A 54,521-nucleotide genomic window follows, 5' to 3' on the forward strand; every position below is an offset into this window, starting at 1 on the left:
GTGGGGGAAGGAGCAGGTACGCTGCCTAAACTAATAATGCTGTAATTAAGTTGTCAGAACACTAGCTTAGCTGCCAGCCAGTCGGCCGGAGGGCTTGGGCTGCGGACCAGTTGCCATTCAGCGCTTTGGTTGCCCGCTTAGCCGGCAGATTTACCGTTCGTTGAAAATGCGTTTCGTCTGCTCAGGCCGGCTGGTAAGTTTGGACCATTCAATCACTAACAACTCCTGCTCGCCCATGAAAACTTCTGCTTTCGCCCGCCGCCTGTCCGTCTCACTATTGCTGCTGAGCGCCGCTGGTACGGCCGTCGCTGCGGCTCCTGCCGCCGCACCCGTCGTCACCGTCGGGGCCGATAATCCGGCTCAACATCCCACCTTCGCGGTGCGTGTGGTGGGCAAAGGGCGGCCCATGCTGCTCATTCCCGGCCTCACCTGCCCCGGCGCGGTGTGGGACGAGGCCGTGGCCCACTACCAGCAGCAGTACCAGTGCCACATTGTTTCGCTGGCCGGTTTCGGCGGCCTGGTCCCGCTTGCTACCGTGACCGACCCGCTGCTGCCCGCCGTGCGCGACCAGCTCCTGGCCTACATCAAAACCCAAAAGCTGAACAAGCCCGTGATAGTGGGCCACAGCCTGGGCGGGTTCCTGGCCCTGGCCCTGAGCACGGCCCAGCCCGAGGCCATTGGTCCGCTCGTTATCCTCGATTCGCTGCCCTTCCTAGCGGCTGTTCAGAACCCGACCACCACGGTAGAATCGGCCAAGCCGATGGCTGGCAACATGCGCCAGCAGATGAAGCAGGGCCGCATGCCTGCTGCCGCCCAGCGCCAGATGGTGACCAGTATGGTGACCGATACCGCCCGCCAAACGTTGCTGGCCCAATGGGGCCAGGCCTCGGACCCTGCCACCACGGCCCAGGCCATGTACGACCTCTACACCACCGACCTGCGCCCCGACCTAGGCCGCATTCAGCAGCCCGCGCTGGTGCTGGGGGCCTGGGCCGCTTACAAGCAGTATGGCTCGACCAAGGAAAGTACCCGCGCCATCTTCACGCAGCAATACGCTAAGCTGCCGCGGGTGCGCATCGAAATGTCGGAAATGGGCCGGCACTTTCTCATGTACGACGACACGGCCTGGTTTCTGGCCCAGACCGATGCCTTTCTGAAGCAGTCAGTCGTCGCCAAAAAGTAGCTTCACGTGGCCCGGACGGCATCGTCCGGGCCGCTGCGGGCGGTGTGCCGAACGCGTAACTTGCCCCGCTAAATCCGTTTGCTATGCGCCTGCTTTCCTCCCGTCGCCGCCTGTACTGGACACTGCAAGCCGTGGGCTGGACGCTATATGGCGTGCTGGGCGGGGTGCTGGCCGTCATTTTCGGGAAGTATTCAAGCCTGATTATTCCCATCGAGGTAATTGTGGCCGGCACTCTGCTGGGGTTCAGCCACCTGCTGCGGGGCTACGTGCGCCGCCACGGCTGGACGCGCCTGCCACTGACGGCGCTGCTGCCGCGGCTGTTTGTGGCGCACCTGGGCATTGCAGTGGCCAGCCAGGTGGTTATTGGCCTGTTGGTGACGGCGCTGTTGTTTGCCATTCATTCGCCGAACCACGGCAAGGGCTTTCCCTGGCTGCAGTACGTGGGCTACGCGGCCAATACGTTTTTCGTGCTCTGGCTATGGTCGGCGGCGTACTTCAGCCTGCATTTCTTTGATAGCCTCCAGCAGGCCGAAATCGACAAGTGGAAGCTGGCGGCGGCCGTGCGCGATGCCGAGATGCGCACCCTTAAGGCCCAGATAAACCCGCATTTTCTCTTCAATGGCCTCAACAACATCCGGGCCCTGGTGCTGGAAAATCCCACCCGCGCCCGCGAGATGATGACGCACCTTTCCGACCTGTTGCGTTATTCGCTGCAGCTCAACACCCGCGAGCAGGTGCCACTGGCCCGCGAGCTCGAAATCGTGGCCCACTACCTCACCCTCGAAAGCCTGCAGCTGGAAGAGCGCCTGCACTACATCCTCGACGTGGCCCCCGCCGCCCTGGAAGTGATGCTGCCCCCCATGACCCTGCAGTTGCTGGTCGAAAACGCCATCAAGCACGGCATTGCGCCGCGGCCGGGTGGGGGCGGGGTTCACCTTTCGGCGCAGCTGGAAACCCCTGAGCAAGTGCTCATCACGGTGCGCAACCCCGGCCGCTACCAACCCAACCCCACCGCGCCCGACCACACCGGTGTGGGCCTGCCCAACGCCCACGAGCGCCTGCAACTGCTGTTTGGCCCGGCGGCCAGCCTGCGCATCAGCAACGACGCCCGCCAGCCCGACACCGTGACGGCCGAGCTGCGCTTGCCCTTGCTGGCAGGCCCAGAAAAACAGAAGGAAAAGAACGTCATGCCGAGCGCAGCCGAGGCATCGCGCTCGCACCGTTAAAATGATTTGAGTTACCATCTCACGCTCATGCTTCGGCAAGCTCAGCATGAGTGTTCTTGCTTATTCCCCCGTTCTTGCTTCCTCCTTTCCCGCTCACCTTATTGAATCGATGAACCTGCTACTCGTTGACGACTCGCGCCTGGCGCGCACCGAGCTGCGCCACCTGCTCCAAGCTTTTCCGGAAGTGAATGTGGTGGGCGAAGCCCGTCACGCCGACGAGGCCCGCGCTCAGATTCAGTCCCTGCGCCCCGATTTGCTGCTGCTCGATGTGCAGATGCCCGGCCAGACCGGCTTTGAGCTGCTGGCCTCGCTGGAGGCGGCCCCGCACGTCATTTTCACCACGGCCTACGACGAATACGCGCTGCAGGCCTTCGCCGTGAATGCCCTGGACTATCTGCTGAAACCCGTGCAGGAAGCTCGCCTGGCCACCGCGCTGGCCAAGGCCCGCGCCCGGTTTGCGGCCCCGGTGTCGGTACCGGCCGAAGCCGTTGTCGCAACCGATGAAGCACCGGTAGCTCCGCTCACGGCGCAGGACCAGGTATTCGTAAAAGATGGTGAGCAGTGCTGGTTTGTGAAGCTGGCCGACATCAAGCTCTTTGAAATTAACGGCAGCTACACCCGCATTCATTTCGACCAGCACCGGCCCCTCATTCCGCGTACGTTGCAGCAGCTGGAAGCCCGCCTCGACCCCAGGGTGTTCTTCCGCGTCAACCGCCAGCAGATTATCAACCTGAAGTGGATTGCCAGCATCGAGCCCTGGTTCAGCAACACCCTCCGGCTGACGTTGCGCGACGGGCCCGCCGTGGAAGTATCGCGCCAGCAGTCGGTGCGCTTCCGCGAGCTGCTGAGCCTCTGATAAAGAACAAAGCGGCCCTCACGCGCAGGCCTCCACAAACACTAACCGGTTACCGAACGGGTCCGTGACTTGGGTCTGCATCACTTTGTCGCTCCAAGTGGTGCGTTCCAGGTGAGGTGGGGGGCAGGGCGGGTTGCGCTGCAGCAAATTGCGGTGCAGGGCAAACAGGCCATTGACTTCGGCAATGGCCATGGAGCCGCAGGAGTCGCGTTCGGCTTCGTGGGCGGCGAGGTGCAGCACGATACTGCCACGCGAGACCTGCATGTAAAGCGGGCCGTTGGCGGGCCGGTCTTCCCAGTCAATCCGAAAGCCCAGCCAGTCAATGTAGAAAGCGACCGCCTGCTGATAGTCGGCAATCCGAAAGATGGGCGTCACTATGAGCATGAGTCAAGGAGTTTTCTCTGTTTCGTGCTTTTAAATCACGGTAAGATAACGATTTGCCAGTGAAATCTACTCTTCCGCTTAGTACTTATGAAACGCGGGCAGATTTGAAGCTTGCCACTCCCGCACCCCTACATTTAAGCCATGATTTCACCCACCGAATACGACCAGCTCGACGGGCTGGCCATGGCCGCGCTCGTGCGCACCGGCCAGCTCACGCCCGCCGACTTGTGCGCCGCCGCCATTGCCCGCGCCGAAGCCGTGAACCCCAAGCTCAATGCCGTGGTGTACCCGCTGTATGAGCAGGCCCGGCGGCGGGCCGCGGCCGGGCTGCCCGCGGGCCCGTTCGGCGGCGTGCCGTTTCTACTGAAGGATTTTGGGGCGCAGTACACCGGGGCTCCGCACACTTCGGGTAGCCGGGCGCTGCGCAATTTCGTGCCCACCGAAGATGCCGAGCTGGTGTGCCGCTGGCAGGCCGCGGGCCTCAACATCCTGGGCAAAACCAACACGCCCGAGTTTGCCCTGATGGGCGTGACCGAGCCCACCCTGCACGGCCCCACCCGCAACCCCTGGCACCTGGGCCACACGCCCGGCGGCAGCAGCGGCGGGGCGGCGGCGGCCGTGGCGGCGGGCATAACTCCCGTGGCCGGGGCCGGCGATGGGGGCGGGTCCATTCGCATTCCGGCGGCCTGCTGCGGTCTGTTTGGGCTGAAACCCAGCCGGGGCCGCGTGCCCACCGGCCCCGAGCAGGGCGAAAAATGGCAGGGCGCGGCCGTGGAGCACGTCCTGAGCCGCTCGGTGCGCGACAGCGCCGCCTTGCTCGATGCCACGCAGGGTCCCGATGTGGGCGCGCCCTACTTTTTGCCCAATCCAGCGCGGTCTTATTTGGAAGAAGCCAGCCGCGCCCCGGGCCGCCTGCGCGTCGGCTTTAGCCTGGGGCACCCGTTGGGCAGCACCCTGCACCCGGAGTGCGCCACGGCCGTGCGCGATGCCGCCAGGCTGCTCGAAAGCCTGGGCCACGACGTGGCCGAAGTGCCGCTGCCCTTCGATGGCCGGGCCGTGGCCACGGCCTTTCTCATGCTGTATTTTGGCGAAACCGGGGCCAGCATCGCTGCCCTAGCCAAAGTATTGGGCCGGCCCGCCCGGCCCCGCGATGTGGAGCCCACCACCTGGCTGCTGAGCCTGCTGGGCCGTACCTACACCGCCGCCGACTTTGCCGCCGCCCGCCACACCTGGAACGACAGCGCCCGCCGCATGGGCCGCTTTCATCAAACCTACGACCTGCTCCTGACGCCCACGCTGGCCACGCCGCCCGTGCGCATCGGCGAGCTCCAACCCAAATCCCTGGAGCAAACCCTGCTGAAAGTGGTGAACACCTTCGGCCTCGGTGGCCTCATTCGCCGCTCCGGCATCGTGGAGAAGCTGGCCGAGCAGAGCCTCGAAAAAACGCCCTACACCCAAGTGGCCAACCTCACGGGCCAGCCCGCCATGTCGGTGCCCCTGCACTGGACCGCCGACGGCCTGCCCTGCGGCGTGCAGTTCATTGCTTCGCTCGGGGCCGAGGACGTGCTGTTCCGGTTGGCCGGGCAGCTGGAGCAGGCCCAGCCGTGGTTTGATAAGCGCCCGGCGCTGGTGGGGTAGGGACGAGGCCAAGGTAAAACGGCCGTCACTGCCGAGCGTAGCCGAACCGTCATGCCGAGCGTAGCCGAGGCATCTCGCGTGGGGTAGTAATTCAATCGTGAGGGTGATGCGAGCAAGATGCCTCGGCTACGCTGGGCATGACGATTACCCTGATTTTTCTGAATTACTAAAGAGCTTCGAACACAAAGAAGCTCCAGTCGCATCTGCAGCTTTTATAGTCATCTAAGCTCGGGGTCTTACTTCTCGAACGCCTCGTTCAGCACGCCGGCCAGCCGGATGCCGGCTTTGAGAATCTGCTGCTCCACGGTGGGACCGAAGGTGGGGTAGAAGTGCCAGTCGAACTTGGGGTTGGTGGCGGCCGCGGCGTAAGCGGGCGGGCAGAGCTGGTAGGATTCGAACAGCCAGGTGGTCATGTCGTCTTTCTGCCACTGCTTGAGTTGGGCAGGGGTGGCGTGGTCGTAGGCCGCCGCCATTTCCGTGTACGAAAAGCCGGAATACTCCACCAGCGCGCCGTCCCACACGCTGTGCAGGTTGGTTTCGTCCTTGCTGCGCCAGTTCACCTTGATGTCGTTGCCGCCCTTGTCTTCGGCGTGGCCCACGTGCAGGGGCTGGTGCACATCGCCCACCAAATGCACGAGGAATTTGAGGGCCACGCGCTTCTCGTCGGTGGTTTTTTTGGGGTTTTTCAGGTCTTTGCGCACCTGCCGCAGGGCCGTGTAGGCGTTGGAGGGCGCGGCCGGCGCGGCTAGGGCAGGGTTATTCAGCTGAAGCACAAAAGCCGCGAAATCGAGCCCCACGGGCACGTTGAGGTAGTGCCAGGGCGCGGTGTTGCTGTACTGCGGGTCGGAGCGCAGCTCATCGGGCCAGGTGCTGACTAGCGGCAGGGTTTCGGGGCCGAGGATGCGGGCAATTTCGCGCTTGGCTGCTGCCGAGAGGTGGTTTTCGGCAATGCGGGCCACGGCTCGGTGGCCGAGCACGCCCCAGGCCCGTCCGCTAAAAGGCAGGGATAACAGCAGCAAAAGGGTAATCCAATGGGTACGCATGGTGGGCAAGAGGAAAGAGAAAAACAGAACGTTTGTGGGTAATTCGGCCCAAAGCCCGGACCGCAGCACCACAAAGCTAGCGCCGGCTGTCAGTTGAAAATAAACTGGCTTCTTGGGCAGCTAGTGTTACCTTAGTATTATTTACTATTTCCCGTTTGTTCAGCATTCTAATTCTGCGATGAATTGGAGTGATTCGCGTATTTCAGTACATGCAGTTACAGGTTATTATCGATTCTCCCGAGCTTTTTATTGGCCATGATGCCCTCAATCAATGGCTGTATGTAGACTGGCGGGGTGAATACAACCAGGATTTATCGCGGGCTACCTGCCGCCGCATGCTGGAAACCATTCAAATGTGGCCCTGCACCAAAATTCTCAACGATAATTCCAGTATCACCCGCACCACGGTGCAGCTCACGCAGTGGGGTGTGCAGTGGCTGGAAGACATGCTGGCGGCCGGCCTGTACTTTATTGCCTGGGTGTTGCCCCGCGATTTGGTGGCCCGCCAAACCACCGAGGATATCGTACACGCCATTGACCGGCCCCGGGTTGGCACCTTCAATGACGTTGCGTCGGCTTATATCTGGCTGCAGCAGCAGCGCCCCGTTCTGTATGAACCCGTGCTAAAGTAAGCGGGTAGGCGGCCGTTTTCGTTGGCCAGTGGCGTAGCTGCTGCTTTTCCGATTGCCTTCTAACCGCCTGCTGCCCGTGTACACCAACCCCATCATCGACGAGAATTTCCCGGACCCCACCATCATCCGCGCGGCCGACGGGTGGTACTACGCCTATGGCACCCAAACCAAGCGCGCCGGCGTCATCATCAACCTGCAAGTAGCCCGCTCCCGCAACCTGGTGCAGTGGGAACACCTCGGCGAGGGCCTGCCCAAAAAACCCCGCTGGGCCCGGACCAGTCAGAAAATCTGGGCCCCGCACGTGAGCGAGCACGGCGGCCGCTATTTTCTCTACTACTCGGCTCGGCCCGATGGGGCCGATACCTTCAGCCTGGCCGTAGCCATGGCCGATGCTCCCGCCGGCCCGTTTCGCGACAGCGGCCAGCCGCTGCTGGCCGGCCCTGGCTTCACCTGCATCGACCCCATGGCCTTCGATGACCCCGCTACCGGCCAGCGGCTGCTGTACTGGGGTTCGGGCTTTGGGCCCATCTGGGTTCGCGAGTTGGCCGATGACCGCCTAAGCTTCCGGCCCGGCAGCGTGGCGCAAGCCGTGCTGCACCCCACTCCCGGCGATGACCCCGACGATTATCACCGCCTCATCGAGGCGGCTTGGGTCCACCCGCGGGATGGCTGGTACTACCTGTTTTTTTCGGGTGACAACTGCTGCGGCCCGCACGCCCATTACGCCGTGCTGGTGGCCCGCGCCCGCCATGCCACCGGCCCCTTCGAAACCCACGCTGCGGCCCTGGCCAACCCCCACGCCGCCCTGCTCGCGGCCAATATGCACTGGCACGCCCCCGGCCACAATTGCGTGGTGACCGATGCCGCCGGGCAGGACTGGCTGGCCTGCCACGCCATCGACCCCAACCAGCCTACCTTCGATGCCATCGACGATTCGGAAGGCTATTCGCGCCGTGTGCTGCTGCTCGAAGCCCTGACCTACGCCGATGGCTGGCCGGTGCTGGCCGCCGCCGCGCCCACCCGGCAGCCCCAGCCCGCACCAATTGGGATGAAGTAATTTTACTGGCGCGAAAACAGAACGGAGTCTGCCGCTCGTAAGTCGTTGCACCACGTTTCGTGTATATTAGATAGTATTCGATTCTTCGTTTAGACTATGCGCTCAGCCGTACTTTATTTTCTTGTTGCCGGTCGTCGGCTGGGGTTGGCGCTAGCCGTAGGCCTGGCCGGAGCCGGCGTGGCGCATTCCCAGGGAGCCGCCGAAACCCGTTGCCTGCTTTTGCCCATTGAGCCCGCTCGCCGCGCCCAGCAGTCGGCGCTGGTAGTGGAGGCCGAAGTGCTCGATGCGCAAAGCTTCTGGGATGCGTCTCGTCAGCGGTTGTTTACCCGGCACCGGCTGCGGGTATTTTCCCTACTGAAAGGGGCAGTAGCCGATACCACCGGCCTGCGCCTCATCACCGAAGGCGGCCGGGTGGGGCTCGACCAACAAATCCTGACCAATACCCTGCAGCTGCGAGCCGGCCAGCAGGGTGTCTTCTTCTTAACGCCCGCGCTCTGGCCCGGAGCCGGCCCCGCCGCGTTTACGCCCGTGGGCAGCGAGCAAGGCTTCATCGAATTCAACCCGGCCGAGCACACGGCGGCCGAGCCTTTTCGCACCTACCCGGCTCTTGATGCCGCGTTTTATCGGGAAATCACCCGCCTCACCGGCCAGCCACGCCAGGAGCTGCGGGCCAATCCGGCGCTGGCTGCTCCCGGCTCCGCGCAGCGCGGCACGCTGGCGCCATCCATCACCGGCTTTACGCCGCTCTCACTCCCGGCTGGTACCGGGGCCGTGCTCACCATCAACGGCGATGGTTTCGGCAGCAGCCGGGGCAGCGGTTTTGTCGAGTTTAAGAACGCCGACGATGGCGGGGCCACCCGCGTGAAGGCCCGCGAGGCCGACTACCTCACCTGGACCAATACCCGCATTCAGGTGCGGGTGCCGTCCTCTTCCGGGGGCCGGCCGGCCGGTTCGGGCCAGGTGCGTGTCACGGCTTCCGACCAGCTGACGGTGGAAAGTACCAGCTCCGTCACCATCGTCTATGCCCTCACCAACGTGGAAAGCACCACGGGCAACCTGCTCCAGCGCCCCAACCACGTTGCTCTGAATGCCACGGGTGGTATCACGTTCCGCTTTGCTCCCAACTTTACGCTCAGCCCCGCGCCGCCCGCTGCCTGGCAACGGGCCCTGGCCACCTGGCGCTGCCAAACGGGCATGAACTGGGAAGTAGGCAGCCCTAATTCCACCAACACCATCGCCGAAGACGGCCAGAACGTAGTTGCCTTCGACAACGGACCCGAACTGCCCGACCGCGTGCTGGGCCGCACCACCACCTACTACCGCGGCTGTCTCGCGCCCAGCGGCGAATTGGTGTTTTGGGTGAAGGAAATCGATATGCAGTTCGACGATGCGGCCATTTTCCAGTTCGGCCCCTTGCCGCCCATCACCCCGCAACTTGATTTTGAGTCGGTAGCCGTGCACGAGCTGGGCCACGCCCAGCAGCTGGCCCACCTCATCCGGCCCGGTGCCGTGATGCACTTTGCCATCGGGCGCGGCCAGAACACCCGCATCCTCAATCCGGCCAGCGACGTGGCCGGGGGCCGGCAGGTGCTGCGGGTGCGCAGCTTCCGCAACCTGGGCTGCGGTGGCCCGGCGCTGCTGCCCGCGCCGCTCACGGCCTTTAGCGCCCGCTACGAGCCTGCTTCCGGCACCACCGTCTCCTGGGCCACGCGCGATGAATGCTTCCTGAACGGTTTTCTGGTAGAGCGCAGCCAGAGCGGCGACACCACCAACTGGGAGCAGCTGGCCACGGTGGCTACCCGGCCGCCCACCGGCCAGTACCAGTTTGTGGACCCGCGCCCAGCCAGCGGCCTGCTCTACTACCGTTTGCGCCTGCGCCGCCCCGATGGCTCCCTCGACAACACCGCTCCCGCCCTTGTGAGCACCGAAGGGGCCAATGCCAGCGTCAGCATTTTCCCCAACCCCGTAACCGACGATTTCCTGGGTTTGCAATACCCTGCTGCCGCCGATGGCGTAGTGATTTTCCGGATTTATGACGCGCTAGGGCGTTTGGTACGAGCCAGCAGCCAAACCACCACCACGGGCCTCGACATACTGTCGCTGAACGTGGCCGGGTTGGTGCCGGGCTTCTACGTGCTGCACTGGCTGGATGCGCAGGGCCGTACCGGGCAGCGGAATTTCGTGCGCATTTAGCCGGGATTACCGGCTGCCCTTGGCCGATAAATGCTACAAATGCCGTCCGATTATCGCCTCCGCCACGGCCACGGCCGCCGGGGCCGCGTGGTAGTGAGCCAGCTGGGCCTCGTCGAGGTTGCCGTTAAACCACTCATCTTCGATGGTGGCGCCTAGTTTTTTGTAGAAGGCAATGGCGGGCTCATTCCAGTCCAGCACCTGCCACTTGAGGCGCACGGCCCCGGTGGTGCGGGCCTCGGCCACCACGGCGTCGAACAGCAGCCGGCCAAAGCCGCCGCGCCGCGCCGCCTCGGTCACCACCAGGTCTTCGAGGTAAAGCATCCGGCCTTTCCAGGTGGAGTAAGCGGTGTAGAACAGGGCCAGCCCAACAATTTTTTGCGCTTCGTTTTCCAGCACGAAAAAGCTGAAAATAGGCTCCGGCCCAAATCCGTCGCGCTGCATGGCGGTCAGGGTATTGGTCACGGCTTCCGGAGCTTTTTCATACTCGGCCAGCTCCTGAATGAGGGCCAGCACTTGGGGAAGGTCGGTTTCGACGCCGCGGCGCAGCACAATGTTATGTTCCATAAGAAAACGCTAAGCTCAACGATGCCACAAGCAATTGGGCCGCCACCGCCTCAGCAGCAACGGCCCAACTGATAAACCTGGAGTAGTGTGCAAAAAGCCCGAATTACATCTGGGGCTGCATCTTTTTGATGTCTTCGATGGCATTCACCGAGTTCAGCTCGCGGAACTGCTCCGGCTGCTTGGCACCTTTGGTGGTGTCAGGGGCGGCGGGCAAGGGCGGCAGGGTATTGGTGGCAATGTCTTCGTCGCCCTCCGTTACCGAGGGGCCGCACGAGGGCAGCGTGAGCGAAAGCAGGGCAGCGGCCAACAGACCGGGGAGGAGCGTTTTTTTCATGTATAGATAAACGAATTCGGCTGCAAGTTACGCACGGAGTGCGGCTTGCCATGTGGGTAAACGGTGCATCTGCTCCAACAAACGCTGCGGCCCTGTTGGGATGGCGGCTTACAGGGCTGGCCCGGCTGTCGGCTTACCTTTGCCGGGCGCTGGCCTCTAAGCTGGCTTTTTCTGCGTGATTTCCCTCTCTGTCGTCATCATCACCTTCAACGAAGCTGCCAATATTGCCCGTTGCCTCCAGGCGCTGGGCGACGTGGCCGATGACGTAATAGTGGTCGATTCTTTCTCCACCGATGCCACCGTGGACATCTGTCGGCAACACGGCGCGCGCGTCATTCAGCATGCCTTCGCCGGCTACGTCGAGCAGAAAAACTACGCCACTACCCAAGCGAAATTCGACCACGTCCTGCAGCTTGACGCCGACGAAGTACTGACCGATGAGCTGCGCCAGTCCATCCGCGCCGCTAAAGCCGACTGGCAGCATGCGGCCTATTCGCTGGCGCGCCTCACCAACTACTGCGGCCACTGGGTGCGCTACGGCAGTTGGTACCCCGACCGCAAGCTGCGCCTCTACGACCGCCGCCTGGGCCGCTGGACCGGCCTGCTCCTGCACGAGAAATTCGAGGTGAACCCCGGCCAAACCACCGGCCAGCTCGCCGGCCACGCCCTGCACTACAGCTACCACTCCATCGCGCAGCACGTCAGCCAGCTCAACAAGTTCACCAGCATCACCGCCCAGGAGCTGGCCCTGCGCGGCCGCACCAATGTCACTCTGTTTCACCTGCTGCTCAAGCCGCTCTGGAAATTCGTGCACGGCTACGTGTTCCGGCTGGGCGTACTCGACGGTTTTGCCGGCCTGTGCATCGCCGGTATTTCGGCCTGGGGCGTATTTCTGAAATTCGCGAAGCTGAAAACCCGCACCGAACGCGCCGAAGCATGAGCCAGACCTTTCTCGTGTCCCGCACCGATGCCATCGGCGACGTGGTGCTGACTCTGCCCGTGGCGGGACGGCTGAAGCAGCTGCGGCCCGGCTGCCGGGTCGTGCTCATCGGCCGCACCTACACCGCTCCCGTAGCCGCTGCCTGCCCCTGGGTCGATGACTTTTTGAATCTCGACGACCTGCTAAAACTGCCCGAGGCTGAGCAAGTAGCTAAGTTGCGAGCCTACGAAGCTGCCGCCATCGTCCACGTTTTCCCCAATAAGACCCTTGCGCGCCTTGCCCAAAAGGCCCGGATTCCCGTTCGCATCGGTACCCGCAACCGCTGGCAGCACTGGCTCACCTGCAACCGGCTGGTGGCGCTTAGCCGCCGCCACTCGCCCCTGCACGAAGCCCAGTTGAATCTGAAGTTGCTCCAGTCGCTGGGGGCCGCGCCAGAAACTCCCCTTTCGGAAGCCGCTGCCTTGGTGCGCCTGCAGCCCGCCCAGCCGCTGCCCGCCCAGTTCCAACTGCTGCTTCAGGAGCGCCGGCCCGGCCAGCTCAACATCATCCTGCATCCGCGCAGCCGGGGTAGCGCCCGCGAGTGGGGCCTAGCTCACTTTGGCCAACTGGCCCGGCTGCTGCACCAGGCCGGCCACCGCGTGTTCGTGACTGGTACGGCAGCGGAAGGAGAGGAGCTGACCAACTGGCGGCAGGAAAACGCGGCTTTCCTGGCCGCCGACCTCACCGGCCAGCTTAGCCTGCCGCAGTTCATTGCCTTCATCGCCGCTGCCGATGGCCTCGTGGCCGGCAGCACCGGCCCGCTGCACCTGGCCGCCGCACTTGGGCGGCACGTGCTGGGCCTGTATCCGCCCATTCGGCCCATGCACCCCGGGCGCTGGAAACCGTTGGGCCCGCACGCCGATTACCTGGTTTTTGATAAACCTGATTGTGCCGATTGCCGCGCCCAACCTGCCGCCTGCACTTGCATCCGGGCCATTGAGCCTTTGGCTGTGGCGGCCCGCGTGCTGGCTTGGGAACCTTTGCCCGGCAAAGAATAAATGCCCTCCGATAGCGAACAAGCAGGATTTTGCCCGGTTAGGTAAATGCAGTGGCTTGCTTGCGCAACCTACTCAGCATTGCAATCCGTACATCGGGCAATATAAAGTGTGTCGTACAGCTAGTTTTGACGATTTGCCGCCAAGCAGCTCTCTGGCACGTAGCAACGCAATGAAGCAACCCGGCCACCCAACACTTTCGAGTAGTTGATTTAGCCAGAACGCTTCTAATTCCCTAATATTTCGTAGGTTTCGACCTGCAATTTCCCCCGCCCACCTGTATGAGCGATTCCCCCGAACGGGTAAAACTGAGCAAAGAAGAAAAAGACCGGCGCTTCCAGGCCGAGCTTATGCCGGTGCTCGACCCGCTCTACAACTTTGCCTACCGCCTCACCCTCGATGAGGACGACGCCAATGACTTGGTGCAGGAAACTTACCTGAAAGCATACCGCTTTTTTGAGTATTTCGAGCCCGGTACCAACGCCAAGGCGTGGCTTTTTCGGATTCTCAAGAATTCGTTCATCAACGACTTCCGCAAGAAGAGCAAGCAGCCCGCAAAAGTCGATTACAGCGAGATTGAGGGCTATTATAACCCCGACGATGTGGAGGCCGAAGGCGAACTTGGAGCCTCGTCGTCCGACATGCGCCAGCAGTCGGCCCGCGACCTAATTGGCGATGAAGTAGCCAGTGCGCTAAATTCTTTGCCGGTCGATTTTCGCACCGTCATCATCCTCTGTGACCTTGAGGGTTTTACCTACGAGGAAATGGCTAAAGTGCTTGATATTCCGATAGGTACGGTGCGGTCACGCCTGCACCGGGCCCGTAATTTCCTCAAGGATAAGCTCGAGAGATACGCCCAGTCAATGGGATATGGCAATGAAACAATAGAAGACGACGCGGAACTAACCGGCCTCGATAATAATTAACCTCCCCAGCAGGGGCCTACATCGATGGCTCGGCTTACCATTGCCTCCACGAGTTTCAAGGATTTTCACTTATGAACCAATCTGCTACTACACAAACCAATACGTCGGCCCCCGTTGCCATTCCCATCGACAACGGCCCCGACTGCGAACGAGTGAATACTGTACTAGACCAACTCATCGAAGGCCAGCCCGTGGACGCCGCAGACGAAGATTTCCTCTACGATAATGCCTCTGACTGCTCGCCGTGCTTCGACGACATCGAAAAGCAGCGCGTTTTCGTCAAATTTTTGAACCAGCGCGTATCCCGCCGGCCCATCCCCGCTAGCTTGCACGAAGCCATTTTGGCCCGTGTGGGTGCCCAAATGGCCTGATACCGGTTCCGACTGGCTAGCTTTGCGTGATGCAAGGCAAAATCATCGTTTTCTCGGCACCTTCGGGCGCGGGCAAAACCACCATCGTGCATCGGCTCATGCAGCGGCTGCCGGAACTCAGCTTTTCCATCTCGGCCTGTACCCGCGACCGCCGCGGCCGCACCGAAGCCAATGGCAAAGACTACCATTTTATTTCCGTACAGGACTTCCAGGATAAAATTCGGCACGAGGAATTTGTGGAGTGGGAAGAGGTGTACGAAGGTGCCTTTTATGGCACGCTAAAGTCCGAAATTGAACGCATTTGGGAGAGCGGCAAGCACGCTATTCTCGATGTTGACGTGAAAGGCGGCCTCAGCATCAAGGAGTTTTACAAAGACCGGGCCCTCGGAATTTTTGTCCGTCCCCCATCCATCGAAGTCCTTGAGCAGCGCCTGCAGGCCCGTGCCACCGATTCGCAATCCAGCATTTCTTCGCGGGTATACAAGGCTAATTTTGAGTTGGCGTTCGAGGACCGGTTCGACGTAACCGTCGTCAACGACGACCTCGACGAAGCTACGGCCCACGCCGAATGGCTCGTGCGGCAGTTCATCAGCGCCGAGCCGGCCATCGTTTAATCGTTATCCCCATCTTGCGTTCGCGGAGCGAGGGACCTTATCCCGTTCGCGCCGCTGGGTTGCTTACCAGGTAGTCGTAACAAGGTCCTTCGCAAGCTCAGGATGACAAAACAACGCATTGGCCTGTTGTTCGGGTCTTTCAATCCGGTGCACGTCGGCCACCTCATCCTGGCCGAGCATTTTGCCACCCGTACCGACTTGTCCGAGGTCTGGTTCGTTGTGTCGCCTCACAGCCCCTTTAAAGCTGCCGCAGACCTGCTGCCCGATGCCCAGCGGCTACATATGGTGCAGCTGGCCATTGCCGGCAATCCTCGCCTGCGCGCCGAGGATATCGAATTCGGCCTGCCGCGCCCCAGTTACACCATCGCCACGCTCGATGCCCTGCGCCAGCGTTACCCTAGCCACGAATTCGTACTTCTGATGGGAGCCGACAACGTGCCCGGCCTGCCGCGTTGGCAGGAGTCGGCCCGGTTGCTGGCCGAGGTTGATATCTACGTATATCCCCGTCCCGGCGTCTCCCTTCCTAGCTTGGATGAATTCCCGCGCGTTCGCCTCATAGCGGCTCCTTTGCTGAATATTTCGGCCACCTACATTCGCGAAAGCCTGCGCACGGGGCAGAGCATCCGTTACTTGGTGCCAGCCGCTGTCGAAGCCGAACTGCTGAAATAGAACCACTCTGCGTACCTCTGCGGATTTCCTCCGCGTGCCTCTGCGGTAACTTCCCAAAAAGAAAGAGCCCGGCGATTTATCGTCGGGCTCTTTCTTTTTCAAGCAACCAGCTCAGATGGTCATAATCTCCGTTTCCTTCTTACTGAGGGTTCTTTCGACCTCGGCAATAAAAGAATCGGTGGTTTTCTGTACTTTTTCTTCGGCGCTCTTCACCGCGTCTTCCGACGCACCTTCTTTCAGCAGCTTGCGCAACGACTCGTTCACGTCCTTGCGAATGCCACGCACCCGCACCTTACCCGCTTCCGACTCGTTTTTGGCTTGTTTCGCCAGCTCGCGGCGGCGTTCTTCGGTCATGGCCGGGATATTGAGACGCACGCCGTCGGCATCCGACACCGGGTTCAGGCCCAGGTCACTGTTTTTAATGGCTTTGGCTACCTCGCTCACCATGTTTTTCTCCCAAGGCTTGATGAGCAGCGAGCGGGCATCGGGAGCTGTCACCGTCGCAATCTGGCCGATGGGAGTAGGGGTGCCGTAGTAATCCACGCGCAAACCGTCGAGCATAGCCGGCGAAGCCTTACCAGCCCGGATGCGGCTCATTTCCACGTTTACGTGCGCCAGCGCCTTGCCCATTGATTCAGCAAGCTCGTCGAGGTAAAACTGAATTTCTTCGTCCATCTTAAATTGGAATTGTTGAGTTCTTAGGGTTGAATGATGTCGCGTTTTGAAGATTGAAAAGAACTAAGAATTCAACCCTCCAAACTCGACACTCAAAGTTTCTTAGGCTTGCTCGGGCTGGTTGCCCACCATCGGCTGCAACAGGCTTTGTTTAAGGTCAGGCGTAGCCTTGCGGCCATCGCGGCCGGCTCCGGTGCCGCCCGCGCTCACCAGCGTGCCCATGGGCTCGCCGTTCAGCAGGCGCTCTAGGTTGCCGGGAGTGTTCATGTCGAATACGATGATGGGCAGGTTGTTTTCCTTGCACAGCGTGAAGGCCGTCATATCCATCACGTTCAGGTTCTTGCTCAGCACCTCATCGAAGGTAATTTCGGGGTAGCGCGTAGCCGTGGGGTCCTTTTCCGGGTCGGCGGTGTAGATACCGTCCACGCGGGTGCCTTTCAGCACCACGTCAGCCTCAATCTCAATGGCCCGCAACGATGCCGCCGAGTCGGTGGTGAAATACGGCGACCCAATACCGGCCCCAAAAATCACCACGCGGCCCTTTTCCAGGTGCCGCACGGCGCGCCGCCGGATATACGGTTCGCACACCCGCTGAATAGTAAGGCCCGAAAGCAGACGTGTGCTCACTTCCAGCTTCTCCAGGGCGCTTTGCAAAGCCATCGAGTTGATGACTGTGGCCAGCATGCCCATGTAGTCGCCCTGCACGCGGTCGAGGCCAAAGGCTTCGGCCTGCACCCCGCGGTAGATGTTGCCCCCGCCAATCACGACGGCAATCTGAATACCGGTAGCCACCACCGACTTAATTTCGGAGGCGTATTGCATCAGCCGCTCGGCATCAATGCCGTACTGTTGCTGGCCCATCAGCGCTTCGCCGCTGAGCTTGAGGAGGATACGGTGGTATTTCAAATTCTAATTATTGAGTAGGGCGGGATGTTTTTAACGAATGGAACTAGGCGAACTGTACCAGCACCTGGCCTTTCTGCACGTTGTCGCGCAGCGCTACTTTAATGCTGCTCACGATGCCATCGGCCGACGCTTTCAGAATGTTTTCCATTTTCATGGCTTCCAGCACCAGCAGCGGGTCGCCTTTAAATACCGCTTGCCCGGGTTCCACCCGAATGTCTACAATGAGGCCCGGCATAGGCGCTTTCAACTCGTTGACTTTGACGGTGGCGGCATTGCTCATGCCCAGGCGCTCAAGCAGCAGGTCGAACCGGTCCTTGGCACTCAGCTCCACTCGCTGGCCGTTTATTTTCAGCACGATGATTTTCGTGGCATAATCGGCTTCCACTACTTCTGCATTGTAGGAGCGACCTTCGTGCAACATATGAAAGCGGCCTTCGCCCAAATCGGCTATATCCCAGGCAAAAGGCTGGCCGTTGAGGTCGATAGAATCGGCGGCGCGGTAGTCAACTTCCCAGACTTGGCCGGGGCTGGTGCTTATTTGAATCATCTGAAGCGAATAGGGTGGGGCGGAAGCCGGGGTTAAAGGTAGCCCAAATCTCAAATTAATTCGGAAATTGAGGCGTTTTTCGCCCATTGTTGTTGGCATGAAGTATCTGGTTCCGGGCCTTACCAGCCTACTGTTATTTGTTCATTTAGTGGCCGTTGCTCAGGTAAGGCCCTCCGCCGCCGGTAAGTACCCGGCCAAGGTCCCTGTGCACAAAAAGGCCGCAGCACCGGCTATTCCGGTGCCCGCTTCAGCCGGCATTGTGGTGCCTTCGTGGCTGCCATCGGATGCCCCGGTGCAGCCCGCCGCCACCATTCTTACCGATGTGCTCGACACCAAGCTGGACGTGCGCTTTGATTACAAGAAGCAGTACCTGCTGGGCACGGCTATTCTCACGTTGCGCTCGCACTTCTACCCGCAGTCAGAAGTGGTGCTCGATGCTAAGGGGTTCGATATTCAAAAAGTCGAGCTGGTGGGCGACAAGAAAAATAAGGGCCTCAACTACAATTATAACCGCCGTAAGCTCGTCATCGCCCTCGGCCAGCCGTATCCGCGCGCTACTTCCTATCAGGTGCGCATCGTGTACGTGGCCAAGCCCAACGAGCTGCCCCAGGGCGGCTCCACGGCCATTACTTCCGATAAAGGCCTCTACTTCATCAACCCGCTGGGTCTCGAAAAGAACAAGCCCCGCCAAATCTGGACCCAGGGCGAGACGGAGTCCAGCTCCTGCTGGTTTCCCACCATCGACAAGCCCAACCAGCGGATGACCCAGGAAATCAGCATGACCGTGGAAAAGCAGTTCAAAACGCTTTCCAACGGCTTACTCACGTCCTCGCACGCCAACTCCGATGGCACCCGCACCGATACCTGGAAGCAAAGCCAGCCGCACGCGCCGTACCTGGCCACGATGGTTGTGGGCGACTATGCCGTGGTGAGTGACTCCTGGCACGGCAAGCCCGTCGATTACTACGTGGAGCCGCAGTATGCCGGTACCGCCCGGGCCGTATTCGGCCACACGCCCGAAATGCTGGACTTCTTCTCTAAAAAGCTGGGCGTGGAATACCCATGGGAGAAGTACTCGCAAATTGTGGTGCGCGACTACGTGAGCGGAGCCATGGAAAACACCAGCGCGTCCACGTTTGGCAGCTTCGTGCAGGCCACCCGCCGCGAGTTGCGTGATGCCAATTTCCAAACCAGCGAGTTCGTCATCGCCCACGAGTTATTTCACCAGTGGTTCGGCGATTACGTCACGTGTGAGTCGTGGGCCAACTTGCCCCTGAACGAGTCCTTCGCCGATTATTCCGAATTCCTCTGGGCCGAGCACAAGTATGGGGCTGATGAAGCCGGCCTGGTGCAGGAGATTAAAATCAATAATTACCTCGAAGAAGCCAACAGCAAGCGCGAGCCCCTCATCCGCTACCGCTACGTAAATCGTGAGGACATGCTCGACCGCCACTCTTATGACAAGGGCGGGCGCGTGCTTCACATGCTGCGCAAATACGTGGGCGACGACGCCTTCTTCGCCTCCCTCAACCGCTACCTCACCCAGAATAAGCTCTCGGCCGTTGAAATTTCCAAGCTGCGCACGGCTTTTGAAGAAACCACCGGCGAAGACCTGATGTGGTTTTTCAACCAGTGGTTTATGCAGCGCGGCCATCCCGAGCTACGCATTACCCACACCTACACCAACGGCCAGGTATCGTTGCGCGTGCAGCAAACGCAGGATACTCTGTTTCAGCCCGTCTATCGCCTGCCCGTCACGGTGGCCGTCTGGACCGGCAGCAACCAGCCCACCGAGCACCGCATCACCGTCACCAAAGCCGACCAGACGTTTCAACTGCCCGCCAACCAGAAACCGGTGCTGGTCAAATTTGATAACGAAAGCCAACTGCTGGCGCAGCTCGACGAATCCCGCACCACCGACGAGCTGATATTCCAGTACTACCACGCCCGGGACTACCAGCAAAAATCTGAAGTCTTGGACCTGCTCCAAAACAAGACGGCCGAGCTGGCCGTGAGCAGCCTGCTGCGCAATGCCCTCAACGACAAGTTCTGGAACGTGCGCCGCCTTGCCCTCGACCACCTCCGCCGCTACCGCGGCCCCGAGCCCGAAGGCATGCGCAAAGATATCCAGCGCCTCGCCACTACCGACCCCAATTCCCGCGTCCGGGCCCAGGCCATCAAAACTTTGGCCACCTTGCACGAGGGCAACTTCGGCCCCATCTACGGGGCCGCCGTGGGCGACAGCTCCGTTCTGGTCGCGGCCGCCGCCATCGAAGTATTAGCCAAAAATCCCGAAACCACGACCCTTAAGCAGGTCGCGGCCATCGACAATACGACTAGCAGTTCGCTCCTCGTCTCCATTGCCAGCTATTACTCCCTCAACGGTGGCCTCGACCAGTACCCCTGGTTCCTACGCCGCCTGCCCGACGTAGCCGAAGCGGACCTCTACGCCTACTTCCAGTCCTTCGGCACACTCATGACCCACATCCCGCCCGTAGAGCGCGATAAGGGCCTCAAAATGCTGGAAGAATACGCCCGCACCGCCCCGCGCTACGAGGTGCGACTGGGGGCCTACCGCGGCTTGGCCCTGTTGCTGCCCACCATGCCCACGCTGAAAGCCGTGCTGCAAAACATTCGTGATAAAGAAACGGATGACCGTCTCAAAGCTTTTTATAACCTTATGTAAGAGCATGATGCCAGTTTGGGGCAAAAAAAGAATTGCCTTTTTTTGCCCCAACGCTTGCCTTATGTCAGAAAAGCCTTAATTTTGCGACTCCTTACGAAACAATACTACTTCGGTAGTCATCGCATCAAAAGGGTCCGTTTTCCGGCAATCGGCCGGTCAGCATCAAATTGGGGAGGTTCCAGAGCGGCCAAATGGGACAGACTGTAACTCTGTTAGTGTAAACTTTCGAAGGTTCGAATCCTTCTCTCCCCACTTTTTTAGGCCAACTGCGGGAGTAGCTCAGCTGGTAGAGCGGCAGCCTTCCAAGCTGCAGGTCGCGGGTTCGAACCTCGTCTCCCGCTCATTTTTAGCATAAGCCGTTTTAGCTCAGTGGTAGAGCACTTCCTTGGTAAGGAAGAGGTCATGGGTTCAAATCCCATAAATGGCTCAGATTATAACACAAGTCCGCTGGTCTGAATATCTCAGCTCGGTGGCGCGGTTCTCTCAGGTAAGCGACGCACAGTTTTCTAGTAGTAGGGGCTGAGTCTCGCTTTCTTGTTGTAGGGTCGCATTTATCCTTCAAATTTACTTCACCACCTCTTTTTTACTCTTTACAATGGCTAAAGAAAATTTCGACCGGTCCAAGCCGCACGTAAACATCGGTACCATCGGTCACGTCGACCACGGCAAGACCACCCTGACCGCTGCTATCACCATGGTGTTGGCAAACCAGGGTTTGGCCGAAAAGCGTGACTTCTCTTCGATTGACAATGCTCCCGAAGAAAAAGAGCGTGGTATCACCATCAACACCTCGCACGTAGAGTACTCGACGGTTAACCGTCACTACGCTCACGTTGACTGCCCCGGTCACGCCGACTATGTGAAGAACATGGTAACGGGTGCCGCCCAGATGGACGGTGCTATCCTCGTGGTAGCTGCCACCGACGGCCCAATGCCCCAGACCCGTGAGCACATCCTGCTCGCCCGTCAGGTAGGTGTTCCTCAGCTGGTGGTGTTCATGAACAAAGTAGACATGGTGGACGACCCCGAGCTCTTGGAGCTGGTGGAAATGGAAATCCGTGAGTTGCTCTCGTTCTATGACTTCGACGGCGACAACATTCCGGTTATCCAGGGTTCGGCCCTCGGCGGCCTGAACGGCGATGCCAAATGGGTGCCGAAAATCGACGAGCTGATGGCTGCAGTCGATTCGTTCATTCCGATTCCTGCTCGTCTGACCGAATTGCCTTTCCTGATGCCTGTTGAGGACGTGTTCTCGATTACGGGCCGTGGCACGGTTGCCACCGGTCGTATCGAGCGCGGTATCATCAACTCGGGTGAGCAAGTTGACATCCTCGGCATGGGCGCTGTTCAAGGCCTGAAGTCGACGGTTACGGGTGTGGAAATGTTCCGCAAAATCCTTGACCGTGGCGAAGCTGGCGACAACGTGGGTCTGTTGCTCCGTGGTATTGAGAAAGAAGCCATCCGTCGCGGCATGGTTATCTGCAAGCCCGGTTCGGTAACCCCTCACCAGAAGTTTAAGGCCGAAGTCTACGTTCTCTCGAAAGAGGAAGGTGGCCGTCACACGCCGTTCTTCAACAACTACCGTCCGCAGTTCTACCTGCGTACCACCGACGTTACCGGCATCATCACCCTCCCCGAGGGCGTTGAAATGGTAATGCCCGGCGACAACATCACCATCACCGTTGAACTCATCGCCAAGGTGGCAATGGAGAAAGGCCTGCGCTTCGCTATCCGTGAGGGTGGCCGCACGGTAGGTGCTGGTCAGGTAACCGAAGTTCTCGACTAAGCTCTGGCTTAATCAGCGTAAAAAAGCCGCTCTCGACTCTTCGGGGGCGGCTTTTTTACGCTGAAACAGAATGGGGTATTTGTTTTCTCCACTGTTTCTCTTACCTTTGCACTCCCTTTGACGAAATGCGTTGGCGGGAAGTGTCTTTATACGAGTGTGGTGCAGCGGTAGCATACGGGTCTCCAAAACCTTTGACGGGAGTTCGAATCTCTCCACTCGTGCAATTTGGGCCGGTTGGCCCGCTCCATGTCGTTATCAGCAGCAACGCTGTTTTTCTCTCAAGCTATGGACAAACTGAGCAATTATTTCCGCGCCACCATCGAGGAAATGCGTTACAACGTAACGTGGCCTTCCACGACGGAGCTGCAAAAAAGCGCCGGTCTGGTGCTGATTGGTTCGCTCATATTTGCCGTAGTTGTGGGCGTCATGGACATCAGCTTTGAGTCGGTACTTAAAGCGTTTTATAACTCGTTTCGCTAATCAATAGTCAAGATGGGCGAATTGAAATGGTACGTGGTGCGCTCCGTGAGCGGCCAGGAAAAAAAAGCCAAAAATTACCTCGAAACCGAGCTCGGCCGGCATAGCCTAACCGAGTTGGTTCCCCAAGTACTGATTCCAGTGGAAAAGGTATTTGAGATGCGCAACGGCAAGAAGCGCGTCCGCGAGCGGAACCTCTACCCTGGCTACATTATCATCCACGCTGACCTCAGCCACGGCGAAGTAGACCACATCATCACCAGCACGCCCGGCGTAATTGGCTTCCTCGGTGACAAAGACAAGAAGGATTCGGCTAATAATAAGCCCGTCCCGCTACACATCACCGAAGTGAATCGCATCCTCGGCATCGTAGACGAAGCCGAGCAGCAAATCACCGCTACCCTCGACAAGCCTTATGTAGTTGGCGAGTTGGTGAAAGTAGTGGACGGCCCTTTCAACGGTTTCTCCGGTAACGTGGACGAAGTATTCGAAGAGCGCAAAAAACTTAATGTAGTTGTGAAAATCTTCGGCCGTTCGCAGCCAGTAGAGCTCAGCTACACGCAGGTAGAAAAAGAGATTTAATAACCCACCGATTATACCACGCCGACTGATTGCTCCGGGTCGGTGGGGCTTCCAACTAGGAGTTTACTAAACTGCGGCAAACACGAGTTACGACGTAGGCGCCCCAGCCAATTCAATCAAATGGCCAAAGAAATCAGAGGTTATCTGCGCTTGCAGATAAAGGGAGGCTCAGCGAACCCATCGCCGCCGGTAGGACCTGCACTTGGTAGCAAAGGCTTGAACATCATGGAGTTTTGCAAGCAGTTTAACGCTCGCACCCAAGATAAAGCCGGCCAGGTTTGTCCTGTACTAATCACCATGTACACCGACAAGTCGTTTGACTTCGTGGTGAAGACGGCGCCGGCTCCGGTGTTGCTCATGGCAGCAGCTAAGTTGACGAGCGGTTCGAAAGAGCCGAATCGGAACAAGGTAGGCTCCGTGACATGGGACCAGGTGCGCACCATTGCCGAAACGAAAATGGTTGACTTGAACGCCTTTAAGGTGGAGTCGGCGATGAAGTCGGTGGCTGGTACGGCCCGTAGCATGGGTATTACCGTCAGTGGCACTTCTCCTTTTGCTGAATAATTAAACGGAGAAACGACAGATGGCAAAAATCACAAAAAAGCGCAAGGAAGCCCTTGCCAAGCACGACCTCACGGAAGTGCGCAGCCTGCTTGAGGCTGCCAAAGTGGTGAAGGATATTACCTACACCAAATTCGACTCTTCGGTTGACATTGACGTTCGCCTCGGCGTGGACCCCCGCAAAGCGGACCAGATGGTCCGTGGCGTGGCCACCCTGCCCCACGGCACCGGCAAAACCGTTCGCGTACTGGCTCTCGTGACTCCCGATAAGGAGGCCGAAGCTTTGGCCGCTGGCGCCGACTTCGTGGGTCTGGACGACTACATCTCGAAAATCGAAAAAGGCTGGACCGACATCGACGTCATCATCACCATGCCGGCTGTTATGGCCAAAGTGGGCCGCCTGGGCCGTGTGCTCGGCCCCCGTGGTCTGATGCCAAACCCGAAGTCGGGCACCGTAACCACCGACGTAGCCAAGGCTGTGCGGGAAGTGAAAGCTGGTAAAATCGACTTCAAAGTCGACAAAACCGGTATCATTCACTGCTCGGTAGGTAAAGTTTCGTTTGACGAAAGCATGCTGGCTGAAAACGCCCTGGAAATTATCCAGACGTTGAACCGCCTGAAGCCTTCCTCGTCGAAAGGTACCTACATCAAGAGCATCACGCTCAGCAGCACGATGTCGCCCGCCGTTCCGGTAGACAGTCAGGTAAACTCCGCTAACTAATTAACCAACCAAACATGACCAGGGAAGAAAAACAAACCCTCGTGGATGAGTTGAGCGGAAAGATTCAATCGCACAACTCGTTCTACATCGTCGATGCTTCGGTGATGTCGGTAGCGAAAATCAACGAGTTTCGTCGTCTGTGCTTCAACCGCGGGATGGAATATAAGGTGTATAAAAACACCTTTATCCGGAAAGCGCTGGACACCTTGGGCCACGACACTTCGGAGATGGATGCAGCGCTGAAAGGCTCGTCAGGCGTGTTGTTCTCCTTGGAGAGCGGCTCGGCTCCCGCCAAACTGTTGCGTGACTTCTACAAGTCGCAGGCATACGGCCGGAACGTGACGCCCAAGCCCGTGCTGAAAGGCGCTTATGTAGATGCCAGCATCTACATCGGTTCCGACCAGCTCGAAGGTCTCACGACCCTCAAAGGCAAGCAGGAACTGCTCGGCGAACTCATCGGCCTGTTGCAATCACCCGCCAAGAATGTTATTTCGGCGCTGCAAAGCGGCGGCAACAAACTGGCCGGTATCCTCAAAACGCTTTCCGAAAAAGAGGCCGCCTAAGCGCCAACTCTTTTTCGACTTCAATAATAAATTTTCAACAACACATTTTTTTAACAATCTACAGAAATGGCAGATTTGAAAGCATTCGCTGAGCAGCTTGTAAACCTGACGGTGAAAGAAGTAAACGAATTGGCAACCATCCTGAAGGACGAGTACGGCATTGAGCCCGCTGCTGCTGCTCCCGTGATGATGGCTGGTGGCGGCGGCGCTGCGGTCGAAGAGGCTCCTGAGGAGAAGACGTCGTTCGACGTTATTCTGAAGGCTGCCGGCGGCGCTAAGCTGGCTGTTGTGAAGCTGGTGAAGGACCTGACCGGTTTGGGTCTGAAAGAAGCCAAGGAATTGGTTGATGGTGCTCCCAAGGCTGTGAAAGAAGGCGTAACTAAGGACGAGGCTGAGTCGCTGAAAAAGCAGCTCGAAGAGGCCGGTGCTGAAGTAGAGGTTAAGTAATTTCTGCTCCTGAAGCATTTCTGGACTCGCTTCGAATAAGGACTAGACCTGGCAACTTAGTCAGGTCTTTTCCTGTTTGTAGTCTGGTAGTTGCCTCGGGCTTCTGTTTTGAGAACCACCTGCGCCCCCTAGGCGCTTTTTTGGACTGTGCCCATATCTAAGCACTTGGCTTAACAAAGCATTTTCCTTTTGCCAGCATTTAGCTGGTGACTATAGTACGCTTCCGTGTCCATCTTTTAATCCCCCACGCATTGGCTACACCGAAAGCAAAAACGGCCGCGCTGAAAAAGGCCGCCGTCGCGCGAATCTCATTCGCAAAGATTAAAAAGGTTATTGAGTACCCGGACTTCCTGGACGTGCAAGTACGCTCGTTTCAGGAATTCTTTCAGTTGGAGACGGCTGCTGAGCGCCGTTCTAACGAAGGACTGTTCAAAGTGTTCGCCGAGAACTTTCCGATTTCGGACTCGCGCGAAAACTTCGTCCTGAACTTTATTGACTATCACGTCGACCCGCCGAAATATTCGGTCGACGAATGCATCGACCGTGGCCTTACTTATTCAGTGCCGCTGAAAGCCAAGCTCCGGCTGATTTGCAACGACAAGGACAACGAGGATTTCGAAACGATTGAGCAGGAGGTGTTCCTTGGTAACATCCCCTACATGACCGTGAAGGGCTCGTTTGTTATCAACGGTGCTGAGCGCGTTATCGTATCGCAGCTGCACCGCTCGCCGGGCGTGTTCTTTGCCCAAAGCAAGCACACGAACGGCACCAAGCTGTATTCGGCCCGTATTATTCCGTTCAAAGGTTCGTGGATTGAATTTGCCACAGACGTGAATAACGTGATGTACGCCTACATTGACCGGAAGAAGAAATTCCCGGTCACGACGCTGCTCCGCGCTATTGGCTACGGTACCGACAAAGACATTCTCGACCTGTTCGGTCTATCGGAGGAAGTTAAGGCCGACAAGAAAAATCTCAAGAAAGCCGTTGGTCGCAAGCTAGCTGCTCGGGTGCTGCGCACCTGGACGGAAGACTTCGTGGACGAAGACACCGGCGAGGTGGTATCCATTGACCGCAACGAAGTGTTGCTGGAGCGTGATGCCACGATTGAGGAAGCCGATATTGATGTGATTCTGGAGGCTGGCGCCAAGTCGGTCGTCATGCACCGTGAAAACGTGAACATTGCGGACTTCGCAATCATCTATAACACGCTGCAGAAGGATAACTCCAACTCGGAAAAAGAAGCCGTGGAGCAGATTTACCGTCAACTCCGGAACACGGAGGCTCCTGACGAAGAAACTGCCCGTGACATCATCCAGAAGCTGTTTTTCTCGGACAAGCGCTACGACCTCGGGGAAGTAGGCCGCTACCGGATTAACAAGAAGCTCCAGATTGGCATGGAACAAGAGTCGCGGGTATTGACCAATCAGGACATTGTGCTGATTGTGAAGTACCTGATTGGCTTGAGTAATTCGAAGGCTATTGTCGACGATATTGACCATTTGAGCAACCGTCGGGTGCGCACCGTGGGCGAGCAGCTTTACGCCCAGTTCGGCGTGGGCCTGGCCCGTATGGCGCGTACCATCAAGGAGCGCATGAACGTGCGCGACAACGAGGATTTTAAGCCGGTGGACTTGATTAATGCTCGGACTTTGTCCAGCGTAATCAACTCGTTCTTCGGTACGAACCAGTTGTCGCAGTTCATGGACCAGACCAACCCGCTGGCCGAGGTGACGCACAAGCGTCGCGTATCGGCGCTCGGGCCAGGAGGTCTATCGCGTGAGCGTGCTGGCTTCGAAGTACGTGACGTTCACTACACGCACTACGGCCGTCTTTGCACCATCGAAACGCCGGAAGGACCAAACATCGGTCTGATTTCGTCACTGTGCGTACACGCTCGCGTGAACGCCATGGGCTTTATTGAGACGCCTTACCGTGACGTGAAGAACGGCAAGGTGGACATGAGCACCAACGTGAAATTCCTCACCGCTGAGGAGGAGGATACCCACCACATCGCGCAGGCCAACTCCCTGCTCGACGACAAGGGAAACCTAACCCAGGAACTGGTGAAAGGTCGTTTTGAAGGAGACTTCCCGGTAGTAAACCCGTCGGAGTATTCCTACATGGACGTGGCCCCGAACCAGATTGTGTCGGTGGCAGCTTCGCTGATTCCGTTCCTGGAGCACGACGATGCTAACCGGGCCTTGATGGGCTCGAACATGCAGCGCCAGGCTGTGCCGTTGCTCCGCCCGGAGGCTCCGATTGTGGGCACGGGTTTGGAAGCACGCATTGCCAGCGACTCGCGGACGCTGATTATGTCGGAAGGTGAAGGCGTAATTGATTACGTGGACGCCAACAAGATTGTGGTACGGTACGACCTCACGGATGACGACGTCATGGTGAGCTTCGACGCCGAGCGTATTACGTATGACCTCATCAAGTTCCGTCGCACCAACCAGGACACTTGCCTCAACCTAACGCCGCTCGTGAAGCGCGGTGAGCGGGTGACTAAAGGCCAGGCTCTCTGCGAAGGCTACGGCACCAATCAAGGCGAACTCGCCTTGGGCCGCAACATGCAGGTAGCCTTTATGCCTTGGCAGGGTTACAACTTCGAGGATGCCATCGTTATCTCGGAGCGCGTGGTACGCGACGATATCTTCACCTCGATTCACATTGAGGAGTTCGAGTTGGAAGTGCGTGAAACCAAGCGTGGCGAAGAAGAACTGACTTCGGAAATCCCGAACGTGAGCGAAGAAGCAGTTCGTAACCTCGACGACAACGGCATCATCCGCCTCGGTGCGGAGGTGAAGGAAGGCGACATCCTGATTGGTAAAATCACGCCGAAAGGCGAGACGGACCCCACGCCGGAAGAGAAGCTGCTCCGTGCCATCTTCGGCGATAAGGCCGGCGATGTTAAGGATGCTTCGCTTAAAGCGCCGCCCTCTTTGCAGGGTGTGGTTATCGGCACCAAGCTGTTCTCGCGTCCTAAAAAAGACAAAAACCTGCGGGCCAAGTCGAAAAAGGAAGTGGAAGACCTGAAGGCCACCTACGCGCAGGAACTGCGTGGTGTGAAAGCCATCATGGTTGATAAGCTGGTGCAGTTGCTGGAAGGCAAGACGAGCCAGGGCATCAAGCACCGCTTCGGCGAGGAAATGATTGTCAAGGGTGTCAAGTTCAACCGCAAGAACATCAACGAGGGGATGTTCCCCGAGAAGAACCCCTACAAGGACGAAAGCAACTACGCCGTTCCGGAAGAAGTGAACCTGTTTAAGGACCTGATTCTGGAAGGTTGGACGGCTGATGCCCGCGTGAACGGTTTGGTGCTGGAGCTGGTGCGTAACTACGCCAAGCGCCGCAACACCATCACCGCCCGCTTCAAGCGTCAGCGCTTCACCTTGGAAGTTGGTGACGAACTGCCCGCTGGCATCGTGCAATTGGCCAAAGTTTACATCGCCAAGAAGCGTAAGCTGAAGGTGGGTGATAAAATGGCTGGTCGTCACGGTAACAAAGGGGTTGTGGCCCGCATCGTGCGCGATGAGGACATGCCTTTCCTGGCCGACGGCACGCCGATGGACATCGTACTGAACCCCCTGGGTGTGCCTAGCCGCATGAACATCGGGCAGATTTACGAAACCGTACTCGGCTGGGCTGGTCTGAAATTGGGTCGCACTTACGCTACCCCGATTTTCGACGGTGCTACCGAAGCCGAAGTTTCGGCAGAGTTGACCGCGGCGGGCTTGCCCGTATTCGGCCGGACTTACCTGCACGACGGCTTGACCGGTCAGCAGTTTGACCAGCCGGTGACCGTGGGCGTGATTTACATGCTCAAACTGGGTCACTTGGTGGATGACAAGATGCACGCCCGTTCCATCGGACCGTACTCGCTCATCACGCAGCAGCCGCTGGGTGGTAAGGCGCAGTTCGGTGGCCAGCGCTTCGGCGAAATGGAGGTGTGGGCATTGGAGGCCTTCGGTGCTTCCAACGTGCTCCAGGAAATCCTGACGATAAAGTCGGACGACGTGGTGGGCCGTGCGAAGGCATACGAAGCCATTGTAAAAGGCGACATTTTGCCCAAGCCAAACATCCCCGAGTCGTTCAACGTGCTGCTCCACGAATTGCGTGGTCTGGCACTGGAAATCACCTTGGAGTAATTAGTAGCCGCTTGATGCTTGTGGAGCCAATGCTTCGCAAGCATCAAGCGGCTTGACTGCCGGTAAGTAATAGGAGTGGCTAAATGAGCCGCTCTGGTAATAAAAAGTGAGAAAACGCTTCGGTGCCCGTCGCATGAGAAGCTGTTCCGAGATACGGTCAGAACAGTACTTAATTCTCTACGCGGCCTAATCGAAGGCCTTCTCGCTTTTAGCCTACCGGTCAGATAAGAAGAATTCGACCTTTTGAAAGTGCCTTTGCTCAACATACCTATCTGTTTCGCAAAGGCACTTTTCTAAGAGTCAAACTGTTTGAAACTCTTGCATTCTTCTGGCGAAGAATGAGGCGTCAAACAGCTCAAAGCCAACAGCTAACAGCTTAAACCCAATCAAATGGCTTTTGCAAAAAACAAGAAAATAGTTCAGGACTTCTCCAAAGTCACTATTTCGCTGGCCTCGCCCGAAGCAATTCTGGAGCGCAGCACCGGCGAAGTCGTGAAGCCTGAAACCATTAACTACCGCACGTACAAGCCCGAGATGGGTGGCTTGTTCTGCGAGCGGATTTTTGGTCCGGTAAAGGACTGGGAATGCCACTGCGGTAAGTACAAGCGCATCCGCTACAAGGGCATCATCTGCGACCGTTGCGGCGTGGAAGTGACCGAGAAAAAGGTGCGTCGTGAGCGCATGGGCCACATTGAGTTGGTGGTGCCCGTTGCCCACATTTGGTACTTCAAATCGCTCCCCAACAAAATCGGCTACCTGCTGGGCTTGCCCACCAAGAAGCTCGACCAGATTATCTATTACGAGCGGTACGTCGTAGTTCAGCCCGGTACCTTGGCTGAGGAAGGCGTACAGATTCTTGACTTCCTCACCGAGGACGAGTACCTGGACATCATCGACAAACTCCCCCGGGAGAACCAGATGTTGCCCAATGAGGACCCCAACAAATTCATCGCCCGCATGGGTGCCGATGCCCTGCACATGTTGCTGGAGCGCATCAATCTGGACGAGCTGAGTTACTCATTGCGTGACTCCGCCGCCCACGAAACTTCGCAGCAGCGTAAGGCTGAAGCGTTGAAGCGCTTGCGTGTGGTAGAAGCTTTCCGTGACGCCGCTACCCGCGTGGAGAACCGCCCCGAGTGGATGGTCATCCGCATGGTGCCGGTGATTCCCCCGGAATTGCGCCCTCTTGTTCCGCTCGACGGTGGCCGTTTCGCTACTTCCGACTTGAACGATTTGTACCGTCGCGTTATCATCCGCAACAACCGTCTCAAGCGCCTGATTGAAATCAAAGCGCCCGAGGTGATTCTGCGGAACGAGAAGCGGATGCTGCAAGAGGCCGTCGATTCGCTGTTCGACAACTCGCGCAAGGTGAACGCCGTGCGTGCAGAAGGCAACCGTGCCCTGAAGTCGCTGTCCGACATGCTGAAAGGCAAGCAGGGCCGCTTCCGTCAGAACCTGCTTGGTAAGCGTGTCGACTACTCCGGTCGTTCGGTTATTGTGGTTGGTCCGGAGTTGAAACTGCACGAGTGCGGTCTGCCCAAGAACATGGCAGCCGAGCTGTTTAAGCCGTTCATTATCCGTAAGCTCATCGAGCGCGGTATTGTGAAAACGGTGAAATCGGCCAAGAAAATTGTGGACCGCAAGGACGCAGTGGTTTGGGACATCCTGGAAAATGTGCTGAAAGGCCACCCAGTATTGCTCAACCGGGCTCCTACGCTTCACCGTTTGGGTATCCAGGCGTTCCAGCCGCGCCTCATCGAGGGCAAGGCTATCCAACTGCACCCCCTCGTTTGTACGGCTTTCAACGCTGACTTTGACGGTGACCAGATGGCTGTGCACGTTCCCCTCGGACCGGCCGCTATTCTGGAAGCCTCCATGCTCATGCTGGCTTCGCACAACATCCTGAACCCCGCCAACGGCGCACCCATCGCGGTGCCGTCGCAGGACATGGTTTTGGGCTTGTACTACGTTACCAAGGGCAAGCGTAGCACCGACGACGAGAAGATTGAAGGCGAAGGCCGCGTGTTTTACTCGGACGAGGAAGTGGTTATCGCCCTCAACGAGAACAAGCTCTCGAAGCACGCCTACATCAAGGTGCGGACGCAGATTCGGGATGAGAACGACGAGATGGTGACCAAGGTGATTGACACCGTGGCCGGCCGCGTCCTCTTCAACCAGATGATTCCGGCAGAAGTCGGTTTCGTGGACGAGCTGCTGACCAAAAAGAAGTTGCAGCAAATCATCTCGACGGTATTCAAGCGCACGGGCATGGCCCGCACCGCGCAGTTCCTGGACGACATCAAGACCCTCGGTTTCCAGTCGGCCTACAAAGGCGGCCTGAGCATGGGTCTGGGCGACATCCAGATTCCGAAAGAGAAGGACGAGCTGATTCTGCAAGCCCAGAACGACGTGAAAGCGGTAACCCAGAACTACCAGATGGGTCTGATTACCGACAACGAGCGTTACAACCAGGTCATCGACATCTGGACGCGCATCAACAACCAAATCACGGAAACGCTGATGGGTCGTTTGGAGCGCGAAAACCAGGGCTTCAACTCCATCTACATGATGATGCACTCGGGAGCCCGTGGCTCGCGCGAGCAGATTCGTCAGTTGGGCGGGATGCGTGGCCTGATGGCCAAGCCCCAGAAGTCGCTGCAAGGCTCGATTGGCGAGATTATCGAAAACCCGATTCTGTCGAACTTCAAAGAAGGTCTGGACGTAATCGAGTACTTTATCTCGACCCACGGTGCCCGTAAGGGCTTGGCCGACACGGCCTTGAAAACGGCTGATGCCGGTTACCTGACCCGTCGTCTGCACGACGTGGCGCAGGATGTGATTGTGAACGAGCAGGACTGCGGCACGCTGCGGGGCATCGACACGTTTGCGCTCAAGGACAACGAGGACGTGGTGGAGCTGCTGGCTGAACGCATCCTGGGCCGCGTGGCCGTGCACGACATCATCGAGCCCCGCACGGGCGAAATGATTTTGGTGGCGGGCAACGAAATCAACGAAGAAGTAACCCGTCGGGTTGATTTGGCGGGCATCGAATCGGTGGAAATTCGCTCGGTGCTGACCTGCGAAAGCAAGCGCGGCATCTGCGCCAAGTGCTACGGCCGCAACCTGGCTTCGGGCCGCATGGTGCAGCGTGGTGAGGCTGTCGGTGTTATTGCCGCGCAGTCGATTGGGGAGCCCGGCACGCAGCTCACGTTGCGTACTTTCCACGTAGGTGGGGTGGCATCCAACATTGCGGTGGAGTCGAACATCAAAGCCAAGTTTGCGGGTGTGGTGGAGTTTGAGGACATCCGTACCGTGACCACCACCACCGCCGATGGCGTGAAGGGGGCCGTGGTAATGGGACGCTCGGGCGAAGTCCGCATCGTGGAGAAAGGCACCGGCCGCGTCTTCATGACCAACCACGTTCCCTATGGCTCGTTCATGCTCGTGAAGGAAGGGCAGGAAGTGGAGAAAGGCACTGAGTTGAACAACTGGGACCCGTACAACGCCGTGATTTTGGCCGAGTTCGACGGTACCGTGCAGTTCGATGCCATCACCGAAGGCGTGACGTATCGCGAGGAGTCGGACGAACAGACCGGTCACCGCGAGAAGGTTATTATCGAGTCGAAAGCGAAGGACCAGAATCCGTCCATCATCATTCGCCCCGGTAAAAAGGGCGATGTTGAAGGCCAGAAAGGCTACAGCATTCCCGTGGGTACCCACTTGAACGTGGAGAATAACGAGAAAATCAAGGCGGGCCATATCCTAGCCAAGATTCCGCGCTCGGTGGGCAAAACCCGTGACATCACGGGTGGTCTGCCCCGCGTAACGGAGCTGTTCGAAGCCCGGAACCCGTCGAACCCGGCCGTGGTGTCGGAAATCGATGGCGTGGTAACTTACGGTACCGTGAAACGCGGCAACCGTGAAATCTACGTTGAGTCGAAAGACGGTGTCAAGAAGAAGTACATGGTACCGCTGTCGAAGCACATTCTGGTGCAAGACAACGACTTTATCCGCGCCGGCATGCCGCTATCGGATGGGGCCATCACGCCGTCCGACATCCTGAGCATTCAGGGTCCCGGTGCCGTGCAGGAGTACCTCGTGAACGAGATTCAGGAAGTGTACCGCTTGCAGGGCGTGAAAATCAACGACAAGCACATCGAGGTGATTGTGCGGCAGATGATGCAAAAAGTCGTGATTCTCGATGCCGGTGACACGTCGTTCCTCGAAAATCAGGTGATTGATAAAATCCTCTTCATGGCCGAGAACGACACGATTATCGACATGAAAGTCGTGACCGAAGCCGGTGACTCAGCCAACATGAAGCCCGGTCAGATTGTGACGGCCCGTCGCCTCCGCGACGAGAACAGCAGCCTGAAACGCCGCGACCTGACCTTGGTGCAAGTGCGCGACGCGCAACCTTCGGTTTCGCGCCCCACGTTGCAAGGCATCACGCAAGCGTCGTTGGGTACGGCCTCGTTTATCTCGGCGGCCTCTTTCCAGGAGACGACCAAGGTGCTGAGCGAAGCCGCTATTCGTGGCAAATCCGACCAGCTCTTGGGCTTGAAGGAGAATGTCATCGTCGGTCACCTCATTCCGGCCGGTACTGGCTTGCGCGAGTACACGCGTCAGATTGTAGGCTCGAAAGAGGAAATGGAGGCTGCATTAGCCGCCAAGGCTGCCGAAGAAGCAGTGCCTGTCAAGCGGCCCAGCCGCGCCGGCAAGCGCGAAGTGTCGGCTGAGTAAGCCAACCCTTTAAAGCAAGAAGAGGCCGACCGGTGCAAACCGGTCGGCTTTTTTGTTTTCCTTTGTTAGAACATGGATAACGTCCCATCAGGAACCATTTTCTGTAGGATTGCAAAGCGACTAGGGAAGGTTATTGCAGTAACACTTTGCTTATTCGTGGTCTTTATGCTTCTTCTCATATACAGGGCTGATTCCATGTAACCAATCTTTCAGAAAGACTATGCAACCAACCGACCAAAACCCGGACCCCAACGCCATCAACATTGAGCTTTCCGAAGCCATGGCCGAGGGCGAATACGCCAACCTCGCCATGATTGCGCACAGCAACAGCGAGTTCGTGATTGATTTCATCCGCATGATGCCCGGCCTGCCCAAGGCCAAGGTGAAGGCGCGTATCGTCGTCACGCCTGAGCACGCCAAGCGCCTCCTGCAAGCTCTCACGGAGAACATCGAGCGGTTTGAGGCCGCCTTTGGGCCCATCAAGATGCAGAACGAAGCCCCGAGTTACCCGATGAACTTCGGCGGCGCGGTAGGGGAGGCGTAAGCTGAACTGGAAGCTTTAGCTGCTAAAGCGTCTTCACTAGATAGTGGAGGCGCTTTTTTGCTGCCCCTCCGGCAACCTCACTCCCTGACCCCCTCTCCAAAAGAGAGGGGAAACCGGTCTTGCGCAGGCGTCAGGCGCCCCTCTCTTCTGGAGAGGGGCCGGGGGTGAGGTTGCCGGAGGGGCGACTTCGCAACAGCTACAGAAAATTAACATCCTCACGCTGTTTGCTATTGCGGCGAAATAATCTTACCTTTGCAAGCCAAATTTCAGGGGCAAACGGCTCCAAACAAACCATCCACTAAATGCCAACCATCAATCAGTTAGTACGAAAAGGCCGTGAGGCTTTGACTACCAAGTCGAAGTCGCCCGCCCTTGATTCGTGCCCGCAGCGTCGGGGCGTGTGCACCCGTGTGTACACCACCACGCCTAAGAAGCCGAACTCGGCTATGCGCAAAGTGGCCCGTGTGCGCCTTACCAACGGTAAGGAAGTAAACGCATACATCCCCGGTGAAGGCCACAACCTCCAGGAACACAGCATTGTGCTGATTCGTGGCGGCCGGGTTAAAGACTTGCCAGGCGTGCGTTACCACATTATCCGTGGCGCCCTGGACACCGCCGGTGTAAGCGGCCGCACGCAGCGCCGTTCGAAGTACGGTGCCAAGCGTCCGAAGCCCGGTCAGCCCGTAGTGGCCGCCAAGGGTGCACCCGCTAAGAAGAAGAAATAATTTATTAGTTGTCAGTTGCCAGTAATCAATTGCCGGGGTGTGTAAATCCTGATAATTGACCGCTGGCAACTAACAACTGACAACTAAATAAACCAATGAGAAAGTCAAAACCAAAGAAGCGCATCTTGCTGCCGGACCCTAAATACAAGGAGACGCTGGTGACCCGCTTTGTGAACTACATGATGTACGATGGTAAGAAAAACCTGGCCTACACCATTTTCTACGATGCCTGCGACCTCGTAGAGGCCCGCACTAAGGAAAGCGGCCTCGAAATGTGGCGCAAAGCGTTGAACAACGTGATGCCGACCGTGGAAGTGAAAAGCCGCCGCGTAGGTGGTGCCACTTTTCAGGTTCCGATTGAAGTGCGCGCAGACCGCCGCATTTCGGTAGGTGCTAAATGGATGATTCAGTACGCGCGTCGTCGTGGTGAGAAGACCATGAAGGACAAGCTGGCTGGCGAAATCATCGCTGCTGCTAAAGGTGAAGGTGCTGCCGTTAAGAAGAAAGACGACACCCATCGCATGGCCGAGGCTAACAAAGCCTTCTCGCACTTCCGATTCTAATCAGCTTTTAGCAGCTTGGGGTCTTAGGTTCTTGGATTTTTTTGACGGACTGTTCTGTTAAACGACCCAAGACTCTAAGACCCCAAGTCGCTAAGACCCTAACCGAAATCATGGCCGTTAACAAAGACCTACAATACCTCCGCAACATCGGGATTATGGCGCACATCGACGCCGGTAAGACCACGACGTCGGAGCGTATTCTGTATTACACGGGTAAAACCCACAAAATCGGGGAAGTGCACGATGGTGCCGCCACGATGGACTGGATGGAGCAGGAGCAGGAGCGCGGCATCACGATTACCTCGGCTGCCACGACTACTTTCTGGAACTACCCTACCGACATCAAGGGCGAGCCAGTTGCGGATACCCACCAGTATAAAATCAACCTGATTGACACCCCCGGCCACGTAGACTTTACGGTGGAAGTGGAGCGTTCGCTGCGCGTGCTTGATGGTGCCGTGGCACTGTTTTGTGCCGTGTCGGGCGTAGAGCCGCAATCGGAAACGGTGTGGCGTCAGGCTGACAAGTACAGCGTGCCCCGCATCTGCTTCGTGAACAAGATGGACCGCGCCGGTGCCGACTTCTTCAAGGCCGTAAACGAAATCAAAGAGAAGCTCGGTGCCAACCCCGTGCCGCTCCAGATTCCGATTGGCGCTGAAGATACCTTCAAAGGCGTTGTCGATTTGCTGACCGGCAAAGCCATTGTGTGGGACGATGCCACCGAAGGCAAGTCGTACAGCGAAATTCCGGTGCCCGAGGACTTGGTGGAAACCGTGGCCGAGTGGCGCCAAAAGCTCGTGGAGAGCGTGGCCGAGTACGACGACGCGTTGCTGGAGAAATTCTTCGATAACCCCGACTCCATCACCAAGGAAGAAATGATGGTCGTTATCCGCCAGGCGGTAATCGACATGAAATTTTCTCCAGTGCTCTGCGGCTCAGCCTTCAAAAACAAGGGTGTGCAGACCATGCTGGATGCTGTGATGGCTTACTTGCCGTCGCCACTCGACATGCCCGCCATCATGGGCACTCACCCCGACACCGGGGCGGAAATTGTGCGTCACCCCGATAACTCGGAGCCGTTCACCGCGCTGGCGTTCAAAATTGCTACCGACCCCTTCGTGGGCCGCTTGTGCTTCTTCCGCTGCTACAGCGGGGTGTTGGACGCCGGCTCGTACGTGCTCAACAACCGCACCGGCAAGAAGGAGCGCATCTCGCGCCTCATGCAGATGCACTCCAATAAGCAGAACCCGATTGATAAAATCCAGGCGGGTGACATTGCGGCGGGTGTTGGTTTCAAAGACATCAAAACCGGTGATACGCTGAGCGAAGAGAAGCACCCCATCGTCCTTGAGTCGATGAGCTTCCCGGAGCCGGTAATTGGCTACGCTATTGAGCCGAAGACCCAGGCCGACGTTGATAGAATGGGCATGGCCATCGCCAAGCTCATCGAGGAAGACCCCACGCTGAAAGTCAACACCGACCCCGAGACCGGTCAGACGGTGTTGCGCGGCATGGGCGAGCTGCACTTGGAAATCATCATCGACCGTATGCGTCGTGAATTCAAAGTGGAAATCAACCAGGGTGCCCCGATGGTGGCCTACAAGGAGATTCTCACCAAGAAAGTCGACCACCGCGAAACCTACAAGAAGCAGACCGGTGGCCGCGGTAAGTTCGGCGACATCCTGTTTGAACTCGGTCCGAAAGAAACCGAGCCCGAAAAGCCCGGCTTCGAATTTGACAACGCCATTGTGGGCGGTGTCATCCCCCGCGAATTTATTGCCCCCATCCAGAAGGGTTTTGAAGAGGCGATGAAGCAAGGCCCCCTGGCTGGCTTCCCGATTGAGGGCATGAAAGTGCGCCTCTATCACGGCTCTTTCCACGATGTTGACTCGGACGCTCTGTCGTTTGAACTCGCCGCCCGTGGTGGTTTCCGTGAGGCGGCCCGCTTGGCTGGTCCCAAATTGATGGAACCCATCATGAGCGTGGAAGTGGTATGCCCCGACGAATACACGGGTCCCGTAACCGGCGACTTGAACCGCCGTCGTGGCCTGATGAAAGGCATGGACACCAAAGGCGGTGCCCAGCTGATTAAGGCCGACGTGCCGTTGTCGCAGCTGTTTGGCTACGTGACGGACCTACGGACGATTTCCTCGGGTCGGGCTTCGGCTTCGCTCACCTTCTCGCACTACGAGCAGGTGCCGCAAAGCTTGGCTGATGCCATCATTGCTAAAGTAAAAGGAGCTAAATAATACCGGTCACTAACTTGGTCAATCGGACCAAAACCACCAATGAATCAGAAAATTCGCATTAAGCTGAAGTCCTACGACCACAACCTCGTAGACAAATCGGCCGAGAAAATCGTGAAAGCAGTGAAGGCCACCGGTGCCATCGTTAGCGGCCCGATTCCTTTGCCGACCCAAAAAGAAAGGTTCACCGTGTTGCGCTCGCCCCACGTGAACAAGAAGAGCCGGGAGCAATTCCAGCTTTGCACCTACAAGCGCCTTGTGGACATCTTCTCGACTTCATCGAAGACCGTGGATGCACTCATGAAGTTGGAATTGCCCAGCGGCGTTGACGTAGAAATCAAAGTCTGAGGATTCGATTTCAGTGTTAATTAAGAAAAAGCCCCCCCGCATTACTGCGGGGGGGCTTTTTCTTTAGAACTTGCGGGGCTACCACTATGCACCTATGCCATTACAATCCATCTTTACCCTTGCCCGCCTGCACCGGGCCGCCTTGTTCTTCTGTGGCTGCGTCATCGTCGGTATCTTCATTGCCAATTGGTTTCGCATATTGCCAAGTATCGGTATGGCGGGTATCGCCGTGACGGGCCTTGTATATGCGGCCGCGTACCGCCGCGTAGCCCACTGGAACCTATGGCCGGTGTTCGGCAGCCTGTTTCTGGTGTTTCTCGTGCACCTTCTACAAGGCTTCAACACCGAAACCGCCAGTATGGGAGAGTACGGCAGGGACGTGGTGCTGCAACTGCCGTTTCTGGCGTTGCCATTGGGTTTCTGGCTGCTACCTGCCTTGCCCGGCCGCTACTTGCGGTGGCTATGGCTGCTATTAATAGGTATGACAGTGCTGGCTGCTACTGGCGCGACCATCAACTACCTGCTACACGCCCGCGAAATCAACGAAAGCTACCTCCACTCGAAGGTGATGCCGACGGAACCGGACCATATCCGTTTTAGCCTCATTATCACTTTGGCCATCGCGGCCGCCACATTGTTGCTGGCGCATGAAGCCCTGCGAACGGTGTGGAGACGTTGGGTTGGTGGAGCCATTGTAGTGCTGGCGCTTTTTCTGCATTTGTTGGCGGTGCGCAGCGGCGAAATGACCTTCTACGCCTTGGGCGGTCTGTCTATTTTGTGGTTGGTGCTTCGCAAGCGACAGTGGAAACAAGCCGGCGCACTGGCGGCGGTACTGGTGTTGCTACCAGTCTTCAGCTTCGTGGCATTTCCCACATTTCGTAATAAGTTCTACAATACCCAGGAGGACGTAGGCAAGGTTAAGCAAACTAATAGTGCGGAAGGCAAGAACTACTCCATCGCCGCACGGGTGTATTCCTACAAAGCCGCGCTAGCCGTATGGCAGGACAACAAGCTAGTAGGAGTGGGGAAGCCGGACTTGGAAGGGGAGATGGCTAAGCGCTATGCTACGCTCTACCCCGAAATGGGTGCCAAGTTCTACATCCAACCCCACAACCAGTACCTCTACAATCTAGCCGCCTACGGTGCTTTGGGCTTGCTAATATTCTGCATCGGCCTTTTCTACCCCGCGTGGTGGGCCCGCCGCAAACGCGCGCCGCTGCTGCTTGCCCAATATGTGAGCATTGCCCTTTCCTTCTTGGTCGAATACACGCTGGAAACGCAGATTGGCCTCGCCTTTGTGGTGTTCATCTTGCTACTTGCACTGCAAGGCTCCCTGCCCTACGAGGAAGAGGACAAGACCTGGCGTCCAGCCTAGCGTCAGGCTCCCCCTCTCCATGGGAGAGGAGGGTGAGGTTCTCGCCAGAACGGCCGCACTTGCGCGAGCTAACCGCCTCACCCAGAAAATATTTCCAATCCTGCTTGTGATTCCCAAGCCTTTTTTCCTATCTTTGCACTCCCTTAGCGAAAACGGCACTCGGTCGTTTTCTTTTTGTGTCATTTAATCATTAACAGAATGCCTGGCATCATCGGTAAGAAAATCGGTATGACAAGCCTCTTCACTCCGGATGGGAAAAACATTCCCTGCACGCTCATTGAAGCGGGTCCGTGCGTAGTGACGCAGGTTAAGACTATCGCGAATGACGGCTACACCGCCATTCAAATTGGGTACGGCGAGAAGAAAGTGAAGAACACCACCAAAGCCTTGGTAGGTCACTTCACGAAAGCCGGTACTACCCCCAAGAAAAAATTGGTCGAATTCCGCCTCGACGCCGAATCGACCTACGCCGCCGGCGCAATCATCGACGCTACCCTCTTTGCCGAAGGCGAATTTGTGGACGTTGTTGGTACCTCCAAAGGCAAAGGTTTCCAGGGCGTTGTGAAGCGTTATAACTTCCAGGGTGTTGGTGGCCAGACCCACGGTCAGCACAACCGCCTGCGTCACCCCGGTTCTATCGGTGCGTGCTCTTGGCCTTCGCGCGTATTCAAAGGAATGCGCATGGGTGGCCGGATGGGCAACGACCGCGTGAAAGTGCAGAACCTGAAGGTGATGCGCGTAGTAGGCGACAAGAACCTGATTCTGGTGAGCGGCTCGATTCCCGGTGCTAAGAATTCTTACGTGGTAATCGAGAAATAGACGATACGATGGAACTCGCAGTATACAGCCTCAAAGGCGAAGACACCGGCCGCAAGGTGACCCTGTCTGACGCCATCTTCGGTCTCGAAGTAAACGAGCACGTGATGTACTTGGACGTGAAGCAGTACTTGGCCAACCAGCGCCAGGGCACGCACAAATCCAAGCAGCGGAACGAGGTGCACGGCACCACGAAGAAACTGAAGAAACAGAAAGGTACGGGCGGTGCCCGCGCCGGCAGCATGAAGTCAGGTGTGTTCGTAGGTGGTGGCCGGATGTTCGGTCCGCAGCCCCGCGACTACAATTTCAAGCTGAACAAGAAGACCAAGCGCGTAGCTCGCCTCTCGGCTTTGTCCAGCTTGGCCAAAGACGGCAAAATCTCCATTGTGGAGAACATTGCCATGGACGCTCCCCGCACCAAGGACTTCGTTGCCATCATTGACGGCCTCAAGCTGAACAATGGCAAAAAGACCATGCTCGTGACCGGTGAGGTCAATAAGAACGTCATCCTTAGCGCCCGCAACCTGCAGAAAGTGAAAGTGTCGACGCCTATCGGCCTCAACACCCACGACCTGTTGAACACGGACACGCTCCTGATTTCGGAAGACGGCATGGCTTCATTGGTTGAACTCTATAGCACCGCCGAATAATGAGCACGCTAAAACGCCCCATCGTCACCGAAAAGGCCACTGGCCTGAACGAGAAAGGTCGCTACACTTTCGAAGTAGAGCGCACCGCCAACAAAGTGCAAATCAAGAAGGACATCGAAACGCTGTACGGCGTGACGGTAACCGACATCAACACGATGCGCACCATTGGTAAAATGAAGTCGAAAGGCACCAAAGGCGGCCAGGTTTCTGGTCGTCGTGCCCACGGCAAGAAAGCTATTGTTACTGTGAAGGAAGGCGACATCATCGACTTCTACAGCAACCTCTAGGCTTCGCCTCAATTTTCCGCCGCAAAAGCACAACTAGCTAGTAATGGCACTTAAAAAACTCAGACCAACAACCCCAGGGCAACGCTTCCGCGTTGCGCCGGCGTTTGACGAGATTACCTCGTCGACTCCGGAGAAGTCTTTGATGACTTCCCTCCCCAAATCGGGTGGCCGGAACTCTTCCGGTAAAATGTCCAACCGCTACATCGGCGGTGGTCATAAAACCCAGTACCGTATCGTGGACTTCAAGCGCGACAAAGCCGGCGTGCCGGCTACCGTGAAGACCATTGAGTACGACCCCAACCGCACCGCCCGCATCGCCCTGCTCAGCTACGCTGACGGCGAGAAGCGCTACATCATCGCACCCGCCGGCATGACCGTGGGTACGACCGTAGTATCGGGTACGGGTGTGGCTCCCGAAGTGGGCAATACCTTGCCGCTGCGCGAGATTCCCCTCGGTACCATCCTCCACAACATTGAGCTGCAGCCCGGCCAGGGCGCGGCCATGGCTCGCTCGGCCGGTACCTACGCCCAAATCGTAGCCCGCGAAGAGAAGTACGCCACGTTGAAATTGCCTTCCGGCGAGATGCGCATGGTACTTGTTACCTGCATGGCCACGGTTGGTACGGTATCCAATGGTGACCACATGAACACCCGGATGGGTAAGGCTGGCCGTAACCGGTGGGCTGGTCGTCGTCCCCGCGTTCGTGGTGTGGTTATGAACCCTGTCGACCACCCAATGGGTGGTGGTGAAGGCAAGTCGTCGGGTGGTCACCCGCGCAGCCGTAACGGTATTTTGGCTAAAGGCCAGAAGACCCGTAACAAGAACAAGTATTCGGAGAACCTGATTGTGAGCCGCAAAGGCAAGAAGTAACATATGGCACGTTCACTCAAAAAAGGGCCGTACATTGACTTCCGGCTGGAAAAGAAAGTCACGGCACTCGAAACGGCTGGAAAGAAATCGGTGGTAAAGACCTGGTCGCGCCGCTCGATGATTTCCCCGGATTTCGTTGGCCACACATTCGCTGTTCACAACGGCAATAAGTTCATCCCGGTGTATGTGACCGAGAACATGGTAGGGCACAAGTTGGGCGAATTCGCCCCAACGCGTAACTTCCGTGGTCACGTCGCCAAAAAAGATAAAGGCAAGCGCTAAGATGGAAGCAGTAGCAAAACTCCGCAATGTGCCGACCTCGCCTCGTAAGATGCGTCTGGTGGCCGACCTCGTGCGCGGCAAGAAAGTGACGCAGGCCCTTGGCCTGTTGCGCTTCGAAGCCAATATCGGCGCCGAGAAGATTGAGAAACTGCTCCTTTCGGCTTTGGCCAACTGGCAGCAGCACAACGAAGAAGAGCGGATTGAGGACGCAAACCTCTACATCAGCGAAATCTTCGTGGACGAAGGACGCCAGTTGAAGCGCCTGCGCCCCGCCCCCCAGGGCCGTGGCCACCGCATTCGCAAGCGGAGCAACCATGTGACGCTGAAAATCGACACGAAAGTGGAGAAGCTCAGCAGCAAAGGCGCTAAAGAAGCTGCCACTACTGAAAACCCTAAGGCCGACGCCAAATCCTAATTTAATATGGGACAGAAAGTAAATCCGGTTGGCTTCCGCTTGGGAGTTATCAAAGGCTGGGACTCCAACTGGTACGGCGGCAAGGACTTCGCCGAGAAATTGGTGGAGGACGAAAAAATCCGCAAGTACATCAACGCTCGCATTCAGAAAGGTGGCATCAGCCGCATTGTGATTGAGCGCACCCTGAAGCGCATCACCATTACCATCAACACGGCTCGTCCGGGTGTGGTAATCGGTAAAGGCGGCCAGGAAGTAGACAAGATTAAGGACGAGCTGAAGCAAATCACCAGCAAAGACGTTCAAATCAACATCTTCGAAATCAAGCGTCCGGAGTTGGATGCCAAACTGGTCGGCGAGAGCATCGCCCAGCAGTTGGCCGCTCGTATCTCCTTCCGTCGCGCCATGAAAATGTCAATCCAGGCTGCAATGCGTGTTGGTGCCGAAGGCATCAAGATTCAGTGCGGTGGCCGCCTCGGCGGTGCTGAGATTGCCCGTTCGGAGCAGTACAAAGAAGGTCGGACCCCGCTGCACACGCTGCGTGCGGACATTGACTACGCTTTGTCGGAAGCTCAGACCGTGTATGGCAAAATTGGTATCAAGGTGTGGGTGATGCGCGGTGAGGTGTTCGGCAAGCCCGACCTCTCGCCCAACCAGCAGCTCACCAACCCCGGTGGTGATGCCGGTGGACGTCGTGACGACCGTGGCCCCCGTGGCGAGCGTCGTGAAGGCGACCGTGGCCCGCGTCGTGACGGTGGTGCCGGTGGTGCCGGTGGCCGTGGTGGTAACGACCGTGGCGGCAACGCCGCTGGTGGTGCTCCCCGCGGTGACAACGCCGGTCCCCGTCGCAATGGCCCCGCCGCTGGTGGTGCAGCCGGTGCCGCGCGCGGCCCGCGTCGCTAGACGATTCTAAAATGAGCGTTCTGAATTAAAGAGACGCCATGCTGAGCTTGCCGAAGCATTTTGCCCGCTTCGTTGACCAATTGAGATTAGCGAAGCACGCGAGATGCTTTGACAAGCTCAGCATGACGTTCTGAATTACCGGACGTTCCTCTTTCTTCTGATTTCTTTTAAATTTCAATAAAATGTTACAACCGAAAAGGACCAAGTATCGCAAGATGCAAAAGGGTCGCGTAACAGGCCTAGCCTACCGCGGCAGCTCCATTGACTTCGGTTCGTTCGCTATCAAGTCGCTGGAAGTATCGTGGATATCGGCTCGCCAAATTGAGGCAGCCCGTATTGCCATGACCCGCGCCATGAAACGTGAAGGGCAAGTATGGATTCGCATTTTCCCCGACAAGCCGATTACCAAGAAGCCCGCTGAGGTGCGGATGGGTAAGGGCAAAGGCTCGCCCGAGTATTGGGTGGCCTGCGTGAAGCCGGGTCAAATCATGTTCGAGTCGGACGGCGTTACGCTGGAAGTAGCCAAAGAGTCGCTGCGTCTCGCGGCTCAGAAGCTGCCGGTTCGTACTTCATTCGTGGTTCGCCGCGACTACACGGACGCTGCCTAAGATGAAAAACAAGACCGATAATAAGGGCCTTTCCGCCGACGCGCTGAAAGAGCAAATCAAAACCGAGCAGGCTACGGGCCAGCAGCTGCGTTTCGCTCATGCGATTTCGCCCCTGGAAAACCCCGCCCGTCTCAAGGCCAACCGTAAAAACGTCGCCCGCTTGCTCACCGAGCAGACGCGTCGGAACAACGAGCAGGCCGCTAACCCCGCTTAATTCCGATGGCAACCGACGTAACAACCCAAGACCAAACCGCTGCCGATGAAGCCTCGCGCAACATGCGCAAGGAAATCACCGGCAAGGTGACGAGCTCCAAGATGGATAAGTCCATCACCGTGGCTGTGGTGCAGAAACAAAAGCACCCTAAATACGGCAAGTTCGTGACAAAAACCACGAAATTCCACGCCCACGACGAGAAAAACGAGTGCGGCGAAGGCGACACGGTCCTCATCATGAGCACCCGTCCCCTGAGCAAAACCAAGCGGTGGCGCCTGGTGGAAATTGTTGAACGCGCTAAATAATCTAACTCGATGATACAGCAAGAATCCCGCCTGACGGTGGCCGATAACAGCGGCGCCAAGGAAGTCCTCTGCATCCGCGTTTTGGGTGGCACGGGCAAGAAATACGCCAGCGTTGGTGACAAGATTGTGGTGGCCATCAAATCGGCTATCCCTTCCGGCAACGCCAAGAAAGGCACCGTGAGCAAGGCTGTGGTCGTGCGTGTGAAGAAGGAAATCCGCCGTAAGGACGGATCGTATATCCGCTTCGACGACAACGCCGCCGTATTGCTCAACAACAACGACGAGCCCCGCGGCACGCGCATCTTCGGGCCAGTAGCCCGCGAGTTGCGTGAGCGTCAGTTTATGAAAATCGTATCCCTAGCCCCCGAAGTACTCTAAGCCATGGCTATCAAGAAAGCAGACCCCGTGCAACTGCACGTAAAGTCGGGCGATACCGTGAAGGTGATTGCTGGCGACGAAAAGGGTAAATCCGGCATCATCAAGTCGGTAAATCGGGTGACCCAGCGCGTAATCGTAGAGGGTTTGAACCTGGTGACGAAACACAACAAGCCGAGCGCCAAATCGCCCCAGGGCGGCATCACCAAGATGGAGGCGCCCATGCACGTGAGCAACGTGCAGGCCATTAACCCCACCACTGGTGAGCGTGTGCGCAAAGGCGCCGCAGCTGCTGCAGCCCCCGCTGCCGCGCCTGCCAAAGCCAAGCGTGCCACTGCCAAGAAAACGGCGTAACCCGCCCCCCTTATCATGGCCCGTCTCAAAGACATTTACAAGAAAGACATCGTACCCGCGCTCCAGGAGAAATTCCAGTTCAAGAGCATTATGCAGGTACCCCGTGTCACCAAAATCTGCATCAACCGCGGCATTGGCGCGGCCGTAGCCGATAAGAAATTGGTCGACAACGGCGTGGAAGAGTTGACGGTTATCACCGGTCAGAAAGCCATCGCCACCATCGCCAAAAAATCGGTGTCGAACTTTAAGCTCCGCGAAGGCATGCCTATCGGTGCCAAAGTAACCCTGCGCGGCGAGAAAATGTACGAGTTCATGGACCGTCTTCTGACGGTGGCCCTGCCCCGCGTACGTGACTTTAAAGGTATCAACGACAAAGGTTTTGATGGTCGTGGCAACTACACGCTTGGCGTAAAGGAACAAATCATCTTCCCCGAAATTTCGATTGATAAAATCAAGGGCATCTCGGGCATGGACATTACCTTCGTAACCAATGCCGAGAACGACGAGCAGAGCTACGAGCTGCTCAAGGCTTTCGGTATGCCGTTCGCTAACGCTAAAAAAGAAGCTTAATCTCCCGAACTCATGGCTAAAGAATCCATCAAAGCACGGGAGCGCAAGCGCATTGCCACCGTGGCCCGCTACGCTGAGAAGCGCAAGGCTCTAAAAGCTGCCGGCGACTACGAAGGTCTCGACAAGCTGCCCAAAAACGCTTCGCCCGTGCGCCTGCACAACCGCGACATGATTGACGGCCGCCCCCGCGGCTACATGCGCAAGTTTGGCATCAGCCGCGTGCGTTTCCGCGAAATGGCTCTCGCCGGGAAGATTCCCGGTGTGACTAAGTCGAGCTGGTAGTCCAGTCAGGCTTCTGCCCACAAAAAAAGCCCTCAAGCAATTGGGGGCTTTTTTTGTGGATAATGGTTAAGGTCCGGGATATGCTGCTGGTAGGCGAGGTAAGCAAGCTGCAAAAAGTTTAAGCTCGATTTAAGTAGTCCGCTTGCATAAGTGTCACGTTTTCCGTTACCTTTGCACTCCGAAATACTGGGGAAGGCCTCAAAACCATTTGGCAGGTTGCCAAAAGAAACCATTGGCTGTGCCGTCGCCGGACATGCCAAGTAGTCTTAACCGAAATTTCGTTGGTCCCGTTGGGCACCCGGCGAAATTTTCTTATCTTTGCGCTCCGAAAAAAGTGGACGCATTTTAATATTCAATGAATACTGACCCCATTGCCGACTACCTGACCCGGGTTCGCAACGCCATCAAGGCGAATCACCGGGTGGTAGAAATCCCGGCCAGCAATATCAAAAAGGAAATCACGAAGGTGCTCTACCACAAGGGCTACATTCAGTCGTACCGATTTGATGATTCTTCGGTTCAGGGCACCATCAAAATTGCCTTGAAGTACAACCCGACCACGAAGGCGCCCGCCATAACCAAACTGCAGCGCGTTTCGACGCCCGGTTTGCGTCAGTACGTGGCCGCCGACAACCTGCCCCGCGTCCTCAGCGGCTTGGGTGTCGCCATCATCTCGACTTCGAAAGGCGTGATGACGGAGAAAGAGTGCAAAACCGAGAACGTGGGCGGCGAGGTGCTGTGCTACGTGTACTAATCCGGAACCGCTTTAGCAAATTCAATTATGTCACGTATTGGTAAACTGCCGATTTCTGTCCCCGCTGGGGTCGATATTTCGGTCGACAACGATAACGCAGTGACGGTGAAAGGCCCTAAGGGCTCGCTAACCACGAAAGTGGACCGCGATATCATCGTTGCCATCGAAGACGGTACCCTCACGGTAACCCGTCCCACCGAGCAGAAGCGCCACAAGGCCATGCACGGTCTGTACCGCTCGCTCATCAACAACATGGTGGAAGGCGTTAGCAAAGGTTTCGAGAAGAAGCTGGAGCTGGTAGGCGTAGGCTACAAGGCCTCGCTCGTAGGCAGCACGCTGGAGTTGGCCCTCGGCTACTCGCACAACGTGTACATTGCCCTGCCGGGTGAAGTGTCGGCTACAGCCGTTACTGACAAAGGCAAAAACCCGATTGTTACGCTGACCAGCATCGACAATCAGCTGCTGGGCCAGGTGGCCGCCAAAATTCGTTCACTGCGCAAAGTTGAGCCCTACAAAGGCAAGGGTGTGCGTTTCGTGGGCGAGATTATCCGTCGCAAAGCTGGTAAAACGGCCTCTAAATAAATTCGCATCATGGCTTTTGATAAGGCAACTCGCCGCAAGCGGATTCAGCGCATCATCCGCACGAAAGTGTCTGGTACGACGGAGCGTCCGCGCCTGTCGGTGTTCCGCAGCAACACGGGCATTTATGCCCAGATTATCGACGACACGACCGGCCGCACGCTGGCTGCTGCTACGTCGAAAAAAGTAACCGCCGAAGGTGGTAACGGTGTAGCTCTGGCTGCTGCCGTTGGTCGGCAACTCGCCGCTGTAGCCCAAGAGAAAGGCATCACGAAAGTGGTGTTTGACCGCTCGGGCTACCTCTACCACGGTCGCGTAAAATCATTGGCTGAAGGAGCCCGCGAAGGCGGCCTCAATTTCTAAACTATCATGGCGCAAGAACGCGACAATAATCGTCCTGGCGGAGACCGTCAGCGCAGCAACGACCGCGACCGGAACAAGGATAACTCCCGTATGGGCGCTGATTCCGACTTCAAAGAAAAAGTAGTAGCCATCAACCGCGTAGCGAAAGTGGTGAAAGGCGGTCGCCGCTTTAGCTTCTCTGCCATTGTGGTAGTGGGCGATGGCAACGGCAACGTGGGCTACGGCCTCGGCAAAGCCAATGAAGTAACCGACGCCATTGCCAAAGGCATTGACGACGCCAAGAAGAACGTGGTGAAAGTGCCTATGTACAAGCACACTGTTCCTCACCTCATGGAAGGCCGCTACGGCGGTGGTTTCGTGCTCATCCAGCCCGCAGCGGCTGGTACGGGTGTAATCGCCGGCGGTGCAATGCGCGCCGTGTTCGAGAGCGCTGGTATCAAGGATGTGCTGGCGAAGTCGAAAGGCTCGTCGAATCCTCACAACGTGGTAAAAGCTACGTTTGCAGCCCTCGCCAAAATGCGCGACCCATTGCAAATCGCTCAAGCCCGTGGTATTTCTTTGGCCCGCGTTTTTAACGGTTAATTGACATGGCACAAATTCAAGTAAAGCTCGTGCGCAGCGCCATTGACCGCCCCGAGCGTCAGAAGCGCACCGTTCAGTCCCTCGGCCTGAACAAACTCAACAGCACCGCTACCCACGAAGTAAACCCGTCCGTTATGGGCATGGTTAAAAGTGTGCAGCACCTGCTCCAAGTAACCGAACTGTAAGACTATAATCGTCATGCTCAATCTCAGCAATCTATCGCCCGCTTACGGCTCGACTAAAAACGAGAAGCGGATTGGCCGGGGCGAAGGCTCCACGCGCGGTGGCACGTCGACCCGTGGTCACAAAGGCGCCAAGTCGCGTTCGGGCTACAAGCGCAAGTCCGGTTTTGAAGGTGGCCAGATGCCCCTTCAGCGCCGTGTGCCTAAGTTCGGCTTCACAAACATCAACCGTGTAGAGTATAAAGCCATCAATCTTGATGCGCTGGTTACCCTTCTCGAAAAGAACAGCACTACCACCATGGACGCTGCCTATTTCGTTGCTAACGGCTTGGTTTCCAAGAACGCTAAAATCAAAATTCTCGGTCGTGGTGAAGTAACTACGGCGCTGGAAGTTCATGCTCACGCATTCTCGAAGTCGGCTATTGAAGCCATCGAGAAGGCGGGCGGCAAAGCGGTAACGCTCTAAAAGCTACCTTCGGCAATGAATAAGTTTATCGAGTCGATAAAAAACATCTTTGCGATTGAGGATTTGCGTACGCGAATCCTCAATACGCTTTTCTTCATTGCCATCTATCGCCTCGGCGTGTACGTGGTGTTGCCAGGCGTTGACCCCACCCAACTCAAGACGGGTGCTGAGGGTTTGTTTGGTATTCTGGATACGCTGCTCGGCGGCGCATTTAGCCACGCGTCGATTTTCGCGTTGGGCATCATGCCCTATATCTCGGCCTCTATCGTGCTGCAGCTGCTCACGATTGCCGTGCCCTACTTCCAGAAGCTACAGAAGGAAGGTGAGTCGGGACGTAAGAAAATTAACCAGTATACTCGGATTCTCACGATTCCGATTGTGTTGGCTCAATCGGTTGGTTTCATTGCCACGATTAACGCTGAGGCCATCATCAATCCCGGCACATTCTTCACCGTTTCGACCATGATTATCATCACGGCCGGCACGTTGTTCTGCATGTGGCTGGGTGAGAAAATCACGGATAAAGGTATCGGCAACGGTATTTCCATGATTATAATGATTGGCATCGTGTCGCGTCTCCCCGGTGCCATCATTGGTGAGGCTGCCGCCAAAGGCGTAAATAAGTCACTCATTTTCCTGTTGGAAATGGTAGTGCTTTTCCTCGTCGTAATGGCGGTTATTGTGCTTACTCAAGCTGTTCGCCGCATCGCGGTGCAATATGCTAAGCAGGTAGGCGGCACTACGCAGCTCGATGCACAGCGTCAGTTTATTCCCCTCAAGGTGAATGCAGCCGGTGTAATGCCAATCATCTTCGCGCAGTCGTTGATGTTTGTACCGGCTATCGTGGCTTCGGTGTGGCAGAATCAGAGTGATATGGCTAGCTACATTGGCGTGAAGTTCTCGGACTACACTTCGTGGCAGTACAACCTGACCTTCGGTCTGCTGATTATCATCTTCACTTACTTCTACACGGCCATCAGTGTCAATCCTAACCAGATTGCCGATGACTTGAAACGGAGTGGCGGTTTCGTGCCCGGCGTGAAGCCAGGCCGCGAGACTTCGGAGTATATCGATGAAATCCTGACGCGTGTAACGTTGCCAGGTGCTGTTGCTCTTGCTCTGATTGCCATTTTTCCGGCCATTGCCTTGTTGCTTGGTGTAACTCGTCCTTTCTCGGCTTTCTATGGCGGTACGTCACTCATCATCATGGTGGGAGTGGTACTCGACACGGTAAACCAGGTGCAGAGCTACTTGCTGATGCAGCACTACGACGGCATGATGAAATCAGGCAAGCTGCGCGGACGCACAGCACAGCCTATTTCGATAGCTTCGTAGGTAGTAATGGCAAGCGGCAGCATTCAATACAAAACTGAAGAAGAGATTGACCTCATCCGGGCCAGCGCATTAGTGCTGGCCAAGGCCCACGGCGAAGTCGCAGGCTTGGTGAAAGAAGGAGTGACGACGCGGCAGCTTGATAAGCGCGCGGAGGAATTCATCCGGGACCACGGCGGAGTACCATCCTTCAAAGGATACAACAAGTTTCCCTATAGCCTATGCCTGTCGCCGAATTCGGTGGTTGTGCACGGGTTCGCCACCGATGAGCCGCTGAAGAGTGGCGACATACTGTCGGTGGATTGCGGAGTCTTTCTGAATGGTTTTCATTCAGATAGTGCCTACACTTACCCAATCGGGGAGGTGGCGCCGGAAGTACTGACGCTGTTGCGGGAAACCAAAGCGTCATTGTACAAAGGCATCGAACAAGCCGTGAGCGGCAACCGTGTGGGCGATATCAGCTACGCCATCCAAAACCATGTGGCCCCGTTGGGCTATGGGGTGGTACGCGAGTTGGTTGGTCACGGAGTTGGCGCGAAACTGCACGAGAAACCCGAGGTGCCGAATTATGGCAAACGGGGCTCCGGGCCGCTCTTGCAAACAGGTTTGGTGTTGGCCATTGAGCCGATGGTAAATCTGGGCAAGAAGGATGTGGTGCAGGAGGCGGATGGCTGGACTATCCGTACCAAGGACCGCAAACCATCGGCGCACTTCGAGCACACCGTAGTAGTTAGAAAAGAAAAGGCGGAGATTCTTACCTCCTTTGAATACATAGAAAAAGCACTGCAGCAGTAGCCCTTATGGCAAAACAAGCCTCTATTGAGCAGGATGGGACCATCCTGGAAGCCCTTTCCAACGCCATGTTCCGCGTGGAATTGGAAAACGGTCACCAGTTGATTGCCCACATTTCGGGCAAGATGCGGATGCATTACATCAAGATTCTGCCCGGTGACAAGGTTAAGCTGGAAATGTCTCCCTACGACTTGTCGAAGGGCCGAATTAAGTATCGTTATAAGTAAACTTCCTTCCTGTGCTGCTATCAGGTAATCCCTGAGCCGTAATTGGTCAATTGGTAGCAGTTCCGGTTGGTATTGTCTTAAGCTTAGTAATCCTAGTAGTTGTTCTCCGATTGTTTGCTGGTAAAACTGACAAGCATAAGCAAGAAAGAACTTCTGGCCTACCCTGTTTTAAAGAAGTTAATTTTTGCTCATCATGAAAGTCAAAACCTCCATCAAAAAGCGTAGCGTCGATTGCAAGATTGTACGTCGTAATGGCAAGCTCTACGTCATCAACAAGAAAAACCCCCGCTTTAAGCAGCGTCAGGGTTAATCCTAATTTTAGAATCCCGGAACCTTGGGTACTGAGAAGCTGGTTTAATCCATCTTCCCGCCTTCCAAGCAGTTGCCGGGTTTCTGTCCGCAAACACATAACCACACACAATGGCTCGTATCGCAGGGGTTGATATCCCGGACAACAAGCGCGGCGAAATCGCCCTGACTTATATTTTCGGCATTGGCCGGAGCAATTCTCAGAAAATCCTGGTGAAAGCCGGGGTTGACATCAACAAGAAAGTGAAGGACTGGACTGACGAGGAGTCGGGTGCTGTCCGCGCTATCATTGCTGCTGAGCACAAAACGGAAGGCGTGCTGCGCTCGGAAGTAACGACGAACATCAAGCGTTTGATGGACATCGGTTGCTACCGTGGCCTGCGTCACCGGAAAGGCCTACCAGTTCGTGGTCAGCGTACCAAGAATAACTCGCGTACCCGCAAGGGCAAGCGTAAGACGGTGGCTGGCAAGAAAAAGGCAACCAAATAATCTCACACGGGAATCGGCGCTGGCGGCTGCGGATAATGCATCCGCGCGGTCAGCGCCAACACCTCCCGCATTTTTTGCGATAACCAAATGGCACAAAAAAGAAAAGACAAAGCCAAGAAGCGCGTTGTCGTGGTGGAGCAGGTGGGCCAGGTACATATCCGTGCCTCGTTCAACAACATCATCATCTCCATTACCAACAACAACGGTCAAGTTATTTCGTGGGCTTCGGCCGGCAAGATGGGTTTCCGTGGTTCGAAAAAGAACACGCCCTACGCCGCCCAAATGGCGATGAGCGACTGCGGTAAAGTGGCCCACGACTTGGGTATGCGCAAAGCCGAAGTATTCGTGAAAGGCCCCGGTTCGGGCCGTGAGTCGGCCATCCGCGCCCTCGGCAACGTGGGTATTGAGGTGACCACCATCCGCGACGTAACGCCGCTGCCGCACAACGGCTGCCGCCCCCCCAAGCGTCGTCGCGTTTAGTTTTTCACTTCAGAAATTAGATTACAATGGCACGTTATACCGGCCCTACCTCAAAAATTGCCCGTCGCTTCAACGAGCCGATTTTCGGCCCGAGCAAAGCGCTCAATAAAAAAGCCTATCCTCCGGGCCAGCACGGCCGTGGCCGCCGCAAAAAGCAGTCGGAGTATGCTGTCCAGTTGATGGAAAAGCAGAAGGTAAAGTATATGTACGGCATGTTGGAGAAGCAATTCGAAAACCTGTTCCACAAAGCGGCTGCGCTGCCCGGCATCACCGGCGACAACTTGCTCGCCCTGTTGGAAGCCCGTTTGGACAACGCTGTGTACCGTTTGGGCATTGCTTCGACGCGTCGCGCTGCCCGCCAGCTAGTTGGTCACAAGCACATCACCGTGAACGGTGAAGTGGTGAATATTCCTTCTTACCACCTCCGTCCTGGCGACATTGTGGCCGTGCGCGAGAAGTCGAAGTCGTTGGAAGCCATTGCTACTAGCTTGTCAGTTCGTAACTCACGCCAGTTTTCCTGGTTGGAGTGGGATGGTAAGGAGATGGCTGGCAAGTTCATCAACGCCCCCGCTCGTGAGTTGATTCCGGAGAAAATTACGGAGCAGCTTATTGTCGAACTGTATTCGAAGTAATTAGCGCTATTAGATGCGGCTCGGCAATTTGCCGGGCCGCACTTGTGCTTTTACCTCCCCCAATTTTTCATTATTTTTAACGCCCAACATATGTC

The 54,521-nt window shown here is 57.1% G+C and carries 64 protein-coding genes and 4 tRNA genes (1 of these 68 running past the window's edge); 61 read left to right on the top strand and 7 right to left on the bottom strand.

What is annotated here, in order from left to right:
- Nucleotides 1-235 precede the first annotated feature (235 nt).
- The 3 genes from IEW17_RS10075 to IEW17_RS10085 all read left to right on the top strand — a co-directional run bounded on the left by IEW17_RS10075 (nt 236) and on the right by IEW17_RS10085 (nt 3,265).
- Entirely contained in the window at nt 236-1,183 is a 948-nt protein-coding gene (locus IEW17_RS10075) for an alpha/beta fold hydrolase (RefSeq protein WP_188561925.1), read from the top strand.
- Between the two features lie 83 nt (nt 1,184-1,266).
- Nucleotides 1,267-2,409: a sensor histidine kinase gene (locus IEW17_RS10080; protein ID WP_188561926.1), complete on the top strand. Its 1,143-nt coding sequence runs from the start codon at nt 1,267-1,269 to the stop codon at nt 2,407-2,409.
- 109 nt (nt 2,410-2,518) lie between these two features.
- Nucleotides 2,519-3,265: a LytR/AlgR family response regulator transcription factor gene (locus IEW17_RS10085; RefSeq protein ID WP_188561927.1), complete on the top strand. Its 747-nt coding sequence runs from the start codon at nt 2,519-2,521 to the stop codon at nt 3,263-3,265.
- Between the two features lie 18 nt (nt 3,266-3,283).
- Here the strand turns inward: IEW17_RS10085 and IEW17_RS10090 are convergent, their stop codons facing one another.
- Nucleotides 3,284-3,649, bottom strand: coding sequence for a glyoxalase superfamily protein (locus tag IEW17_RS10090; protein WP_188561928.1), 366 nt, complete (start codon nt 3,647-3,649; stop codon nt 3,284-3,286).
- Between the two features lie 141 nt (nt 3,650-3,790).
- On the opposite strand from IEW17_RS10090, the gene IEW17_RS10095 reads away from it, so the two are divergent.
- Nucleotides 3,791-5,287, top strand: a complete 1,497-nt coding sequence (locus IEW17_RS10095; RefSeq protein ID WP_188561929.1) for an amidase — start codon at nt 3,791-3,793, stop codon at nt 5,285-5,287.
- Nucleotides 5,288-5,523: 236 nt separating this feature from the next.
- Here the strand turns inward: IEW17_RS10095 and IEW17_RS10100 are convergent, their stop codons facing one another.
- Nucleotides 5,524-6,330, bottom strand: a complete 807-nt coding sequence (locus IEW17_RS10100; protein ID WP_188561930.1) for a S1/P1 nuclease — start codon at nt 6,328-6,330, stop codon at nt 5,524-5,526.
- Between the two features lie 209 nt (nt 6,331-6,539).
- Here IEW17_RS10100 and IEW17_RS10105 point away from each other — a divergent pair, with 209 nt between their 5' ends.
- From IEW17_RS10105 to IEW17_RS10115, 3 genes are all read left to right on the top strand, one after another.
- A complete protein-coding gene (locus IEW17_RS10105) occupies nt 6,540-6,962 on the top strand; it encodes a hypothetical protein (RefSeq protein ID WP_188561931.1) in 423 nt (140 codons plus the stop codon).
- Between the two features lie 52 nt (nt 6,963-7,014).
- Nucleotides 7,015-8,019, top strand: a complete 1,005-nt coding sequence (locus IEW17_RS10110; protein WP_188561932.1) for a glycoside hydrolase family 43 protein — start codon at nt 7,015-7,017, stop codon at nt 8,017-8,019.
- Nucleotides 8,020-8,115: 96 nt separating this feature from the next.
- Nucleotides 8,116-10,212: a T9SS type A sorting domain-containing protein gene (locus IEW17_RS10115; RefSeq protein ID WP_188561933.1), complete on the top strand. Its 2,097-nt coding sequence runs from the start codon at nt 8,116-8,118 to the stop codon at nt 10,210-10,212.
- Between the two features lie 33 nt (nt 10,213-10,245).
- On the opposite strand, the gene IEW17_RS10120 is transcribed toward IEW17_RS10115, so the two are convergent.
- Together IEW17_RS10120 and IEW17_RS10125 are read right to left on the bottom strand one after the other, a co-directional pair.
- A complete protein-coding gene (locus IEW17_RS10120; protein WP_188561934.1) occupies nt 10,246-10,776 on the bottom strand; it encodes a GNAT family N-acetyltransferase in 531 nt (176 codons plus the stop codon).
- Nucleotides 10,777-10,879: 103 nt separating this feature from the next.
- Complete coding sequence (locus IEW17_RS10125) at nt 10,880-11,110, bottom strand: hypothetical protein (RefSeq protein WP_188561935.1); 231 nt, start codon at nt 11,108-11,110, stop codon at nt 10,880-10,882.
- A 175-nt stretch (nt 11,111-11,285) separates the two neighbouring features.
- Here IEW17_RS10125 and IEW17_RS10130 point away from each other — a divergent pair, with 175 nt between their 5' ends.
- The 6 genes from IEW17_RS10130 (at nt 11,286) to nadD (ending at nt 15,664) form a co-directional block, all read left to right on the top strand.
- Complete coding sequence (locus IEW17_RS10130) at nt 11,286-12,050, top strand: glycosyltransferase family 2 protein (RefSeq protein ID WP_188561936.1); 765 nt, start codon at nt 11,286-11,288, stop codon at nt 12,048-12,050.
- Entirely contained in the window at nt 12,047-13,087 is a 1,041-nt protein-coding gene (locus tag IEW17_RS10135) for a glycosyltransferase family 9 protein (protein WP_229748940.1), read from the top strand. The genes IEW17_RS10130 and IEW17_RS10135 overlap by 4 nt, the downstream gene beginning before the upstream one ends.
- A gap of 278 nt (nt 13,088-13,365) precedes the next feature.
- On the top strand, nt 13,366-14,010 hold the full coding sequence (locus IEW17_RS10140) for a sigma-70 family RNA polymerase sigma factor (protein ID WP_188561938.1): 645 nt from the start codon (nt 13,366-13,368) through the stop codon (nt 14,008-14,010).
- A 71-nt stretch (nt 14,011-14,081) separates the two neighbouring features.
- Nucleotides 14,082-14,381, top strand: coding sequence for a hypothetical protein (locus IEW17_RS10145; RefSeq protein WP_188561939.1), 300 nt, complete (start codon nt 14,082-14,084; stop codon nt 14,379-14,381).
- 29 nt (nt 14,382-14,410) lie between these two features.
- Entirely contained in the window at nt 14,411-14,995 is a 585-nt protein-coding gene (gene gmk, locus IEW17_RS10150; RefSeq protein ID WP_188562004.1) for a guanylate kinase, read from the top strand.
- Between the two features lie 102 nt (nt 14,996-15,097).
- A complete protein-coding gene (nadD, locus tag IEW17_RS10155) occupies nt 15,098-15,664 on the top strand; it encodes a nicotinate (nicotinamide) nucleotide adenylyltransferase (RefSeq protein WP_188561940.1) in 567 nt (188 codons plus the stop codon).
- Between the two features lie 111 nt (nt 15,665-15,775).
- Here the strand turns inward: nadD and frr are convergent, their stop codons facing one another.
- From frr to IEW17_RS10170, 3 genes are all read right to left on the bottom strand, one after another.
- Nucleotides 15,776-16,339, bottom strand: a complete 564-nt coding sequence (gene frr, locus IEW17_RS10160; protein WP_188561941.1) for a ribosome recycling factor — start codon at nt 16,337-16,339, stop codon at nt 15,776-15,778.
- A 102-nt stretch (nt 16,340-16,441) separates the two neighbouring features.
- Entirely contained in the window at nt 16,442-17,245 is an 804-nt protein-coding gene (gene pyrH / locus IEW17_RS10165; RefSeq protein ID WP_188561942.1) for a UMP kinase, read from the bottom strand.
- A gap of 43 nt (nt 17,246-17,288) precedes the next feature.
- Nucleotides 17,289-17,792: an acyl-CoA carboxylase biotin carboxyl carrier protein subunit gene (locus tag IEW17_RS10170; protein ID WP_188561943.1), complete on the bottom strand. Its 504-nt coding sequence runs from the start codon at nt 17,790-17,792 to the stop codon at nt 17,289-17,291.
- A 97-nt stretch (nt 17,793-17,889) separates the two neighbouring features.
- Between IEW17_RS10170 and IEW17_RS10175 the strand changes: the two genes are divergently transcribed.
- The 48 genes from IEW17_RS10175 to IEW17_RS10410 all read left to right on the top strand — a co-directional run.
- Nucleotides 17,890-20,478 (top strand): M1 family metallopeptidase, encoded by a 2,589-nt coding sequence (locus IEW17_RS10175; RefSeq protein WP_188561944.1) that lies wholly within the window; start codon nt 17,890-17,892, stop codon nt 20,476-20,478.
- Nucleotides 20,479-20,647: 169 nt separating this feature from the next.
- A tRNA-Tyr gene (locus IEW17_RS10180) sits at nt 20,648-20,730 on the top strand.
- Between the two features lie 16 nt (nt 20,731-20,746).
- Nucleotides 20,747-20,819 (top strand) — tRNA-Gly (locus IEW17_RS10185).
- A gap of 14 nt (nt 20,820-20,833) precedes the next feature.
- Nucleotides 20,834-20,905, top strand: a tRNA-Thr gene (locus tag IEW17_RS10190).
- A 168-nt stretch (nt 20,906-21,073) separates the two neighbouring features.
- Nucleotides 21,074-22,264, top strand: coding sequence for an elongation factor Tu (gene tuf, locus IEW17_RS10195; protein ID WP_188561945.1), 1,191 nt, complete (start codon nt 21,074-21,076; stop codon nt 22,262-22,264).
- Nucleotides 22,265-22,414: 150 nt separating this feature from the next.
- Nucleotides 22,415-22,485 (top strand) — tRNA-Trp (locus IEW17_RS10200).
- A gap of 64 nt (nt 22,486-22,549) precedes the next feature.
- The gene (gene secE / locus IEW17_RS10205; protein WP_188561946.1) at nt 22,550-22,744 is read left to right on the top strand and encodes a preprotein translocase subunit SecE; all 195 of its coding nucleotides are present in this window, start codon (nt 22,550-22,552) and stop codon (nt 22,742-22,744) included.
- Between the two features lie 12 nt (nt 22,745-22,756).
- On the top strand, nt 22,757-23,323 hold the full coding sequence (gene nusG, locus IEW17_RS10210; protein WP_188561947.1) for a transcription termination/antitermination protein NusG: 567 nt from the start codon (nt 22,757-22,759) through the stop codon (nt 23,321-23,323).
- Between the two features lie 120 nt (nt 23,324-23,443).
- Nucleotides 23,444-23,887 carry a 50S ribosomal protein L11 gene (gene rplK / locus IEW17_RS10215; protein ID WP_188561948.1) on the top strand — a complete coding sequence of 148 codons (444 nt, stop codon included), beginning with the start codon at nt 23,444-23,446 and terminating at the stop codon, nt 23,885-23,887.
- Nucleotides 23,888-23,906: 19 nt separating this feature from the next.
- Nucleotides 23,907-24,605, top strand: coding sequence for a 50S ribosomal protein L1 (gene rplA, locus IEW17_RS10220; protein WP_188561949.1), 699 nt, complete (start codon nt 23,907-23,909; stop codon nt 24,603-24,605).
- Nucleotides 24,606-24,619: 14 nt separating this feature from the next.
- Complete coding sequence (gene rplJ / locus IEW17_RS10225) at nt 24,620-25,168, top strand: 50S ribosomal protein L10 (RefSeq protein WP_188561950.1); 549 nt, start codon at nt 24,620-24,622, stop codon at nt 25,166-25,168.
- 66 nt (nt 25,169-25,234) lie between these two features.
- The gene (gene rplL / locus IEW17_RS10230; RefSeq protein ID WP_188561951.1) at nt 25,235-25,615 is read left to right on the top strand and encodes a 50S ribosomal protein L7/L12; all 381 of its coding nucleotides are present in this window, start codon (nt 25,235-25,237) and stop codon (nt 25,613-25,615) included.
- 281 nt (nt 25,616-25,896) lie between these two features.
- Complete coding sequence (gene rpoB, locus IEW17_RS10235; RefSeq protein ID WP_188562005.1) at nt 25,897-29,766, top strand: DNA-directed RNA polymerase subunit beta; 3,870 nt, start codon at nt 25,897-25,899, stop codon at nt 29,764-29,766.
- Nucleotides 29,767-30,156: 390 nt separating this feature from the next.
- Nucleotides 30,157-34,509 (top strand): DNA-directed RNA polymerase subunit beta', encoded by a 4,353-nt coding sequence (gene rpoC, locus IEW17_RS10240; RefSeq protein ID WP_188561952.1) that lies wholly within the window; start codon nt 30,157-30,159, stop codon nt 34,507-34,509.
- Between the two features lie 220 nt (nt 34,510-34,729).
- Nucleotides 34,730-35,053 (top strand): DUF3467 domain-containing protein, encoded by a 324-nt coding sequence (locus IEW17_RS10245; protein WP_035567389.1) that lies wholly within the window; start codon nt 34,730-34,732, stop codon nt 35,051-35,053.
- 302 nt (nt 35,054-35,355) lie between these two features.
- Nucleotides 35,356-35,778: a 30S ribosomal protein S12 gene (rpsL, locus tag IEW17_RS10250; RefSeq protein ID WP_188561953.1), complete on the top strand. Its 423-nt coding sequence runs from the start codon at nt 35,356-35,358 to the stop codon at nt 35,776-35,778.
- A 95-nt stretch (nt 35,779-35,873) separates the two neighbouring features.
- Complete coding sequence (gene rpsG, locus IEW17_RS10255) at nt 35,874-36,341, top strand: 30S ribosomal protein S7 (RefSeq protein WP_188561954.1); 468 nt, start codon at nt 35,874-35,876, stop codon at nt 36,339-36,341.
- A gap of 110 nt (nt 36,342-36,451) precedes the next feature.
- On the top strand, nt 36,452-38,590 hold the full coding sequence (gene fusA / locus IEW17_RS10260) for an elongation factor G (RefSeq protein WP_188561955.1): 2,139 nt from the start codon (nt 36,452-36,454) through the stop codon (nt 38,588-38,590).
- A gap of 39 nt (nt 38,591-38,629) precedes the next feature.
- Nucleotides 38,630-38,935 (top strand): 30S ribosomal protein S10, encoded by a 306-nt coding sequence (rpsJ, locus tag IEW17_RS10265; protein WP_188561956.1) that lies wholly within the window; start codon nt 38,630-38,632, stop codon nt 38,933-38,935.
- Nucleotides 38,936-39,029: 94 nt separating this feature from the next.
- Nucleotides 39,030-40,310: an O-antigen ligase family protein gene (locus IEW17_RS10270; protein ID WP_188561957.1), complete on the top strand. Its 1,281-nt coding sequence runs from the start codon at nt 39,030-39,032 to the stop codon at nt 40,308-40,310.
- Nucleotides 40,311-40,508: 198 nt separating this feature from the next.
- On the top strand, nt 40,509-41,129 hold the full coding sequence (gene rplC / locus IEW17_RS10275) for a 50S ribosomal protein L3 (protein WP_188561958.1): 621 nt from the start codon (nt 40,509-40,511) through the stop codon (nt 41,127-41,129).
- An 8-nt stretch (nt 41,130-41,137) separates the two neighbouring features.
- On the top strand, nt 41,138-41,776 hold the full coding sequence (gene rplD, locus IEW17_RS10280; RefSeq protein ID WP_188561959.1) for a 50S ribosomal protein L4: 639 nt from the start codon (nt 41,138-41,140) through the stop codon (nt 41,774-41,776).
- Nucleotides 41,776-42,063 carry a 50S ribosomal protein L23 gene (rplW, locus tag IEW17_RS10285; RefSeq protein ID WP_188561960.1) on the top strand — a complete coding sequence of 96 codons (288 nt, stop codon included), beginning with the start codon at nt 41,776-41,778 and terminating at the stop codon, nt 42,061-42,063. Before rplD ends, rplW begins: the two co-directional genes overlap by 1 nt.
- 43 nt (nt 42,064-42,106) lie before the next feature.
- Nucleotides 42,107-42,934 carry a 50S ribosomal protein L2 gene (rplB, locus tag IEW17_RS10290; RefSeq protein WP_188561961.1) on the top strand — a complete coding sequence of 276 codons (828 nt, stop codon included), beginning with the start codon at nt 42,107-42,109 and terminating at the stop codon, nt 42,932-42,934.
- A gap of 3 nt (nt 42,935-42,937) precedes the next feature.
- Entirely contained in the window at nt 42,938-43,216 is a 279-nt protein-coding gene (rpsS, locus tag IEW17_RS10295) for a 30S ribosomal protein S19 (RefSeq protein ID WP_068191730.1), read from the top strand.
- Nucleotides 43,179-43,631 carry a 50S ribosomal protein L22 gene (gene rplV / locus IEW17_RS10300; RefSeq protein WP_505669036.1) on the top strand — a complete coding sequence of 151 codons (453 nt, stop codon included), beginning with the start codon at nt 43,179-43,181 and terminating at the stop codon, nt 43,629-43,631. Before rpsS ends, rplV begins: the two co-directional genes overlap by 38 nt.
- A 6-nt stretch (nt 43,632-43,637) precedes the next feature.
- Nucleotides 43,638-44,531 (top strand): 30S ribosomal protein S3, encoded by an 894-nt coding sequence (gene rpsC, locus IEW17_RS10305; RefSeq protein WP_188561963.1) that lies wholly within the window; start codon nt 43,638-43,640, stop codon nt 44,529-44,531.
- A 182-nt stretch (nt 44,532-44,713) separates the two neighbouring features.
- On the top strand, nt 44,714-45,139 hold the full coding sequence (rplP, locus tag IEW17_RS10310; RefSeq protein ID WP_188561964.1) for a 50S ribosomal protein L16: 426 nt from the start codon (nt 44,714-44,716) through the stop codon (nt 45,137-45,139).
- A 1-nt stretch (nt 45,140) separates the two neighbouring features.
- A complete protein-coding gene (rpmC, locus tag IEW17_RS10315; protein ID WP_188561965.1) occupies nt 45,141-45,353 on the top strand; it encodes a 50S ribosomal protein L29 in 213 nt (70 codons plus the stop codon).
- A gap of 5 nt (nt 45,354-45,358) precedes the next feature.
- Nucleotides 45,359-45,658: a 30S ribosomal protein S17 gene (gene rpsQ / locus IEW17_RS10320; protein ID WP_188561966.1), complete on the top strand. Its 300-nt coding sequence runs from the start codon at nt 45,359-45,361 to the stop codon at nt 45,656-45,658.
- Nucleotides 45,659-45,667: 9 nt separating this feature from the next.
- Nucleotides 45,668-46,036 carry a 50S ribosomal protein L14 gene (rplN, locus tag IEW17_RS10325; RefSeq protein WP_188561967.1) on the top strand — a complete coding sequence of 123 codons (369 nt, stop codon included), beginning with the start codon at nt 45,668-45,670 and terminating at the stop codon, nt 46,034-46,036.
- A gap of 3 nt (nt 46,037-46,039) precedes the next feature.
- Nucleotides 46,040-46,387, top strand: coding sequence for a 50S ribosomal protein L24 (gene rplX, locus IEW17_RS10330; protein ID WP_188561968.1), 348 nt, complete (start codon nt 46,040-46,042; stop codon nt 46,385-46,387).
- Nucleotides 46,388-46,402: 15 nt separating this feature from the next.
- Complete coding sequence (gene rplE / locus IEW17_RS10335; RefSeq protein ID WP_188561969.1) at nt 46,403-46,957, top strand: 50S ribosomal protein L5; 555 nt, start codon at nt 46,403-46,405, stop codon at nt 46,955-46,957.
- 12 nt (nt 46,958-46,969) lie between these two features.
- Nucleotides 46,970-47,239 (top strand): 30S ribosomal protein S14, encoded by a 270-nt coding sequence (gene rpsN, locus IEW17_RS10340; RefSeq protein ID WP_035567891.1) that lies wholly within the window; start codon nt 46,970-46,972, stop codon nt 47,237-47,239.
- Between the two features lie 355 nt (nt 47,240-47,594).
- Nucleotides 47,595-47,993: a 30S ribosomal protein S8 gene (gene rpsH / locus IEW17_RS10345; RefSeq protein ID WP_068191741.1), complete on the top strand. Its 399-nt coding sequence runs from the start codon at nt 47,595-47,597 to the stop codon at nt 47,991-47,993.
- Nucleotides 47,994-48,020: 27 nt separating this feature from the next.
- Nucleotides 48,021-48,575 carry a 50S ribosomal protein L6 gene (rplF, locus tag IEW17_RS10350; RefSeq protein ID WP_188561970.1) on the top strand — a complete coding sequence of 185 codons (555 nt, stop codon included), beginning with the start codon at nt 48,021-48,023 and terminating at the stop codon, nt 48,573-48,575.
- A gap of 9 nt (nt 48,576-48,584) precedes the next feature.
- Nucleotides 48,585-48,935 carry a 50S ribosomal protein L18 gene (gene rplR, locus IEW17_RS10355; protein WP_188561971.1) on the top strand — a complete coding sequence of 117 codons (351 nt, stop codon included), beginning with the start codon at nt 48,585-48,587 and terminating at the stop codon, nt 48,933-48,935.
- A 90-nt stretch (nt 48,936-49,025) separates the two neighbouring features.
- Nucleotides 49,026-49,517, top strand: coding sequence for a 30S ribosomal protein S5 (rpsE, locus tag IEW17_RS10360; protein WP_035567955.1), 492 nt, complete (start codon nt 49,026-49,028; stop codon nt 49,515-49,517).
- Between the two features lie 5 nt (nt 49,518-49,522).
- Entirely contained in the window at nt 49,523-49,702 is a 180-nt protein-coding gene (gene rpmD, locus IEW17_RS10365) for a 50S ribosomal protein L30 (protein WP_168672170.1), read from the top strand.
- A 13-nt stretch (nt 49,703-49,715) separates the two neighbouring features.
- On the top strand, nt 49,716-50,165 hold the full coding sequence (gene rplO / locus IEW17_RS10370; RefSeq protein ID WP_188561972.1) for a 50S ribosomal protein L15: 450 nt from the start codon (nt 49,716-49,718) through the stop codon (nt 50,163-50,165).
- Between the two features lie 15 nt (nt 50,166-50,180).
- Nucleotides 50,181-51,500 (top strand): preprotein translocase subunit SecY, encoded by a 1,320-nt coding sequence (gene secY / locus IEW17_RS10375; protein WP_188561973.1) that lies wholly within the window; start codon nt 50,181-50,183, stop codon nt 51,498-51,500.
- A 6-nt stretch (nt 51,501-51,506) separates the two neighbouring features.
- The gene (map, locus tag IEW17_RS10380; RefSeq protein WP_188561974.1) at nt 51,507-52,292 is read left to right on the top strand and encodes a type I methionyl aminopeptidase; all 786 of its coding nucleotides are present in this window, start codon (nt 51,507-51,509) and stop codon (nt 52,290-52,292) included.
- A gap of 5 nt (nt 52,293-52,297) precedes the next feature.
- Nucleotides 52,298-52,516 (top strand): translation initiation factor IF-1, encoded by a 219-nt coding sequence (infA, locus tag IEW17_RS10385; protein ID WP_035567874.1) that lies wholly within the window; start codon nt 52,298-52,300, stop codon nt 52,514-52,516.
- 193 nt (nt 52,517-52,709) lie between these two features.
- On the top strand, nt 52,710-52,826 hold the full coding sequence (ykgO, locus tag IEW17_RS10390; RefSeq protein ID WP_035567872.1) for a type B 50S ribosomal protein L36: 117 nt from the start codon (nt 52,710-52,712) through the stop codon (nt 52,824-52,826).
- Nucleotides 52,827-52,936: 110 nt separating this feature from the next.
- Complete coding sequence (gene rpsM, locus IEW17_RS10395) at nt 52,937-53,314, top strand: 30S ribosomal protein S13 (protein WP_188561975.1); 378 nt, start codon at nt 52,937-52,939, stop codon at nt 53,312-53,314.
- Between the two features lie 87 nt (nt 53,315-53,401).
- Nucleotides 53,402-53,794, top strand: a complete 393-nt coding sequence (gene rpsK / locus IEW17_RS10400) for a 30S ribosomal protein S11 (RefSeq protein WP_035567868.1) — start codon at nt 53,402-53,404, stop codon at nt 53,792-53,794.
- Between the two features lie 26 nt (nt 53,795-53,820).
- The gene (gene rpsD / locus IEW17_RS10405; protein ID WP_188561976.1) at nt 53,821-54,426 is read left to right on the top strand and encodes a 30S ribosomal protein S4; all 606 of its coding nucleotides are present in this window, start codon (nt 53,821-53,823) and stop codon (nt 54,424-54,426) included.
- Nucleotides 54,427-54,516: 90 nt separating this feature from the next.
- On the top strand, nt 54,517-54,521 hold the beginning of the coding sequence (locus tag IEW17_RS10410) for a DNA-directed RNA polymerase subunit alpha (RefSeq protein WP_188561977.1). 985 nt of this gene lie beyond the right edge of the window; the window shows 5 of its 990 coding nt (coding positions 1-5); it begins with the start codon at nt 54,517-54,519; the stop codon falls past the right edge of the window.

This window comes from Hymenobacter frigidus (assembly GCF_014640435.1).
Taxonomy (GTDB): Bacteria; Bacteroidota; Bacteroidia; order Cytophagales; family Hymenobacteraceae; genus Hymenobacter; species Hymenobacter frigidus.

What these genes read in the sequence shown, in the direction of transcription:
- IEW17_RS10075 (WP_188561925.1), top strand. Translation starts at nt 236, where the DNA reads ATGAAAACTTCTGCTTTCGCCCGCCGCCTGTCCGTCTCACTATTGCTG.
- IEW17_RS10080 (WP_188561926.1), top strand. Translation starts at nt 1,267, where the DNA reads ATGCGCCTGCTTTCCTCCCGTCGCCGCCTGTACTGGACACTGCAAGCC.
- IEW17_RS10085 (WP_188561927.1), top strand. Translation starts at nt 2,519, where the DNA reads ATGAACCTGCTACTCGTTGACGACTCGCGCCTGGCGCGCACCGAGCTG.
- IEW17_RS10090 (WP_188561928.1), bottom strand. Translation starts at nt 3,649, where the DNA reads ATGCTCATAGTGACGCCCATCTTTCGGATTGCCGACTATCAGCAGGCG.
- IEW17_RS10095 (WP_188561929.1), top strand. Translation starts at nt 3,791, where the DNA reads ATGATTTCACCCACCGAATACGACCAGCTCGACGGGCTGGCCATGGCC.
- IEW17_RS10100 (WP_188561930.1), bottom strand. Translation starts at nt 6,330, where the DNA reads ATGCGTACCCATTGGATTACCCTTTTGCTGCTGTTATCCCTGCCTTTT.
- IEW17_RS10105 (WP_188561931.1), top strand. Translation starts at nt 6,540, where the DNA reads ATGCAGTTACAGGTTATTATCGATTCTCCCGAGCTTTTTATTGGCCAT.
- IEW17_RS10115 (WP_188561933.1), top strand. Translation starts at nt 8,116, where the DNA reads ATGCGCTCAGCCGTACTTTATTTTCTTGTTGCCGGTCGTCGGCTGGGG.
- IEW17_RS10120 (WP_188561934.1), bottom strand. Translation starts at nt 10,776, where the DNA reads ATGGAACATAACATTGTGCTGCGCCGCGGCGTCGAAACCGACCTTCCC.
- IEW17_RS10125 (WP_188561935.1), bottom strand. Translation starts at nt 11,110, where the DNA reads ATGAAAAAAACGCTCCTCCCCGGTCTGTTGGCCGCTGCCCTGCTTTCG.
- IEW17_RS10135 (WP_229748940.1), top strand. Translation starts at nt 12,047, where the DNA reads ATGAGCCAGACCTTTCTCGTGTCCCGCACCGATGCCATCGGCGACGTG.
- IEW17_RS10140 (WP_188561938.1), top strand. Translation starts at nt 13,366, where the DNA reads ATGAGCGATTCCCCCGAACGGGTAAAACTGAGCAAAGAAGAAAAAGAC.
- IEW17_RS10145 (WP_188561939.1), top strand. Translation starts at nt 14,082, where the DNA reads ATGAACCAATCTGCTACTACACAAACCAATACGTCGGCCCCCGTTGCC.
- gmk (WP_188562004.1), top strand. Translation starts at nt 14,411, where the DNA reads ATGCAAGGCAAAATCATCGTTTTCTCGGCACCTTCGGGCGCGGGCAAA.
- nadD (WP_188561940.1), top strand. Translation starts at nt 15,098, where the DNA reads ATGACAAAACAACGCATTGGCCTGTTGTTCGGGTCTTTCAATCCGGTG.
- frr (WP_188561941.1), bottom strand. Translation starts at nt 16,339, where the DNA reads ATGGACGAAGAAATTCAGTTTTACCTCGACGAGCTTGCTGAATCAATG.
- IEW17_RS10170 (WP_188561943.1), bottom strand. Translation starts at nt 17,792, where the DNA reads ATGATTCAAATAAGCACCAGCCCCGGCCAAGTCTGGGAAGTTGACTAC.
- IEW17_RS10175 (WP_188561944.1), top strand. Translation starts at nt 17,890, where the DNA reads ATGAAGTATCTGGTTCCGGGCCTTACCAGCCTACTGTTATTTGTTCAT.
- tuf (WP_188561945.1), top strand. Translation starts at nt 21,074, where the DNA reads ATGGCTAAAGAAAATTTCGACCGGTCCAAGCCGCACGTAAACATCGGT.
- secE (WP_188561946.1), top strand. Translation starts at nt 22,550, where the DNA reads ATGGACAAACTGAGCAATTATTTCCGCGCCACCATCGAGGAAATGCGT.
- nusG (WP_188561947.1), top strand. Translation starts at nt 22,757, where the DNA reads ATGGGCGAATTGAAATGGTACGTGGTGCGCTCCGTGAGCGGCCAGGAA.
- rplK (WP_188561948.1), top strand. Translation starts at nt 23,444, where the DNA reads ATGGCCAAAGAAATCAGAGGTTATCTGCGCTTGCAGATAAAGGGAGGC.
- rplA (WP_188561949.1), top strand. Translation starts at nt 23,907, where the DNA reads ATGGCAAAAATCACAAAAAAGCGCAAGGAAGCCCTTGCCAAGCACGAC.
- rplJ (WP_188561950.1), top strand. Translation starts at nt 24,620, where the DNA reads ATGACCAGGGAAGAAAAACAAACCCTCGTGGATGAGTTGAGCGGAAAG.
- rplL (WP_188561951.1), top strand. Translation starts at nt 25,235, where the DNA reads ATGGCAGATTTGAAAGCATTCGCTGAGCAGCTTGTAAACCTGACGGTG.
- rpoC (WP_188561952.1), top strand. Translation starts at nt 30,157, where the DNA reads ATGGCTTTTGCAAAAAACAAGAAAATAGTTCAGGACTTCTCCAAAGTC.
- IEW17_RS10245 (WP_035567389.1), top strand. Translation starts at nt 34,730, where the DNA reads ATGCAACCAACCGACCAAAACCCGGACCCCAACGCCATCAACATTGAG.
- rpsL (WP_188561953.1), top strand. Translation starts at nt 35,356, where the DNA reads ATGCCAACCATCAATCAGTTAGTACGAAAAGGCCGTGAGGCTTTGACT.
- rpsG (WP_188561954.1), top strand. Translation starts at nt 35,874, where the DNA reads ATGAGAAAGTCAAAACCAAAGAAGCGCATCTTGCTGCCGGACCCTAAA.
- fusA (WP_188561955.1), top strand. Translation starts at nt 36,452, where the DNA reads ATGGCCGTTAACAAAGACCTACAATACCTCCGCAACATCGGGATTATG.
- rpsJ (WP_188561956.1), top strand. Translation starts at nt 38,630, where the DNA reads ATGAATCAGAAAATTCGCATTAAGCTGAAGTCCTACGACCACAACCTC.
- IEW17_RS10270 (WP_188561957.1), top strand. Translation starts at nt 39,030, where the DNA reads ATGCCATTACAATCCATCTTTACCCTTGCCCGCCTGCACCGGGCCGCC.
- rplC (WP_188561958.1), top strand. Translation starts at nt 40,509, where the DNA reads ATGCCTGGCATCATCGGTAAGAAAATCGGTATGACAAGCCTCTTCACT.
- rplD (WP_188561959.1), top strand. Translation starts at nt 41,138, where the DNA reads ATGGAACTCGCAGTATACAGCCTCAAAGGCGAAGACACCGGCCGCAAG.
- rplW (WP_188561960.1), top strand. Translation starts at nt 41,776, where the DNA reads ATGAGCACGCTAAAACGCCCCATCGTCACCGAAAAGGCCACTGGCCTG.
- rplB (WP_188561961.1), top strand. Translation starts at nt 42,107, where the DNA reads ATGGCACTTAAAAAACTCAGACCAACAACCCCAGGGCAACGCTTCCGC.
- rpsS (WP_068191730.1), top strand. Translation starts at nt 42,938, where the DNA reads ATGGCACGTTCACTCAAAAAAGGGCCGTACATTGACTTCCGGCTGGAA.
- rpsC (WP_188561963.1), top strand. Translation starts at nt 43,638, where the DNA reads ATGGGACAGAAAGTAAATCCGGTTGGCTTCCGCTTGGGAGTTATCAAA.
- rplP (WP_188561964.1), top strand. Translation starts at nt 44,714, where the DNA reads ATGTTACAACCGAAAAGGACCAAGTATCGCAAGATGCAAAAGGGTCGC.
- rpmC (WP_188561965.1), top strand. Translation starts at nt 45,141, where the DNA reads ATGAAAAACAAGACCGATAATAAGGGCCTTTCCGCCGACGCGCTGAAA.
- rpsQ (WP_188561966.1), top strand. Translation starts at nt 45,359, where the DNA reads ATGGCAACCGACGTAACAACCCAAGACCAAACCGCTGCCGATGAAGCC.
- rplN (WP_188561967.1), top strand. Translation starts at nt 45,668, where the DNA reads ATGATACAGCAAGAATCCCGCCTGACGGTGGCCGATAACAGCGGCGCC.
- rplX (WP_188561968.1), top strand. Translation starts at nt 46,040, where the DNA reads ATGGCTATCAAGAAAGCAGACCCCGTGCAACTGCACGTAAAGTCGGGC.
- rplE (WP_188561969.1), top strand. Translation starts at nt 46,403, where the DNA reads ATGGCCCGTCTCAAAGACATTTACAAGAAAGACATCGTACCCGCGCTC.
- rpsN (WP_035567891.1), top strand. Translation starts at nt 46,970, where the DNA reads ATGGCTAAAGAATCCATCAAAGCACGGGAGCGCAAGCGCATTGCCACC.
- rpsH (WP_068191741.1), top strand. Translation starts at nt 47,595, where the DNA reads ATGAATACTGACCCCATTGCCGACTACCTGACCCGGGTTCGCAACGCC.
- rplF (WP_188561970.1), top strand. Translation starts at nt 48,021, where the DNA reads ATGTCACGTATTGGTAAACTGCCGATTTCTGTCCCCGCTGGGGTCGAT.
- rplR (WP_188561971.1), top strand. Translation starts at nt 48,585, where the DNA reads ATGGCTTTTGATAAGGCAACTCGCCGCAAGCGGATTCAGCGCATCATC.
- rpsE (WP_035567955.1), top strand. Translation starts at nt 49,026, where the DNA reads ATGGGCGCTGATTCCGACTTCAAAGAAAAAGTAGTAGCCATCAACCGC.
- rpmD (WP_168672170.1), top strand. Translation starts at nt 49,523, where the DNA reads ATGGCACAAATTCAAGTAAAGCTCGTGCGCAGCGCCATTGACCGCCCC.
- rplO (WP_188561972.1), top strand. Translation starts at nt 49,716, where the DNA reads ATGCTCAATCTCAGCAATCTATCGCCCGCTTACGGCTCGACTAAAAAC.
- secY (WP_188561973.1), top strand. Translation starts at nt 50,181, where the DNA reads ATGAATAAGTTTATCGAGTCGATAAAAAACATCTTTGCGATTGAGGAT.
- map (WP_188561974.1), top strand. Translation starts at nt 51,507, where the DNA reads ATGGCAAGCGGCAGCATTCAATACAAAACTGAAGAAGAGATTGACCTC.
- infA (WP_035567874.1), top strand. Translation starts at nt 52,298, where the DNA reads ATGGCAAAACAAGCCTCTATTGAGCAGGATGGGACCATCCTGGAAGCC.
- ykgO (WP_035567872.1), top strand. Translation starts at nt 52,710, where the DNA reads ATGAAAGTCAAAACCTCCATCAAAAAGCGTAGCGTCGATTGCAAGATT.
- rpsM (WP_188561975.1), top strand. Translation starts at nt 52,937, where the DNA reads ATGGCTCGTATCGCAGGGGTTGATATCCCGGACAACAAGCGCGGCGAA.
- rpsK (WP_035567868.1), top strand. Translation starts at nt 53,402, where the DNA reads ATGGCACAAAAAAGAAAAGACAAAGCCAAGAAGCGCGTTGTCGTGGTG.
- rpsD (WP_188561976.1), top strand. Translation starts at nt 53,821, where the DNA reads ATGGCACGTTATACCGGCCCTACCTCAAAAATTGCCCGTCGCTTCAAC.